Raw genomic sequence first — 57,671 nt, 5'->3', positions numbered from 1 at the left:
GCTAAGTTCATATAGCATAAGATTAAAAAAATGGAGATAATTATTTTATGAGAAACAAACATAAAGAGATTCTAAATTTAACTTTAAATCTTACAATAATATTTCTGCTCTTTTGCAACATATCTATTTTGGTTTTTAAAATAGATTTTACTAAAAACAAAGCTTTTACAATTTCTAAAGTTACAAAAGATTTGTTTTCAAATGCAAATGAAAATATATATATTACTTACTATAACTCTGCAAGTCTTGGCAATTATTTTGCATTCCCAGACCAAATAAAAAACTTCTTAACAAGTTTTGCCGATTCCTCAAGCAGAAAAGTAATTTATAGAGAAATAGATGCTGACAAATTAACCACTCCTTTAGAACAAATTGGAATTCCAGCCCAACAAATCGATCTAAGAGAGATCAATCAACTTTCAATACTCAAAATATATTCAGGAATTGAAATAATTTATGAAGGCAAACGCGAAGTACTCCCAATAGTAACAGAAATTAGCAACTTAGAATATGATCTTGCAAGCATCCTAGATAAGTTAATAAATAATACAAAAAAAGTATTAGGACTTGCATTTGGAGACGCCAAATTAAAAGCAACGCACAAAAATTTTATAGAAATAATGCAGAAAGCTTTCAAAACTGAAGTTAAAGAAATAAATCTCAGTAATGAACAACTAAAAGATATAAATGGATTATTTATAATTGGCTCTAAAGAAATAAATGAGGAAATTTTGAAAAAAATTGACGAGTTTATTATCAATAACGGAAAAGTATTACTTGCTACAAGCAAAATTGATTATGATCCTCAAAGCCCATACACCACAACTCCCATTAAATCTGCACTTTTTAATCTAATTGAAAGCTACGGTATCAAATATAATGACAATATTATACTGGATAAAAGAGCACCAAGTCTTTTCTTAGGGGGCAACTTTCAAACTTACTACCCATGGATCTTGATTGATAAAAGTAATATCATAGATCCCAATAATCCCTTACTTAAAAATTTTTATGATGCCATAATTCCTTGGACTAGTTCATTAGATCTCATAGAAGCTAAAGATGGTAGTGAAATAAAATATTTACCCTTATTTGCAAGCTCTAGAGAATCTTGGCAAGTTAACGATGAAGAAGTTGCAAGCATAGCAATGCATTCATTTAACGTTCCTAAAACTTTTGATAAAGAAGATAAGCAAAAAATTCTTGGATATTCAGTTGAAGGACAAATTAAAAGTTTATTTAATGATAAAAAATCTGAAAATTCAAAAATAATTTTACTAGGTTCAAACATGTTATTTAGTGATTACATGTATAATGGTTCGCCTTCAAACTTTGAACTTGCCGGACGAATTTCAGATTACTTAATGCAAAAAGAAGCGTTTTTTAGCATTAAATCAAGAGAAGTACGCTCAAAACTAAAATTTATAAATTCGTCAAAAGAAATGTTAAATGCAAAATTTTCGTTAATACTCATAAATTTAATCATATTGCCTATAGTAATAATAATATTTGGACTTAGCAGATTTAGCAAAAAAAGAAGAATCAACTAAAAGGAGAGTTTATGGACAATAAAAAAATGTTGCTAGGAATGAAAGAAAACATAAAAATAATAATAATTGTAATATTAACATCCACATTTTTGTTAGGAATAATATTCTCCAATCAAAATCAAGTTACAAAACTTTTAGAGGAAAAATTTTTTGCAATCGACTTCAATCAAACTGCAAAAATCGAGACGGAACTTGACGGAACAATCATAAAATCGGGAAAAGGTTGGGAACTTCAATATAACGACATAAAACTTCCAATTGATGAACAAAGAGTCAATTCCATGATTAAAGATATAGAAAACCTTCAAAAAAATAAACTTGTAAGTAAAGATCCAAAAAAACATAAAGAACTAGGAATAAAGGAAAGTCCTGATTTTAAATTGTTTGACGATAAAAATAATTTGTTAACAGAAATATTTATTGGAAACTCAGGAGAAGGGGATTCAAGACTATCTTATATAAAGGGCAGTGATGCTAATGTCTACCTAACAAATAATATTTTCCTATCCTATAAAGGTAATTCTTACAATACATTTGCAAATACTAAACTTTTTAAAGAAAAAGAAACTAAAATAGAACGTTTATCTTTAAAAGTACTAAATAAACCAAAAAAAACTGAAGAAGACATCATACAAAATGATTATAACGTATCTATTCAAGATGGTCTTTACTTTTTCAATAAAGAAGTATTACGCAAAGAAAGGCTCTTACAAATGATTCAAGAATTCACAACAGATGGACTTGAGATAGATCAAACTAAAATCAACGATTATAATCTCCAATATAATATTGAAATAGAATGGAACAACAAAAGTTTTAATAATATTGATGTTTACTTCAATAAAGACGAAAAAAATAGAGACATACTAATGAAAAGGGATAATGATGTATATTACTATACTACTAACAAGTGGTCTTTTTTTGATATATTCAATTTAGAGAAAAAGATAAAAACAAAAGATAATGATTCTAATGAAGATCATTTAAAAGACAACACTGATCATCATGATCACAAACATTAATATCTCGATATATGCGATATAAAACAAAAATAGAAAAACAAAAATAAACAAGAGATATTAAAAAAAGATAAGAATGTAGAATATAAGGTATCCTGCTCTTTGGCAGGATATTGTAATATACAACCAAACTAACTAAATCATCACTTGATTCAAAATTAACTTTAATTCTTTTTATAAAAATACTATGACTTAAAGAAGACGGTTCTAATTTACCAGTAAATTTATAAATTGAATCATCTTTTGATTTATAAACTAGCATCCCATTAACCGATGAGAGTAAATAATAAGAATTAACCAAATCATTATCAAATAAAGTTTTATCAAAATAATTTTCTAGATCTAAATCTTTAAAAAAATTTATATTATATGATTTTATATCATCTACTAAATCATCAAGATCAAAATCAATCTGATTTAAAAATTTATTAATAAAATAAAAAAAAGTTAAAAATAAAAATAAAACTGAAGCAACAAAAAATAAAAAATAGTATCTAATTAAATAGATATCCCTACTCTCTTACCAGTAAACGCTTAATTTTTTGCAAAATCTCATATTCTTTTTTAATTTTAAAACTATTACCCTTAGGACTAGAATCAAGATCGCCCTCTAATCTACTAATAAACTTAACTAATGCAGCCCGTTCTTCACAACTCAATTTAATCTTACTTAAATACTCATTATCATTAAACTTATTTATTATAGTCTCAACATCAGCAAAACTAAAATCGGAAGTATCATTATCACCTCGAATTTCTTGTTCCTTTGGAGAACATGAATCCAACTCTTCATCTTGCCCCAACTTCTCTTCTAAATCACTTAAGTCAGTATCATAAAGATTTTTCTCTTCAAAATCTTTAATACAACCTTGCAAGTCCATACAATTCAAATCTGCCTTTAATACATCTTCAAAATTATCAAGCTTTTTTAAACCAGAAGAAATATTACCAATTTCCTGCTTTTGTAGCAAATCAATATCATCAATACCATCATTTACTTCATGCAAAGGTACATCACCAGTCAAATTTATATCTGCACCATCAATTTCATGAGCAATAACATCATTAACATCACTTGCTTCTTCATTCCCTTCCCTAAATTTTTCCCCATTTAAATCTTCTAAGTTTTTATCTGAATATTCAATTTCATTTAAACCATCATCTAAAAGATGAACATGCTCTCTTAAATCATCTTGCTCATAAGATGAAACATTCTGTTCCTGTACACTCTCTACATTAGAGGGATCTTCATTAAGGACAAAATCACCTGAATGAGCATTATTTTTAATCTCCAAATCAACACCAAGAGAACTTTTGCCTACTACAGGCTCTCTTAAAACTTTATTATCTCCATCTAAGTTCATCATCAAATCCTGACCCTTACTACCATCACCATTAGTAATATTAGCCGCACCAAAAGGAGACTTGCCCAATAAATCATTATCCTGGGATGTAATAAAATCAACACCTAAAGGTTCTCTATCTTCTTTGTCAGACAACACATCAACAACGTTATGCATATTATTCTCTGCTTGCAAAGATAAATTATGATCTATATCCAAACCATTAAGCTCATTTTTAGGAGCATCTTCAAAAGAAATGCCTACATCAGAATCATTTTCCAAATTACTGTTACTACTAAAGCTTTTCTTATCATCCCTTGAAATTTCATTAAGTCCTTCAAGCAAAGCATCTAACTCTTCTTGATCAAGTGAAACATTTGGCAAATTATTTTCTTTTCTTACTAATTCACCAAACTCATTATCTTTAACATTAATTTCATTCTGAGAACTCATAAGATTCATTGCTTTCAAATTAGAATTATCAAATTCCTCAAGAGAGTTCAAATTACGTCCAAGTATTTCATCTTCAACCCTTGAAATACGACCCTCAACCTTTCTTAAATAATTAACTAGCTCACCATGTCTTTGGGCTAAAGAAGAATCAAGTTTTAATAATTTCTCATCTAAGAGATCTTTAATCTCCTCGGAACGCAGAGAAACAATTTTGCCATCAACTGAGTGCTGTGAAAACACACTATCCATATCGAAATCAACTTCTCTAGGACCTGCCTTGATAAAAAAAGAATTTTTATGATTTGCCATACTAAAAGTTCTTCTCCAAATCTACTTAAACAAAGGTTACAAACACCCATAGTCAACGATCATATACTTGTAAATATAATATATTAAAGATATAATTACAAGGCAATATGTTTCTAACAAAAAAAATTATGTTATCTATTTATACAGGAGTAATAAGCTATTTCATAATAACACCAATCTTTGGAGAAACAGGAATTGTTAACTATAAAAAATTAAATAGTAATTTAATTTTAATGAAAGAGCATATTGAAAAATTAAAAAAAATACAAAAAACTTTAAAAACAAAGTATATCAACTTGCAAATATCTAAGTCAGCAATCTTAAGAGAAGCAAGTAAGCTGGGATATTATCCTAAAAATTCCACGATTATAAAAAGTTTTGATAAAAATGAAAACTACTACCAGGGGAATATTTTAAATATAAAACACAGTTTGGGAAATAAAAACATAGATAAAAATTTTTACTTAATATCAATAGTAATTTCACTGATTTCTTATTTCTTATTAAGTTATTTTGACAAAATAAAAACTCTCCATAAAGGAAGATAAAGGGAGATATAGTTACAGCTACATTTATTCTAAAGAATATATTATATATGTTGATTAATGCTATTATATCAACATTCTTTTGCATATCATTAATAAATATATTTTCAAATGATAATTCAAATATCCCATTCATACAAAAGAATATATTTAAAGACTATTTGGAATACATTGGAATACTTAAGAGCATTGAAAGCTATAAGTTAATATACGATTTTGACCCAAATATACCCTTAGACAATGATCATTTTGCTAAACATATTGCAGGAAGCTTATACATAGTTTATAAAACAAAGTATAAAGGATTAATATGGGGAACACCTTACAATTCCCCACTTACAAAAGGCAAATCACCAATGAGTGTAATTTTTAGCAAAATGAAAAACACATTAAAAATATCAATCCCATGCGCTGTACTCTCTTATGCAGTAGCCATTCTTTTTATTCTCATTTGGACTTTATTTGTAAAAAATAAAATTTTAAATAATATTTTAGAATACATAATGTTATTCTTGCACTCACTACCAAGAAATCTAACTGTAATACTAATAACTTCTCTACTTTACTACCTAAAAATAAATCCAAAAAATTTAATAATAGGCGGATTTGCATGGTTTTTTTCATTTTTCATATTTAATGCTGTCATTTTTAAACAATCTCTAGATAAAAATCTATCTGAATTTTACATAATACCCGCAAAATCAAGGGGAGTTAAAAATTTCAAAATAATAACACTCCATGCATTAATTCCCTCTCTAGTTCCATTAATTACCCAACTTAGACCTACTCTTGCAACAGCTTTTTTCGGTGCGTCTTTTATTGAGATAATGTTTGGAATTGATGGAATTGGAGCTTTAACAATTAATGCTATCAAACATAATGATTATATTCTCTATAAAAACTTACTATTTGTTGGTGTATTTATTATGCTCATACCAAATTTAATAACGGATATTTTAACACATAATATTAATCCTTATAAGGATGTAATAGAATAATGTATAAACTTAAAAAATTATGCATTATATCATTAGGAATATTCATTTTATTTTTAATAATAATTCCTGAATTAATTAATGAAAATTCAAAATTCGCAATATACAAAAAAGACCCAAATAAAACATACATCCAGACAATAAACAAACTACCTCAAACACCAACAGCCACAAATCCTCTAGGAACGGATAAAATGGGCAGAGATATACTGGCAAGATTAATAATTGCCACTAGAAATTCTATTTTACTTGCATTTAGTTATGCAACAATTTCTGCAATAATTGGAATCTTTATAGGAATAATAATAGGAAGTTTAAAATTTAAAACTTGTTTAATAATCTCAAAACCAATAGAAGCACTACAAACAATACCATTTTCTTACATATTAATGTTAATTTTTTACTACTTTGCAAAACAAGAAAATTATAATATATTGAAGGTTGCATTTACTTTAGCCTTAATACATGGATGGATCAAATTTTCGTTCATAGCAAGAAATAATACACTACTAATTAAAAACCTTGATTACGTGAAAGCAAGCAAGACTATGGGCGCAAGTCAATTTAGAATAATTATATACCACATATTTCCAGAAGTTTTCTCATCAATATCATCAATAATTCCCCTACAAATCTCAAAAAGTCTGACTACTTTTGAAGTAATAAATTTCTTACAACAAAAAGATAAAAGCTACTATCCAAGCCTTGGGGAACTTTTAGGATACATCGAAATGGGAAGAGAATACGCTTGGATATGGGCATATCCTTTAATGATACTACTCATCATTAACATTATACTAACATTCATAAGTTCAAAACTTAAAAAACACATGAAATATTTCATTTCATCATGAAACTACATTGAAACTACAATCAAAAAAGTCTTGGTGCAAATTTTTCTAAAAAACAATTTTTACAAGTTTTACTACGTGATGTACAAATATCTCTTGCATGTCTATTAATAGCCATAGAAAATCTATATTGCTTATCAGCAGGTATTTTACTCTTTAAATCTAATTCAATTTCTAAAGGGGTTCTCTTAAAGGTAATCCCATGCCTGATAACAACCCTACTAAAATGAGTATCTACAATTATAGCCGGCTTATTATAAATAACTCCAAGAATAACATTAGCGGTCTTTCTACCTACTCCTGGCAAAGATACAAGATCAAAAATATCATTCGGAATAATACCTTTAAATTTTTCTAAAATCATTCGTGCACAATTTATAATATTCTTAGATTTATTTGAATAAAATCCTAACTTATAAATCAATTGCTTAACATCTATCAAATCAGCATTTGCCAAACTTTCAAAATCTCCATATCTTTTAAAAAGCTCAGGCGCAATTTTATTAACCATATTATCAGTTGTCCTTGCACTCAAAATTACCATTATCAAAAGCTCATAATTATTCCTAAAAGTTAAAAAAGGTTTAACATCCGGATATCTAGATAAAGCTTCATCTACAATTAAATCAATGTTAAGCATAAAATAATTATAAAACATCCGTAATTATAACAAAACATAAGTAATAATATTTTTATTGACAAGGTTTTTTCAACATGATATACTCAATTTTAGGCTCAAAAGCGCCAATAGCTCAACTGGACAGAGCAACAGACTTCTAATCTGTAGGTTTTAGGTTCGAGTCCTAATTGGCGCGTAATTTTTTCGGGACATGGCCTAGTGGCTAAGGCACCTGCTTTGGGAGCAGGGGATCGTGAGTTCGAATCTCACTGTCCCGACTGTTTCTATAATATAAAGGAAGAACAAAATTTTGTTCTTCCTTTTTTAATTACTTAAAAACACTGTTTAATTAAAAAATAATTTAAGACACTTTTTTTAAAGTATTTAGATCCAAAGTAATAAGCTTTTTAGATGCATCTTGCAAATAAACATAACCTGCATCAACAGTAAAACTTGTAAATGGCAAAACTTCATCTTCTGATAGAATAAATTCACTTAAATCCTTTGAAGAAAACTTTGCTAATTTCCAAACATTATTATCCTTAACAACTACCAAAATCATTTTTGAATCAACATAAAGAGAAGAATCTCTACTTAACTCAAAATCTGCTTCAGATTCAACTTTTAAATTTTCTGCTTTATTAAGCAACTGAAGCTTTGCAATACCTGAACAAAGTTTTATAGCTACAAAATCATCTCTTCTCTCATAAACCCCATACCTCCTAATACCATACCTAGAAGCCTCTTCCAATTGGCCTCCATCTGAGTCAATTAACCTAAGAACTCCCAAATTCGTATTGGGATTTAAAACCTCTAAAAACATAGGTTTATGTATAGGTTTTTGATTTCCAGTCTCAAGAGGTAACTTACCTACACCTTCAGATTGATCTGGTTGCTTTTTAAAAGCTAAAGCCTTATCAGGCAAGCTTCGAGATTGATTGTTTACAACACTAGGAATATTTTTAGGACTATCAGCAGTAGCTCTCTTAAGTTGTCTTTTCAACTCAGAAGCTGACTTTAATTTTTCATCCTTCTTTAATGAACTTACTTCCCTAGGTTTTGGCAAATTATTATCTAGCTTTCCTTTATTAATACCTTCCTGCACCTTATCTTTAACTGCATCCCTTCGCCCATCTAACCGCCTCTGCAGCTCCTTAGGCCCATCTGTCTTATCCTTTAAAGCATCTCGCTTAACTAGCTTATCATCAATTTGCTTCTTAATACCTTCCTTCTCAACATCAGCAGTAGCTCTCTTAAGTTGTCTTTTCAACTCAGAAGCTGACTTTAATTTTTCATCCTTCTTTAATGAACTTACTTCCCTAGGTTTTGGCAAATTATTATCTAGCTTTCCTTTATTAATACCTTCCTGCACCTTATCTTTAACTGCATCCCTTCGCCCATCTAACCGCCTCTGCAGCTCCTTAGGCCCATCTGTCTTATCCTTTAAAGCATCTCGCTTAACTAGCTTATCATCAATTTGCTTCTTAATACCTTCCTTCTCAACATCAGCAGTAGCTCTCTTAAGTTGTCTTTTCAACTCAGAAGCTGACTTTAATTTTTCATCCTTCTTTAATGAACTTACTTCCCTAGGTTTTGGCAAATTATTATCTAGCTTTCCTTTATTAATACCTTCCTGCACCTTATCTTTAACTGCATCCCTTCGCCCATCTAACCGCCTCTGCAGCTCCTTAGGCCCATCTGTCTTATCCTTTAAAGCATCTCGCTTAACTAGCTTATCATCAATTTGCTTCTTAATACCTTCCTTCTCAACATCAGCAGTAGCTCTCTTAGGTTGCCCTTCCAAATCTTCAATAGTTTCAATTAATTGCAATTTATCATCTACTTTTGGAGAACTTACTTCCCTAGGTTTTGGCAAATTATTATCTAGCTTTCCTTTATTAATACCTTCCTGCACCTTATCTTTAACTGCATCCCTTCGCCCATCTAACCGCCTCTGCAGCTCTTTAGGCCCATCTGTCTTATCCTTTAAAGCATCTCGCTTAACTAGCTTATCATCAATTTGCTTCTTAATAATTTCCTTCTCAGCATCATCTGTAGCCCTCTCAAGTTGCTCTTCCAAATCTTCAATAGTTTCAATTAATTGCAATTTATCATCTACTTTTGGAGAACTTATTGCTCCAGGTTTTGGCAAATTCTTGCCTCTATTCACTTTATCAATACTTTCTTGAACTTTATCTTTAACTCTATCCCTTTGCCTATCTAATTTCTCCTGCGAACTATCTAATTTCTTCTGTGACTTTTCAAGCCCATCTGTCTTATCCTTTAAAGCATCTCGCTTAACTAGCTTATCATCAATTTGCTTCTTAATGCCTTCCTTCTCAGCATCATCTGTAGCCCTCTCAAGTTGTTCCCTTAAGTTATCAATAGTCTCGGTTAATTCATCATCAATGCTTTTCAAAGTAGCAGACTCAATATCAATTTTTTCCTGATCAACATCACGAATTTCATCCTGAACATCAGTTAAATCTCTTGCAAAGTCAGTACCAACTTCCTCATTTTCACTTAAAAGAGAGATTACTACCTTATCTGTAACTATTTTGTCAAGATCAACATCTGATTCAATGTTTCCTGATAAAATATTTCTCTTAAGAGGAACAAAAATATAAGTCTTTCCAGCCCATTGGCTATAAACTCTTGAAAGTCCTACATTATTCTTACTTAAACCCTCAAGGGCAGGCTGAATATAAGCATCACTATAATAATCCAAATCACCTCGATAAGTAGCGTTATATATTGTAATAGCTTTAGCAAGTAATTCTGCACTCTCTTGACTGTAATTAAACCCCTCCATCAAATATCCTGTAAGTATCCGTCTAAGATTTAAAATACTATCAAGAGAAGAATTCTCACCAATAATAAAAACATCTGAACTACTCTTTTCATCCTCACTGTCAATGTACCTATTAACATAATACTTGCTGTAATAGTTAGATTTGTTATTAGTTAAATTCTTAGCTAAAAACTCACCAATACCTACTATTTGCAGGTACGTATCTGTAGAATCATAAGGACCCCGATAGTTAACAAATTCAAGATCCATATTAACAAAATCCTTCAACTTCTTCTTATCTACTTCTCTAGCATGAAAAGTAAAAATATTTAAAAAGATAAATAAAAAATTAAAAAATATCCATATTCTTTTCATAACAAAATTCTCTCCTAGTTTCCTAGTTAATTATAAACCTTATTATTAACTAAATCGGTATAAATTAAACATCAATCCTAACATACTATAAGATGTATTCAATAAATAATAACATAAAATTAGCAACAAAATAAATCAAAGAGACACAATAATTTCATTAACATACTGATTAATTTTTTCAGAAAAATTTTGGCGTCTTATAAATTTCAAAAGTGTTAAATATTTACTTCTATATCTCTTAAGATTATCCTCTGTAGAATTCAAAATTATCTTGCGCAAGCTTAAAAGAACAGCATATGCTATCTCTAAATTACCCTGATAATTTAATATTACATACTGAATATAATTATATACAAGCTCATCTTGCCCATAATAATATTCAAATCCAGCAATACTGTTAACTAATTGAATTACATTGTTAATATCCTTTTCTTCAATTGCCATATTGATAAAACTCTTAACCGAGGCTGCATCATCAACATAGATAAAATATTTATAAAGCTGTCCCCTTTGAGCTATTCTATCAACTCCATTTTTTGGGGCAAGCCAATTATTAATAGCTTTTCTATATAAATCCAAATATTTTTTAGGGAAACTACCATATTTCATTACCAAAGAATCTAGAACACTTAAAAACTTATTATAAACCTTTCTATTGTATGTAGAATTCAACATTTCATCAAGATCCAAATAAATATCCTCATGCTCTAATAAAGATTTTTCTCTAAAATCTATCCTATTTTGATGATATCTATTACCTAATGTATGATTCCAAACAATAACATCAAGCTCATCTTTATATTCATAATAATAAGTAGTCAGTATCCAATTAAATCCACCAGTAGCAATAATTCCAACATTAGATACAAGACCCGATATTTCCTTCATATCATCATAGCTATCAACCGGTTTGAAATATTCATCAAGAGCTAAAACGCCATTTGACTCCATAACAATAAAAAGATTTTTATTATCATAAAGCATAGCTTCCTTAAGTTTTAAAGGTAAAGCTCTAGAAAATATAAGATCAAGATTTTTACTTAAATTAAAAAAAATCCCAATATCAGAGATTGCAATATATTCTCCATTAAATTTTTCAAATAAAAAATTAATAGGATAGTTTAAACTAATAGAACTTAACATATCACCAAAATCACTATCATATACAACAACATCTCCAGATTGACATCCAACGACTATCTCATTATTAGTACTTATCATTAATACATTGGGAAAAGACATAAGCTCAGTACTCCATATTTGCCCTCCCTCAGAATTAAAAGCAAACATTCTATAATGTTCATTTGCAATATAAAAATTGCCATTCTCAAGAACAACAGAAGAAGTTGCTGCCTTCCCTTCTATATTTACCTCAAAAACCTTTTGACCATCACCAAGTCTTAAAGCAATAACTTTTCCATCAGCCTGGGGAATTAAAATATAACCATTCCCTATTGAAGGGGCTTTTATTGGAGAGGCACCTAACTTATATTTCCATATAAGCTTTCCTCTTCTAATCTTTTGAACTTCATTACGCCCTGTAATAACATAATAACCACTACCAAAATCCTTTAAAAGGAAGGGATATGGGGTCCGATCTAACCTATAAGCATACTTTTTATTTAAAGACATAGTATAAGTCATCAACCACCTATCCTTTGTTAGCACCGTAATAGTATCACGTCTCTCATCAAGAATAGGATTTCCTAAAACCTGCCCTGTTAAAGCTTTCTGGAAATAAAGATTAACATCTGCTGAAAGGGAAAAACAAGCACCTAAAAATATAAAAATACAAACATTTACCTTCAAAACCACAAACATCCTGTAATGGTTAAACATATAATTAAAGTTTTAAGCTGGCATGTCCTTCATAAAGCTTATCTCTTAACTCTTTGACTTTAGAATCATCAATATATTCTGAAAAAGTCATAAAACGATCAATTATTCCATTAGGTGTAAATTCAATAATCCGATTCGCAATGGTATCAATAAATTGATGGTCATGGGATGTGAATAATACAACTCCTTTAAAATCTTGAAGACCCGTATTTAAAGATGTAATTGCTTCAAGATCTAAATGATTAGTTGGTTGATCTAATAATAATACATTAGCTCCACTAAGCATTATCTTTGAAAGCATACATCTTACCTTTTCACCCCCTGAGAGGATATTAACTTTTTTTAAAGCTTCATCTTGACTAAAAAGCATTCGTCCCAAAAATCCCCTAATATAAGTTTCATCCTGCTCTTTTGAATACTGCCTTAACCAATCTACCAAACTTAAATCCACACTAAAATATTGCTCATTATCCTTCTTAAAGTAAGCAAAATTAACAGTAGCGCCCCATTCATAATGACCCTTATAATCTCTATCTTCATTAGTAATTACATCAAAAAGAGAACTTGCTGAGATTGGACTGCCTAAAAAGACAACCTTTTGCCCAGGTTCTACTACAATGCTAAACTTATTTAAAATATGTTGTCCTTCAAATTCCTTGCTCAAATTTTTAATTGTAATAACATTTTTCCCAAGGTCTCTTTCACTCTTAAAGTTAACATAAGGAAACTTCCTTGAAGATGGTTTTAGATCTTCAACTTTAATCTTATCAATTAATTTCTTTCTTGAAGTCGCTTGTCTAGATTTCGATGCATTACTTGAAAATCTTTGAATAAAAGTTTTAAGTTCTGCTATTTTCTCTTCAGATCTTTTCTTAGCTTCTTTAAGTTGTTTATTAAGAATTTGACTAGTTTCATACCAAAAATCATAGTTACCAAGATAAACTTGAATTTTTCCATAATCAATATCAACAATATGAGTACAAACTTGATTTAAAAAGTGTCTATCATGTGACACAACAATAACTGTATTTTCAAAATTAATTAAAAATTCTTCCAGCCACTTAATCGATTGAATATCAAGATTATTAGTAGGCTCATCAAGAAGTAATATATCAGGCTCTCCAAAAAGAACTTGTGCTAAGAGCACCCTTACTTTTAAAGCCGCCTCAATATCTCTCATCAAACTAGAATGAACCGACTCTTCTATACCAAGCCCTTTAAGAAGGACTGCGGCATTAGACTCAGCCTCATAACCCCCAAGTTCTGCAAATTCAGCCTCAAGTTCTCCAGCCCTAATTCCATCCTCATCACTAAAATCAGGCTTTTCATAAATTAAATCTTTTTCTCTTTGCACAGCATAAAGCTTTTTGTGACCCATGATCACAGTATCAATAACCCTGAAATCATCATAAGCAAATTGATTTTGCTCAAGAACAGCTATTCTTTGATTCTTAGCAACTGCGACCTCACCCTTGCTAGGTTCAATCGTTCCGCCTAAAACTTTCAAAAATGTACTCTTCCCTGCACCATTAGCCCCAATTATCCCATAACAATTTCCAGAAAAAAATTTAACATTAACATCTTTAAATAAAACCCTCTCTCCAAATGCAACTTCTAAATTACTTACTGCTATCAAACTACTTTTCCACCTAAACTCGATATTATTATTAAAAGAATTATCTTTAAAATTAAATGAAGTTTCAAGTATTCTCCAAATATATTGACTTAATACTTCACTTTTCGTATATTTATATTATCAAATTAAGGAGATGTTTGAAAATGAAAAATATTAAACCTTTAGCTGATAGAGTTTTAATAAAAATAAAAGAAGCCGAAAGTAAAACAACTTCAGGACTATATATACCAGAGAATGCAAAAGAAAAAACAAACATTGGAACAGTCATAGCTATTGGCTCTAACAAGGAAGACATTACTGTAAAAGTTGGAGACACAGTGCTTTATGAAAAGTATGCTGGTGCTGCTGTAAGGATTGAAGATAAGGAACACTTAATTCTAAAAGCAAAAGAGATTATAGCTATTATAGAAGAATAAAGGTTAAGAGAAACTAAAATTAAGCTTTAGTTTCTCTTAAAAAGGCAAAACCTTAAAACTTATCGGTTTACATCCTGTTATCCTAGTCAAACAAATTAAATTCAGGTTAATAATATTGCTTTTAAAACCAGTAATTTTTATTTAATTTTCCTAAATAAAAATTATTCCATGTTTATGCATACGTAAAATAAAGAATGGAGAAATTAATATTTCAAGGTAAAACTATATATTCAAGTAAATTTGAGGATATCTATTATGATCCGCAATACGGACTTGAAGAGAGTATTTATGTATTCATTAAAGGCTGTGACCTAGATAGAGAACTTGAGAATCTACAAAGAATAACAATCGCAGAATTAGGATTTGGAACTGGTCTTAATTTCATAGCGCTTTTAAAATATTTAACAGAAAATAACTTCAAAACAAAAATTAATTATTACTCAATTGAAAAATTCCCACTTAAAAAAGAGCAAATCAAAAAAATATCACAATTTTTTATCAAAGATATACACTATTTTAAGATATTGCTTAAAAAATACCCCAATACACCAATTAAAAACATAAAATACCAAATAACAAACAATATTAATCTGAAAATCTTAGTGGGAGATGCTAGGGAAAAACTTAAAGAACTACCAAAATACATAGATTACTGGTTTTTAGACGGATTTAGTCCAAACAAAAATCCTAAAATGTGGAATAAGGAAATATTTGCCATAATCTCAGAAAAGAGCAAAATTGGAACAAAACTTTCAACATTCTCTGCAGCAAGAATTGTAAAAGATGGATTAAAACTAGCCAATTTTAATTACTCTAGAGTAAAAGGATTCAACAATAAAAAACATATGCTTAAAGCACAAAAGGAGCAATAAATTTATTCAAAGAGGCCAAAAAATTAAGAAGCAAAAATGTAAATTTTTAAAAACAGTTCTACATGACTAACACAAAAGCTATCTAATAACCTAAATACTAGAAATACTTTACATAAACACAATATAACCAAAAGCAATATTATCTTAACTTAAGAAGATTAGTACTATCTCCTTAAGTTATCAATATAATTGTTAATTTTTGAAATGAAAGAATCAAATTCTTCTAATTTTGACTTCTCAAGATCAATAATCTCACCAGGAGCATTTGATAAGAAATCTTGATTTTGAAGCTTTTTCAAAGTTACATGTTTAAGTCGATCATATTTTTCTAGTTGTTTACTAAGCCCTGCAAGCTCTTTATCAGTATCTATTAAACTCTTAATATCCGCAAAACTTTCAAAGTCAACATTAGGAACACCTATCATATTATCATAATTTTCATTGTAAAAAATGCAATCAAAGTTAATCAGTTTCTTTGCAATATGTTCATGCTCCTTAAAATATCCCTCGTATTTAAAAGTATTGCCAAATTTCAAAGCAACATTAATCTTAATATTAGGAACTATACCAAATTCACTCCTAAGAGTTCTAATTGATACAATAAATTCTTTCAATAAATTAAACCGCTGAAACTCCTCCTTAAAATCTCTTTGACTAATAAACTCAGGATACTTTTCTAAAGCTAATACATCTTTCAAAGACATAAGCTTAGAATAAAGCTCTTCAGTAATAAAAGGTATAAATGGATGCATAATGCGTAAAGATTCTTTCAAGAAAAAAACTAACTTAGAAATAGTCATATTCTGAAGATTAATATCATCACTACTTAAATTAATTTTACTAATTTCAATATACCAATCACAAAAATCATTCCAAAAGAACTCATATACTGCTTTAGTAGCCTCATTATACTTATAATTTTTAAAAGCCCAATCTAGAATGGCAACAGTTGAATTTAAACTCGTAAGTAACCATTTATCGACACTATCTAACTCTAACCTGTCTAATACTACCCTACCCTCTAAATTTGATAAAATAAATTTAGAGGCATTAAATACTTTATTTGAAAATTTAGCTCCAAACATAAAATCTTTAGTATCAATATTCAAATCCTGACCTTGCACAGATAAAAATGCAAGAGTAAAACGCAAAGCATCACTTCCATACTGATCGATAATTTCAAGAGGATCTATACCATTACCTAAAGATTTTGACATTTTTTTGCCCTTCTTATCTCTTAAAAGGGGTGTTATATATATATCTTTAAAAGGAACTTGACCTGTAAACTCAAGTCCTGCCATTACCATTCTTGCTACCCAAAAAAATATTATGTCATAAGCAGTAATCAAAGTATTTGTAGGATAATAATTTTTAAAATCAAGAGTAATCTCTGGCCAACCAAGAGAAGAAAATGGCCATAACCAAGAAGAAAACCAAGTATCAAGTACATCTGGATCTCTAACAAAACCCCTGCCTTTATGCTCTTCACTTAGTGAGGGATCAGATTCACTAACGATAATTTCTCCTGTCTTAACATCATACCAGGCAGGAATTCTGTGCCCCCAAACCAACTGTCTAGATATACACCAATCCTTAATATTTAATAACCAATGTTTATATGTATTCTCCCACTTTTTAGGATAAAATTTAATCTCACCGTTTATTAAAGCTTTTAAAGCAGCATCAGCTAAAGGTTTCATTCGTACAAACCACTGATTCGATAAATAAGGCTCAATGATCTCACCAGATCTATGACAATACCCAACCTGATGTTTATGACTCTTAACATCTATCAAGAACCCTTGGTCCTTTAAATCCCTTTCTATCTTGCTCCTTGCAGCACTAACACTTAAGCCTTGATACTCACTTGGAACATTCTCATTTAGTTTCGCATCCTTAGTTAAAATATTTATCTTAGCAAGATCATGTCTTTTTGCAATTTCAAAATCATTAGGATCATGAACAGGTGTTATTTTTAAAGCGCCACTACCAAATTCCATATCAACATAACTATCTGCTATTATCTTAATCTTTCTATTTACAATAGGAACTGTAACGTCTCTACCAATTAAAGATTTATACCGATCATCATTAGGATTAACAGCAACAGCCACATCTCCAAAAATTGTCTCAGGTCTAGTCGTTGCAACTTCAATAAAAGTATCATCATCTAATAAATATTTAATAAAATAAATCTTGCCAATAACCTCTTTATACTCAACCTCTTCATCACTAACAACACTTCCAGACCCAGGGTCAAGGTTTACAAGGTATTCTCCCTTATAAATTAATCCCTTATTATATAAATCAATAAAAACTTTATTAACAGCTTGAGAAAGCCCAGCATCAAGAGTAAACCTCTCCCTAGAATGATCATAAGAAGCCCCAAGCTTTTCTATTTGATTAACAATTATTTCTCTATGTTTATTCTTTAATTTAAAGATTTCTTCAACAAATTCTTCACGACTAAAATCATCTTTACTTTTTCCAAACTCTTTAAGCTGTTTTTCAAAAACTGCTTGGGTTGCAATTCCAGCATGATCCGTTCCAAAAAGCCAAAGAGTATTAGCGCCCTGCATTCTCTTATAACGAACAAGGATATCTTGTAAAGTAAAATTAAGGGCATGCCCCATATGAAGAATGCCTGTAACATTTGGAGGGGGTGCTACCATGCTAAATCTCGACTCAATCCCATCATTAGGACTAAATACACCATTATCTAACCATTTTTTATAAATTTTATCTTCAAAAACTTTAGGATTATAATTTTTTGAAAGTTCATCGCTCATTACTTAAGATCATCTCCTATATCCATTCGACTTAGATTTTCAAAAAGCTCATCATAATTACTTGAATTCATAATATTATGAAAATACTCGCTACGTCTTTCATCTTCATTAAAATAAATTTTAAAGTACTTCTTAAGTTTATTAAAATCCTTAGTAAGACTCCAGGTAGAATGAAAATCCGTTATATGCAATTTTAATATATTTAATCTATAATTTAAATTGTTACTCAAAAAGTTTGGCAAACCTTTTCTAAATAAGTTTAAATTCCTAAAAATCCCACAACCAAACATTACTCCATCAATAGAATGCTCCCTTACAATCTGATGTGCTTGCTCTAGACTTAAAATACCTCCATTGCCAATAATTAATGCAGAAGGATTGATTTGATCCCTCAGCTTAACAAGCTCATCAAACACAGCAACATCTATAGGCCCTTCACTCTGATTAACAGCAAGCCTGGGATGCACAATCAACATATCAATACCTAGTTCCAGTAAAAATCCTAACCAATCTTCAACCTCAGAATAAAAAAACCCATGTCTTGTCTTAACACTAAGAGGCAATCCAAATTTCAAACACGCCTCTTTACTTGCCATAATTATTTCACGGGCCAAAGATTTATTGTTAATTAAAGCAGAACAAACTCCCTTTTTAACTATTTTTTTCTTAGGACAACCCATATTAAGGTCAATACCCCAAAATCCCAAATTACTTAAAATTTCTATTGCCTTAAAAAATTCATCAGGCTCCTTTCCCCAAATTTGAGCAATCAATGGTCGATTAAGTTCATCATTTTTTGTCAAAATATGTTGAATTGACTGCTTTGATTTATTTAAAAGTCCTTTTACGGAAATAAATTCGGTAAAATAAATATCAGGCACATCCTTTCCATTCCCTATTAAATGAATTAAATTTCTAAAAACAGTATCTGTGACATCTTCCATTGGAGCCAAAATCATAATGGGACGACTCATATTACTTAAAAAATTCATAAAATAAATATATAATAAGACAACATTATGGTAAAGAAATGCACAAAATGAATTTCAAAGAAATCAGTATGCCTTACAGAAAAATAAAAAAAATTTCAAAATTAACTAGAGATAAATTTAAGAGCATATTAAAAATCAATAAAGACATAATAATTTTTTCTAATAACTTTTATTACAAAAATGCTCACACCGCAATAAATAACCACATAAACTTTACGGAAAATCCCTTAACTAGAGACAATGATGATAATTTGGAGCAAGATTTTAAGCAATGAGCTTGGGGAACAGCAATTCAAAATTAAAAGAATTTATAAAAAATGTTTACTCCTCGGTCTCAGGGCTAATAATCACAACAATATCTAAGACAAACTTTTTTAAGACAATAAGTGCAAAATTAACTGAAACGTCAACAATGCCTGAGATACATGGTGAAGTATATCTCAAAATGAATACAATAATAATTCCAAATATCATAAACATGAAAAAGATGCAAAAAGAAGCTTTAAATCATAAGAAAGTTAAAATAAATTCGGTAAAAATACCTAAAAATTTGCAAAATTATTAACAAGGATACTTACTAAAATTGAAATTAGTTGAATACATGCTCAAACAAGCAGAATTAAACATCAAAGGCTTTGTAAAAAGGAATACACAATTAAAGATGATAGAAAAAATAAGCAAAGCCTTTGAAAATGAAAATTTTTTAGTCATTGAAGCACCAACAGGAACTGGAAAAAGTCTTGCCTACTTAATTGCTGCTATTGATTTCATTCAAAAAACACAAGAAAAAGTAATAATCTCAACAGCATCTATTAATCTTCAAGAACAACTCATTAAAAAAGATATCGAGACATTAGAGAAGCTCATTCCTTTTAAAATGAGATTTGGGGTAATTAAAGGAATGAGAAACTATCTCTGCCTTCGCCGGCTAGAAGAACTTGAAAAAAACCTTTTAACATATACATTTAATAAAAAACATTTAGAAGCACTAATCTACTGGACACAAAATACAAAAACAGGTGATAGAGATGAACTCCATTTTATAGATGAACAAATCTGGGAAGAAGTATCAGCAAGCCCTGAAACATGTTCAGGTATTACCTGTCCTGACGAAAATAAATGTTTTTTCAAAAAGGCAAGAAAAAAAATATTAGAATGCGATATTATCATAACCAATCATCATTTACTTCTAAATGATCTCTACATAAAAAATGAAATATTAACAGAAAAAGAAAATTATGAAAATGGCTCTGAAAAAAATCATGAAGAGATTAATTTAATCTTGCCTAATATAAAAAACATAATAATTGATGAAGCTCACTATTTAGAAGAAGCTGCAAGAACCCTATTTAGCAAGAATTTTTCAAGAATTGGGATAAAACAAATTTTTACAAAAATAGATAAAATCATAAAAAAACAAAACATAAATGGTCCATACAAGAAAAACTTTGAAATTGCAACAATGCTAAGCTTTGAGAATATTGAATATATAATAAAAATACAAAAAGATTTTCCATCAATTTATAGAATTACCAATGATACACACAAAACAGATTTTTATATACGAATTAAAACACATTTACAAAATATCATATCTAATCTAGAAAATTATAAAACATCCATTACATCAATAACACAAGATATGGAAAACAAAACAGCAAAAATTGAACTAGAAAGATTAATTAAAAATATAGAATATAAAGAATTATTAATTAAAAAATTCATCTCTGAAAATCAATATGACAATTTTTGTTTTTGGATAGAAAATAAAAAAAATATACCTATATTTAAAACATCAGAGATTTATTTAGGTCCTGGTCTAAATAAAATTATGTATAAACGAGCAAAAAGGATAATTTTTACTTCAGCCACTCTCATGATAAATCAATCATTTTCATATTTTCTAAAGCAAACGGGACTGAATTTAATTGCTCAAGACATAGAAATGGAAAAATTGACATACCCTTTTTCCTATAAAGAAAAATCAATACTCACAATTACATCAGATATTGAAGACCCCAATAAAGAAGAAGAATTTTTAAATCAATCAACACAGTACATTAAAGAACTAGTAATATTAAACAAAGGAGGAACTTTAATTCTTTTAACCTCATTTAAAAGTTTAGAATATATAGGAAAAAACATTAAAGATTTCCTACGTGAAAATGACATAAACCTTTTCATACAAGGAGAATTGCCAAAACATGAACTCATAAATTCTTTCAAAAAATCACAAAAAAAAAGTGTACTTATAGGAATGAAAAACTTTTGGGAAGGAATTGACATTAAAGGAGATAAATTAACAATGGTCATAATTCCAAAATTACCATTTCAAACCCCCTCAGATCCAATCTTAATAGCAAAAAACGCATTGGCTACAAAATCAAATGAAAATTTTTTTACACAAGAAACACTGCCACAAGCAATAATGAAATTCAAACAAGGATTTGGAAGATTGATTAGAGATTCAAAAGACTATGGCATTATAGTATGCTTTGACAAAAGAATTTTTGAGAAAACTTATGGTAAATTATTCCTACAAGCCCTACCTGAGATTAAGACTTACTACCTAAACTTTAAAAATATCAAACACATAATAAATACATTCTTTAAAGAGATAGAACAAAACACTAATCTATAGAAATATTATCTCCTGGAATCTTAGTCTTTCTTACCAAAATATCCTTATATCCTGTAGATTTAATAAGTTCAACATTCTTATGAACATCATCAGCATAAGTAGGAATAAACACTGTAAAAAAAGGTCCATGGGAATGCACTAAAACATCAAGTCCAGCTTTTTGAAGTATTTTATAAGCTCTTTGAGCATAATCTTTAATCTTATAAGAACCAACTTGTATATAGAAATCTGGTTCCTTAGTAGAATTATTTAAAATCTTTTCTGCAACCGCAGAGTGATCTTTATCTAAAGCAGCTTCTCTCTCCAATTTTGAAGCAGAAACAACAGAATCATCCTTAAAAGAATCTTCACTATTAACAGTTTTTCTAGACCCTTGCGTTACAACTTTCTTCTCATCCAATTGTTCTAATACTTCAATTTTTACAGGAGCAACACCTATTCCTAAAAAATCTAGCTTTTCAGCAGCAGATTTTGATAAATCAATTATTCGATCCTTTCTAAAAGGACCCCTATCATTAATTCTTACAACAACTGTCCTATTATTAAGTAAATTAGTAACTCGTAAAACAGTATTAAATGGAAGTTCCTTGTGAGCAGCCGTAAGAGCTGTCATATCAAATTTTTCACCATTAGCAGTAGGCTTGCCATGAAAAGCTTCTCCATACCATGAAGCAAGCCCCACAGTAGCACTCTGCAACTGAGTAACAGCAAAAAATAAAAATAAAAATCCAAATCTAAAGCCAATACCCATAAGGCTAAACAAACTTACCATACCACGTATTATACCATATTGCATATTATAAGATAAAGAAAGCTTAAGACTTATAACATAAAATCACTCAAACTAAGCGAACCTAAATTGTTTATTTGCAATTTTTTTGCTTTAATGAATAAGTAAGTAAAATAATAGGAAATGACATTAATGAAAACAGAGATTATAGAACAATCGGAAATAAAAAAAGCAGCAAAATTTATAAGAGCAGGGGAATTAGTAGTATTTCCCACAGAAACAGTATATGGAATTGGGGCTAATGCATATAATGATGACGCTGTACGAATGATTTTTCTAGTAAAGAAGCGTCCTATTACAAACCCTTTAATAGTACATGTTGAATCAATAAAAAAGATAAATGAACTTGTCGAACATATACCAAAAAGTGCACTGATTTTAATGCAAAAATTCACTCCAGGCCCGCTAACATTTATACTAAAGAATGCAGGCAAAGTATCTAACTTCATAAGCGGAGGACTTGAAAGCATAGCAGTAAGAATACCATCAGAACCTGTGGCTTTAAAGTTAATAAAAATGAGCGGAGTTCCAATAGCAGCCCCATCAGCAAACTTGTCAAGACGTCCTAGTGCCACTAATTTTGAAATGTCAATCAGAGAACTTGACGGTCTAGTTAAGGGAATTATCAAAAAAGATGAAGAATCAAAAATTGGAATAGAATCAACCGTTATAGGATTCGATCTTAAAGGAAATATATCAATACTAAGACCAGGTTCAATCACAAAAGAAATGATAGAGAGAGAACTTAAGGGGGCATTTAGAGTCGAATATTCAGTGGAAAAAGAAATGCTCTCTAAATCACCTGGAAACTTACTAGAACACTACAGACCACGCATCCCTGTTTATCTATTTAAGCAAAAAGATAATATAAGATGGCATGCCTCACAAAAGGATACAAAAGTGCTCATTATGAGAGATACTTTTAAATCATACTGGTTTAACAGGTTTTGGGATATGAATAATATTTGTGTTTTCAACACATTAGAAGAATATGCGAAAAACATTTACAAAGTATTTGTAGAATCTGAGAAAAAATATAAACAAATACTTGCTGAATTTGTAGATAACAGTCAACTTGGATATTCAATTAACAATAGACTTAAAAAAGCCAGTCTGAATAAATTTATTTTTAAAAGCAATACAACAATACATTAAAATTAACTATCCAATAATTCCAAATATTTAAGGGCAATAGGATCACTTGAATCATATTCAAGAACTATTTCAAAATACTCTCTAGCCTCTTTACTACGTTCCATCTTTAGATGAAGAATTCCAAGATTTGAAATAATTTTGATATTATCAGGTTCAAGCTTTAAAGCTTTAAGTAAATATTTAAGACTATCATTAAACTCAACAAGTTCCATTAAACAGATTGCAAGCTCATTCATGGCATCGACATTCTTAGGATCAAGAAACAAAACTTTAAGAAAAGCCTCTTTTGCCTCAGAGTAAAGCCCCTTTCTTCTATATCCCCATCCAAGCAAAAACCAAGCATTCCAAGAACCTTCATGATATTCTAAAAGTTTAACAAGTTCAGCAATAGCTTTATCTTCCTTTGATAAAATTATTAGATCATATACTCTCTCAAGATTTAAGGCTAAACTTTGATGAACTCCTATAGCATTTAAAACCTCACTTACCTTACTTCTTAATCTTAAATTATTAGAAATTTTCAAATAATGTTTAAGCAACTCTTGTGCCTTGTCTAATTTGTATTGTTTAACAAAGAAAAAACCAGCATTTGCAAACACATTTTCATTTGGACTTTCAAGTTCTAAAAGTCTTTCATAAATCTTTAAAGCATTTTGATTACTAGTTAGAGCCTCCATATTTTGATCAACCCTTAAGAAGTTTTCAGCCATTTTCTCATACAATAATGCCAAATTAAAAAGAAGAACCTCATTCTCATCATCAATACCCTTTAATGCCAGAAAAATCTCAAGAGCCAAATTATAATCCCCCTCATCAACCTTAGTAAGTCCAACATGAATAAGCATATTGACAATATTCGGATTTAAAGCCAAGAGAAGCTTTTTATAATAAGGAAAATTAACATTACCTTGATCATAAGCTGAGATCTTAAGAATCGCTGACATAACAGCCTCAAAATTAAGTTCATCTTGAGAAAAATGCTGAACATCACCAACCTCAACGGGTAAAAGTATCTTAGGATCAAATATAAAATCTTTAATTTGACTTGTAAAATCTTCTGGAAGAGAAACATAAACAATATTCTTAAGCATAAATCCCCTAATTAAAGTAATCATGGATTAACATAGTATAAGCAAGGGGAATCTTTTCCTCGCAGAATGCAATGCCTAAAGCTAAAACCTTACCATTAGGAGTTTGAATAACACTTAAATTTCTTGCCTTGCCCACAATAGATACTTCCTTGCCTGCAATATCAAAACTTAAAGTTAAATCAGGATTACTCTCATCCATTCCCTCATAATCAAAATAAGATATTAAAAGTGCACCTCCATAAGACATGTCTTTAATCAAGCACTTATGCTTAACGCCTTTAACCTTAATAAAAGCTTTATCAGAACTAAGATTAAGTTTTCTAATTGAATCCTTATCAATAATAATACGCTCATGAATTCTTTGATTCTGTCCAAGCTTCAAATCAAGCAATTTGCCAATCTTAACTGCAATCTCTTCTGAGAGGGGAGATAAAAAATCTAGAGTCAACAAATTATACTCCTTCTCTTGAACAGAATAAGAAGATGTATTTACCAACTTAACGATTAAAGAGGGAATAAAAAAAGAATCATCTCCAACATTATCAAAGCTCTTAAACTGAATATTGCCTGAATTTCCATTTTGTGCCAAAACAGGTAAAACTTTATCATCCTGTAAAATAAGCTTAATAGCACTCATAGAAATAGAATAAATTACACCATTTGCTACATAAGTACCAATTCTCATTTCAACAGAATTTTTAATATTAAGGAAACTGTTGATTTCAGTACTCATCTTAATTTCTTTACCCTTATACTTAGCTTCATAAGCTTTTATTTTTCGAGACAAAAACATAAACCTCTCCTTTGAAATCTAACAAACATGTTAAAATTGATATTCAGGAACATTAAAGCAATAAAATTCAAAAATTTTAAGTTATGCATACACTTTAAAGTAATTCTATCCCAAAATATTAGATACAACCAATAGTTCGTAACTTATTCAACATAATATATAGAAATCAAATTCATATCCAAATAAAATCAAAATGCAAAATCAATTGCATAAACAAGAGCTTTTAAAAAACCTTAAGAAAAAAACTCTTATTTAAGTTACTAGCCACACGTAATTCTCACTTATCAACAAAAAAACAATACTTTATGAAATATAGACTCCCATATTTCTCATTCCTTGCCTATTTACATTACAGAATCCACATAGTACATATAAGAAGGAATTATAACAGTATTTTCACATTAATAACAACTCATGAGAAATATCAATTTTTAACATATTTATAGTATAATTATGCCAGAAGGATATAACTTGAAAAGGATTAACTTTAGTAAAAAAGATAATATACTCATTTATCTAACATATTTTACTATTAGTTTCTCTATTATTTTACTATCAATTACAATAGCTGAAACTATAAACATTCAAAGAGATAAAAAATTTGGTGAGGTAAACCCTGCTATACCATCAAAACTTTTTGACACCAATGGCAGGATAATAACACAATTTATATCTGATGAGAATAGAGAACTACTCTCTTTAAGAGAAATGCCCAATAACTTAATAAATACACTTTTAATACGCGAAGATCTTAGCTTTTTTTTCCACAGAGGCTTCTCACTTATGGGAATTTTAAGGGCTGCTTTTAATATTGCTCTTGGAAGATATTTCTCAGGAGGAAGTACTTTAACACAACAATTAGCAAAACTTCTCTATACCAACCAAGCAAAACGATCGATCTTAAGAAAACTAAATGAAATTTGGTGGGCCATACAACTTGAAAAGAAACTATCAAAATATGAAATACTTGAGAAATATCTAAATAAAGTCTATTTTGGAAACGGAAATTACGGAGTAGTAGCAGCTTCAAAATTCTTTTTCAACAAAAGGGTCAAAGATATTAACACTGCAGAAGCTGTTTTAATGATTATACAACTACCAAACGCAAAACTCTATTCACCATTTTATAATCCAGAATTCGCTAAAAAAATACAAAAGGCAGTATTAAATCAAGTAGCATCTAACGGAATTATTAGCCCTGAACTAGCTGAGGCAGAATTTAATGAATACTGGACAAACTACGATTGGACTCGTATGGCAGACACATCAGCTATCTCTGATAAAGAAGATAATGCACCTTATTTCTCAGAATACATAAGACAAAGAATAACTAAACATCTCCCAGCCGGAGCAAACATATACAAAGACGGGTACTCAATATACACAACACTTGATCTTAATGCTCAAAAATATGCAAATGAAGTTACGCAAGAAATGATTACAAAAGCAAGAAAAATGTATAACTCTACCAAATCATCTGAGACACTGATAATTAACTCAGAAATAGTGCCAGTAATTGATACAATATCTGATTTACTTGGAATAAGAAACACCAGAGTAAACGGCAAACAATATAAAAAATTAAGAACAAGAAAATTTTACGAGGATAATATTGATTTAATTGCAAGCTTTGCAGCAATATTAGGCATTGATAAAATAGACAAAGCAACAAGAGAATACACAATTAACAATACAACAAATCCAAATTTAATTGTACAACCAGAAGGTGCATTCATAGCACTAGATACCGCAACAGGGGCAATTAAAGCAATGGTTGGAGGAAGCGGATATAGAAAGGGAAGCGAATTTAACAGAGCGACCCAAGCAAAAATACAACCTGGAAGTGCATTTAAAGCCTTATACTTCTCAGCAGCTATTGATCTGAAAAAAATAACAGCTGCAACAATGTTTTCAGATTCTCCAGTAGCCTTTTTCAATCAAGAAGGAGAAGTTTATGCTCCTGAGAACTACGGGGGCAAATGGAGAGGAAATGTATTAACACGTAAAGCACTAGCTTTATCTTTAAATATTCCCTCTCTTAGAATACTCGATATGTTAGGATTTGAAAATGCAATTAAATATTCTGCTAAATTATTAGGAATAAAAGATCAAAATGAAATAAACAAAACCTTTCCTAAAGTATATCCTCTTGCACTCGGTGTCATATCAACATCTCCAATACAAATGGCAAGAGCATTCGCAATTTTGGGAAATAATGGCAAAGAAATAGAACCATATGGAATTAAATACATTGAAGATAGAAACGGAAAAGTAATAGCAAATGTAGAATCTGAAACACTAACAGCAATCAAAAACAAAGGAGCTAATGCACAAATAGTATCTCCTCAAACTGCCTATATTATGACAGACATGATGAAATCAACAATACAATACGGAACATTAGCAAATCAAAGATATACAAATCTTAAAGACTTCGAATCTGACATTGCAGGAAAATCAGGAACCACTCAAAATTGGGCCGACGGATGGGCAATAGGATATTCACCCTACATAACAACAGCTTTATGGGTTGGCTTTGATAAAAAGGGATATTCATTAGGAACTGCTGGAACAGGAACAGGTATTGCTGGTCCTAGCTGGGGCAAATTTATGGCAGAATACCATAAGAACTTACCTAAAAAAGTTTTCATAAGACCTAAAGGAATAATCAATGTGCAAGTACAATCAGAAACAGGACTATTACCAGAAGGAGTACCTAACGAAACAACAATAAATGAAATATTCATTGCAGGTACTCAACCATTTGAAAAGTCAAGATACTACGAAAACAAATCTGAATTTTTAAACAAAATGGAATTTAATGTTTATGGAATTGATAAAATAGATGACAATGATGAACTAAACATTGAGATTAATGAATTTGAATATCTTATGGATGACTTTAACAAATTAAATGAAATAGACAATAGAACAGAACCTGAAAATGACATCAATGAAACTAACAATAATAATCCAGATAGTAATTTAGAAACTGAGTTAGAAACTGAGAATAATAAAGCAAATATGAATCATGATATGCCAGATATAAGAATAGAGGATACTATCAATAACACAAAGACAAACAATATTGATATAGACGATAATACTAATATAGATTATAATATTGATACAGATGATACAGATAAAGATAACAATAAAGAAATTAAAGACAATGAACATAAAGATAATACAAATAAAAAAAGCTCTATTACTGATTACAATGAACAAATTGATGATAATGAGCACAAAGATGTAAATGGAGATAATATTCAATTGGATTAATAAATATGTTAATAGATTTAGAACAAATAAAAATTAAAAGACGAATCAGACAAAATATAGGAGATACCACAACTCTTAAAGAAAGTATCAAAAAGCATGGTTTAATTTATCCAATAATAATAGATAAAAACAAAAATTTAATAGCTGGTTTTAGAAGATATCAAGTATTAAAAGAACTTGGGTATAAAGAAGTCGATGTTAAAGTAATTCCCATAGAAGATAAAAAAGCTCTACTAGAAATTGAACTTGATGAGAATAATACCAGAAAATCATTTACAAAAAGTGAAGCAGAGGCAGGAGAAGAGCAATTAAAAAATTATTCAGAAAAAAATATAATTATAAGATATATAAATCTCATAATACTTAAAATAAAAAAAATACTTAAAATAAAAAAATAAAATTAAATTTAAATACATAAAAAATATAAAAACTGTTGGGAGATACTTTATGCTTAAATACATTAATCTTAATGAACTCAAAAATTTTCAAGAATTAAAACAAATCAATCCCGAAGAACTAAAGAAAACTTTAAACAAAGATAGAATAAAAGAATATGAAATCAAGATAGAAGGGAAGCACGTACATTATAACTACGCTACAAAACAGATTAACGAAAATCACCTAAGAATATTTCAAAATTTAAGCGATGAAGCAAATCTAATAGAAAAATATAAAGAAATCATTGATGGCAAAAATATTAACATCAGCGAAAACAGAAAAGTTTTACACCATTTAACAAGAGGGCAACTTGGCATAGAAGTCACAGAAAATAATGAAAATATGAGGAAATTTTTTGAAATCGAGCTTAAAAGAATTTTTGAATTTGCAAAACAAGTTCAGAATGGATCAATTAAGAGCATAAGTGGAAAAGTATTTAAAAATGTGGTACAAATCGGAATTGGTGGATCGAGTCTTGGCCCAAAAGCACTATACACCGCAATTAAAAATTATGCTAAGAAAAAAAATTTACATCTAATGAAAGCCTATTTTATTTCAAATGTTGACCCAGATGAATCAGAAGAAATCTTAAGTGAAATAGACTTGCAAGAAACCCTATTTATTATAGTATCAAAAAGCGGAACCACACTAGAGACAGCATCTAATATGCGATTTTTAATTAAAAAATTAGAAGATAATGGAATCAAAGAATACCAAAAACAGATTATAATCATTACCTCAAAGGGAAGTATGCTAGCACTTGAACAAGGATATCTTGAATACTTCTTTATGCATGATTCAATTGGTGGGAGATTTTCACCAACATCAGCTGTTGGACTTACCCTAATTACTCTTTGCTTCACAGAAAACGTTACAAAAGAAATATTGAAAGGGGCTTGTGAGGTTGATAAAAAAGCATTAAATAAAAACGTAAAAGAAAATGCCCCTCTCCTAGCAGCACTAATTAGTATATACGAAAGTAATATCCTCAACTACAGCAGTAACTGTATTATTGCATATTCAAAAGCAATGGAAAATTTCTATCTTCATCTGCAGCAACTTGAAATGGAAAGCAATGGAAAAAGTGTAAACAGGTTTGGAGAAAAAATTGATTATAAAACAGTAAGAATAATCTGGGGGGGCATTGGAACAGATGTTCAACATTCATTCTTTCAAATGCTTCATCAAGGAACAGAAATAGTACCAATGGATTTCATAGGTTTTAGTAAGTCTCAACTAAAACAGGATATCACTCTAGAGGGAACATCAAACAATAATAAGCTAAAAGCAAATTTAATAGCCCAAATAATAGCATTCTCTTGCGGCAAAGAAGATACAAATAAAAATAAAAACTTTAAAGGCGAGAGACCTTCTGCATTAATATATTCAAAAGAGCTTACACCTTATACAATAGGTGCAATACTATCCCACTATGAGAACAAGGTAATGTTTGAAGGATTCTTACTAAATATAAATTCATTCGACCAAGAGGGAGTTCAACTTGGTAAAGTCATTGCAACTAAAATTTTAAAGAACAATGACTTAAAAGACGGCATAATAAGCTCTTATGACAGCTTGCTTTGATAATAAAAAAGTAATAAAGTTAATTTATAAGTACTTAATATGATTCAAAATACTATATACATTCAAATTTATAAAAAAGAGGCAAAAGGATGGACGCAATAATAATATACACACTACTAAATATTACAATCATGCTTATATTAATAGGATTTCTATACTTTCTACATAAAAAACACATCTCATTTACAAAAAGACTATTGATAGCCTTAGGATTAGGAATAGTCTTTGGTATAACTATGAAATATTGTTATGAACCAGAATCAACAATATTAAATGAAAGTATTAAATGGATTAATATCTTAGGCATAGGATATGTAAGACTTATTAAAATGATGGTAATACCACTCATACTTGTTTCAATAATATCGGCAATAATAAAACTAACAAATAGTCAGGACATTTGGAAAATGAGCTTATCTGTAATATTCATGCTTGTATTTACAGCAGGAATTGCTGCAATAATTGGGATTTGTACATCTCTCTCCTTTAAATTAACAGCAGAAGGACTCCAACCTGGAGTAGATGAAATTACACGGGGCAAAAAACTAAATCAAGGTCTTGAACGCCTACAGGAAACTCCAATTACACAAAAACTATCAGAAATTATCCCTGAGAATATATTCTCAGATATGACAGGAGCAAGACCAAACTCAACAATTGGAATAGTAATATTTGCTGCCTTAGTAGGAATCGTTGCTCTTAGGATTGCCAAAAAAAAACCAGAATCAATAGAAATTTTTAAACAAATAATATACACAGCACAAGATTTAACCTCAGGAATGATAATGTTAATTTTAAAATTAACACCTTATGCCATATTAGCAATGATTACAAAAATATCAGCAACAAGTGATATTGCAAGTATCATGAAACTTGGTAAATTTGCACTTGCATCTTATATTGCTATTGGTATTACAATTTTAATGCACATGTCACTAATTGCACTTAACCGACTAAACCCAATTATCTTCATTAAAAAAGCCTGGCCAGTTTTAACATTTGCATTCATATCTCGTTCTAGTGCAGCAACAATACCTGTTAATGTAGAAGTACAAACTAAACAATTAGGAGTCAGTGAAGGCATTGCAAATCTTTCAAGTGCATTTGGAACATCCATTGGACAAAATGGTTGTGCAGCTCTCCATCCTGCCATGCTAGCAATAATGATTGCTCCTACCCAAGGAATAAGCCCAACAGAACCTTTATTCCTACTCCAACTGATAGGATTAATAATAATAACCTCATTTGGAGCAGCTGGAGCTGGAGGAGGTGCAACAATATCCTCTTTAATGGTTCTCTCATCAATGAACCTACCCGTTGAACTTGTTGGACTACTAATATCTATTGAACCTTTAATTGACATGGGTAGAACATCAGTTAATGTAAGCGGTGCAATGATTGCAGGAATAATAACAGCCAAAAACCTTAATCAATTAGACATCAATATGTATAATAATCAAAATGAAATAGAAAAATATAATCAAAATGAAATAGAAAAATAAGGAATTCCATGAAAATAATAATTATTGGCGGAACTGCGGCAGGAACTAGTGCTGCTGCAAAAGCCAAACGAACAAATAAAGGATTAAATATCACCATTTATGAGAAAACAAATACTACATCTTTTGGGGCTTGCGGACTACCATATTTCATTGGCGGATTCTTTGATGAACCAAACAACATGATAGCTAGAACACCTGAAGAATTTGCACAAAATGGAATATCAGTATTTACTGAACATGAAGTCATTAAAGTCGACATAAAAAATAATACCCTTAAAGTAAAAAATCTTAAAACACAGCAAATATTCAATGATACTTATGATAAATTAATGATTGCAACCGGAGGAAATCCTATCATTCCTCCAATTAGCAATATTCAACTAAATAACTTTTATACTTTAAGAAATATGAAAGACGGACAGGAAATAAGAGAACTTTTCAAGAAAAAAGACATAAAAAACATAGTAATAATAGGAGCTGGATATATTGGAATTGAAATGATCGAGGCTGCTAAAGCTTTAGGAAAAAATATAAGAATAATCCAACTAGACAAACGAATACTAACCGAATCATTCGATAAAGAAATAACTAATATAATGGAAGAAGAACTAATAAAAAACAATGTTTTACTCCACACAAATGAATTTGCAAAAAGCTTAATAGGAAAAGAAAAAGTTGAAGGAATTATTACAAATAAATCCGAATATAAGGCAGATCTTGTAATTCTCTCTACAGGAATAAAACCTGCTACTGAATTCTTAGAAGGTCAACTTAAGACTTTAAAAAATGGTGCAATAATTATCAATGAATATGGCGAAACCAGTGCAGAAAACATTTTCTCTGCAGGAGATTGCGCTACAGTCTATAATATTGTAAGCAAGAAAAATGATTACATTCCCCTTGCAACAACAGCTAACAAATTAGGAAAGGTAATTGGTGAAAATCTAGCAGGAATACGCGTTCCTTTTAAAGGAACGCTAGGATCTGCGTCCATTAAAGTCCTATCTCTTGAAGCAGCCAGAACTGGTCTTACAGAAGAGGCAGCTTTAAGTCTTGGAATTAAATATAAAACAGTATTGATAAAAGATAAAAATCATACAAATTATTACCCAAATCAAGAAGATTTGTACATTAAACTGATATACAATGAAGAAACAAAAGAAATCATTGGGGCACAAATAATTGGTAAAAATGGAGCTGCAACAAGAATGCACGCACTATCCCTTGCTATTTATTCAAAACTTACAACAAATGAGCTTGGAATGATGGATTTCGCATATTCTCCACCATTCTCAAAAACTTGGGATGCATTAAATATTGCAGGCAATGCAGCAAAATAACTAAAACTAAGATAAAAGAAAACTTAAATTACTTTTATCTTAGTTTTTCATACTAAATGGCTGACCAGTACTTGAAAGAACATCCCGCCAGAAAGAACCATTTATATTGACTTTATTTCTAGCAATTACTGCCATTTTTATTGGAATATGTACAAATTTTGTACTCCATAAGCTAATTAATAATTTTGTCTTACCTGCCATAGCAGCATGAACAGCATTTGAGCCAAGACGAGCACAATAAAGAGAATCACTAGCATTAGCTGGTGAGCTTCTAATAATATAACTAGGATCAATATATTTAAGATTAACTGGAATGTTTTTTGACTTAAAATACGTATTAACCTTATCTTTAATATAAAGTCCAATATCTTCATAAAGCAAATTACCAGAATCATCTCTTTTACGACTACCAGGATCAAAATATTTTTGTCCTGCTCCCTCTGCTATTAATATTACTGCATGGGGCATCCCATCCAAATTCTCTTTTGCCAAAAGGCGTCTTTCAAGATGTGCAAGAAGCCCATTAGGCCCCTCAATATCAAAGTCTAGTTCTGGGATTAGACAAAAATTAACATCATTAGAAGATAAAGCAGTATAAGCAGCAATAAACCCAGAATCTCTACCCATAACCTTAACAAGACCAATCCCATTATAAGCACTATTTGCCTCAAAGTGAGCACCAGCAACCGCAGCAACTGCTTGCTCCACAGCCGTTTCAAACCCAAAAGATTTTTGAACAAACATCAAATCATTATCTATTGTCTTTGGAATACCTACAACAGCGATTTTCAAATTTCTTCTCTCTATTTCCTCAGCAATTAAAACAGAACCCTTTTGTGTTCCATCTCCACCAATATTAAAGAGCATATTAATTCCCATCCTCTCCAAAGTATCAACTATTTCAACAGGTTTAATTCCCCCTCTTGATGAACCAAGTATTGTACCACCAAGCTGATTAATATCATCTACTACATCAGGATTTAGCTTTATAAAACTCAAATTAGACTCTGGTAAAAGTCCCTGATATCCGAACTTAACTCCATAAATATTATAAACTCCATATACTTTCCATAAAGTTCTAACAATTGAACGAATAACATCATTAAAACCTGGACAAAGACCTCCACAAGTAGTAATTGCCGCCTTAACATGAATTGGATCAAAATAAATCTTATATCTAGGTCCAGCTTTCTCTAAAAAAATATTCTCATATTGCTCCCAACCCTCTTCATTTTTATAAACATTCAATCTAATCTTACTAGTCTCATCAGTAAAGTGAACATGACTCTCCTTAGCATAAAAACTAATCAAAGGATTATCTTGTTCACATTTTCCTAAATTTTCTATTTTAAAATCTAAATTCTCATTCCTAATTCTATGCATTAAGTTCCTCCTCCATAATAAATATCATTATAATTCAATTATTTCCTAATAAATTGACTTTGCTCCTTAATCATATCGTATATATCATCATAAATATAAGGCGAACCTTCAATAGGAGACTTAATTAAATTACCTGCAATAAACTCAAAATATTTATTGAGCTTTGAATTTCTATCAAAATCAATAAATGGAACTCTATTATTAACAGACTCTCTAAAACTCTTTGCAAACGGAATAAAACCAATAAATTCAACCGGTATGTTAATATTATTTTTAACAACATTTATTAAATTTTCACACATGGCTATTTCTTCACTAGATTCTATCCTATTTAATACAACTCTAGGATAAAAACTATTCATCATCTTTCTTACTTTAAGTGATGCACTTAAAGATATAACTTCAATCCCCGTAACTAAATCTTTAAATTTAACATTCGTACCTTCTATTTTATTTTTAAAAAAATTACTAATATATTCACGTTCAGCACTCTTTGAAGGAAAACTCAAATACAAAAGCCGATACAGTGCATTTTTCAAAAAAGAATAAGCATTAAGTATTGAAGGGGTTTCTGGAACAGTAACGATTATACCACTGTAAGCTGACAAATAAAAATCTACTGTATTATAAGATGTACCTGAGCCTAAATCTATGAAAACAAAATCAGCAACAAGATCTCTTTGAATCGAGTCTATTATCCTCTTTTTAATAGAAAAAGGAATATTAGCTGTTCCCGTATAAAGGGCATCTCCTGGAATCAGATAAAGCTTTTTATAAGGCGTTTTAAGAATTAAACTTGAAAAATCTTTCTCACGTTTATTAATAAAGGAACCTATTCCAACACCAGTATTCTTAACCCCTAAACATGTATGCAGGTTAGAACCACCAAGGTCAAGATCAACAAGTATTACAGTTTTACCTAAACATGCAAGTTTATAACCAATATTAGCAACAAAAGACGTTTTTCCAACACCACCCTTTCCACTTGCAACAGGAATAATCTTAGTCATCTTCAAATCCTATTAATCATTTTTCTTATCTTTATTAAACTTTTTCATGAAATCAAAAAATCTTAAAAATCCTAATTTCTTAAAATCCCCCTTGGAAGAAACATCCTCTGCTTTAGAAACTGATATTAAATCTTTAATCAAATCCTTATTATTTGTAAAATTCTCGATTCCATCGGGCTTGCCACAAATTACGATTTTATCATCTTTCAAGAAAAAATAATCGCCATCCACAAACTCATACCTAGAATTGCTTAAATTTCTAACAGCAATAACTGTAATGCCCTTCTCTCTCCTTAAATCAGCCTCAAGAAGAGTTTTGCCTACATACTCTTTCGGAATAACAGTCTCAGCAACAATGATGTCGTGACCAACAATACTATAAGTTGAAAGATTAGGAGATACTAATAGTGGGGTCAATCTTCTTGCAGCATCCTTACTTGGAAATATAATTTTTGTAGCACCAAGAGTTTTTAATATCTCAGCATCATCCCTATCTTCAGTTTTAACACATATCTCTTTAACACCTAAAAGATTACAATAATGAGTAACAAGAGCACTTTTCCCAAGATCATTATCAAAATCAATAATAACAGCATCAGTATCTACAGGAATAACTTTTTTTAAAGCATTTTTAGTAAATTGATCCAAAATAAAGCTTTCTGTAGCAATAACATCATATTCCTCAACCAATTCCTTTGAAGTATCAACAATAATAATTTGACAATCAAGTTTACTCAAATTCTCAAGAATATGAATCCCTAAATTACTAAGACCAATAATAACAAACGTTTTCATTCTTCCCTAACCCACCAAAATATCTTGCCTTGGTCTTGTAAATTCTTCAAAACGAGATCTTCGTGAAACAAAAATTGCCATAGAAAAAAGTCCTATCCGACCTGCAAACATAGTAAAAATTATAATTACTTTCCCTAAAAATGACAAATCCTGTGTAACACCAACTGACAAACCAACAGTACCAAAAGCAGAAAAAACTTCATATCCTAAATCAATAACTCTCCATTTTCCACCACTCTCAGCAGCAAGAAGAACAAAGAATGAAAAACACAAAATAAAAACAGCCCTTACAAAAAATAAAAGTGCAAACCTTATGCTATCAATTGAAACTTTATAAGAACCAATAATATAACCATTACCATCTTGGGATTTTATTACAGCAAGAATAATTAGAAAAAAGGTAGTAATCTTAATCCCCCCAGCAGTTGAGCCTGGAGCACCACCAATGAACATGAATGGCAACGAAAGCATTTGGGTTCTACCTGCAATAAGAGAATTATCAAGATAATTAAAACCAGCAGTCCTGGTACTTATTGAATAAAATATTGAATTAAATATGAGGGTTCCAAGTGAATAGCCTTCCTCAAGTTTATGCATTTCTGATAAAAAAAATACGATTGCACCAAAAACAATTAAAAAGAAACTCAGTAAGAAAACAATTTTAACATGAAGAGACAACTTCTTATGATATTTAATAGTATTAGTAACATCACGATATACCATAAACCCAAGTCCTCCACAAATAATCAAAATAGCAATAACAACTATAGCCTCAGGAACATCACGCCACGCATAAATACTCTCAGAATGCATAGAAAACCCTGCATTACAAAAGGCTGAAATTGCCGTAAATAAAGCCTCAAGCAATGAAATACTAATACCTCGAAGTTTAAAACACACTAATATTAATATTAGTCCAATTAATTCAATTAAAAAAGTTACAAAAAGTATGCTTTTCAAAATCTTAACGGGATTATATTCAATATTTGAAAGAGAATACTGTTTTATTATCCGGGCATCGGTTAACTTCAACTTACGCTTAGGAATAAGCAAATAAAAAGTAGTAATTGTTATAAACCCAAGACCACCAAATTGCATCAATAACATTATTACGATAAATCCAAAAGTAGAAAAATTCTCTATTTGAACAGTAACAAGTCCCGTAATACTAACAGCAGATACAGATGTAAATAAAACATCTATATACTCTAGTTTTTCCTCACCATTCCAAGCAATGGGCAATGACAACAATAGAGAACCCAAAAACATAATCAGGATAAAATAACTGAAAAGAAAAAACCTATCACTAAACTCAAATTTCAACATAAAAACATAAAATATAACAAACTACATAAGATATCATTACCAAAACAGCAAAATCATAAGACATTGAAATATTATCATAATTTTATTATTTTTAATACATGTTTGAAATTGAATTGAAAGCTTTTATTCCCAAAAATGAACTTAAAAAAATATTAAAATTGGCTAATCAAAAATTCAAATTTATTAAAGAAGAAATCAAAAATGATACTTACTATTCTAACACAGAAAAAATAATTAGAATAAGAAAATTCAATACCTCAGAAGAGATTGTAACATTTAAAATCCAATCTTTAGAAAATGACATAGAAATAAACAGGGAAATCGAATTTAAAGTAGACCAAATAAACAATTTTATATTTTTTCTAGAAGAAATGAATTTTAAAATTCTATACAAAAAAATCAAAAAAAGTTTAATTTATCAAAAAGGAAACTTAAACATAGAAATTAATGACATTGAAAATCTTGGTTTTTATTTGGAAATTGAAAAAATAATTTATGATAAGAATGAATTAAGTCTTGCCAAGACAGAAATTTACGAAACAATAAAAGAATTTAAACTACAAAACAATATTGAAAAAAAATCATACTTTGAATTAATACTAGCTAATCAATTTAAAGGATAAAACTTTAAAATCTAAACTCAAATATGATAATATAAATCCTTCATCTTGATATTTTGCAAACTGCGGCTTACAAGCAGATTTCTTAAAAATTTCAGATTCATTTAAAAAATACCAATTATCCTCATCAAAATAAATAAGTCTGATATCATCACCATCTTCAAACGTTAATAACAAATCATTTCTATAACTTAAAATATCACTAGTTATCCCCTTGATCTTAATATTTGGACTTATATTTTTCCATTTATCATCTTGCAGGGAAAATACACTTATAATAGGTCTACCCTTTGTTATGTAATTTAAAACAACCTGACCAGATTTAAAATTAGAAAGCATCTTGATAGAATCTGCCATATTCGCAGACTGAATATTTGCATTTACCCAAGTTTTACCTCTATCAACAATAAACTCAGAATTAACATAATCATTTACTTTATAATTATAAAAAATTCCCAAAAAAGGTTCAGAAATGATACCAATACTTGAAACATCAACATAGGCATTACCTTTAGACACATAAGAATCCATAACATTATTCCAAATATTACTATATCCTCTATTTGCAACAAAATTTACTTTATATTCACTGCCAACTTTCTTTAAGTAAGCTACATACAGATTATCTCTCTTATCAATGCTAATATTTACCAAAAATCCAATATTAGTTCTAAATTTAGGACTAATATCAATCCACTTTCGACTATTAAATTTTTTAACTATAAGTTCGCTGGAAAAAGCATCAGTACTCTTAGTAGTAAATACAACATATAATTCCCCTTTAGAATTAACTGCAAAATCAAAACATGCAATATCAGTAATATTATTATTAACAGCAGTACTTATATCAAACCAACCAATATTTTCAATAAATGAAGAAACCTTAATATTATCACTATCCTCCATCTGATAAGCAATGTAAATATCACGATTATAAGTCCTTAAAATATATTTTTTAAGCTTTGAACCTAGTTGAAAGCTTTGCAAATCCCTTAATAAAAAAGTCTTATCTTGTTTTTTTATATTGGATGTTTTAGCTCTTAAAGCATTATCACTTATTATTGACAAATCTAAATCAGCAAGAACAAAATTAATATTTGCATTCTCAGATGTGACATAGATAACAGCATAAAGAATATCTTTATGCAATTTAAGATTAACATCTCTTTTCCTTATCTTATCTGTTATATATTTCTTATTCAAGACATCATACACCATATAGACGAAATCTGAACCTAGAGAGATATCAAAAGTTAAGATATAGTTAGAAGACTTGTTAACCTTCAGATAAATACTTCCCTTTCCACTTTCACTTGAAATACTTAAAGGCTCAACTTCCGTTAACACCTGCTTTAACTGAGCATGAGAATAAAAACCAATTAGTAACCAAACAAATATTAATAAGAAATTACTTCTCATACTTGCCAAGATCCAAAAATATTACAATATAATCAATTAATGATATGAGGGTCAAAAAGGCAGAAATAGCATATATCACTCCAACAATAAAAGAAAAATTAAAATCTAGATTTAAAATTAAACTAATAAATTTTTCAATCAATGTAGTAATTTTCAATTTGTCTAAACTATAAAGAAAAAGACTGGCAAATGTTGAAATGGCATAAAATAAAGATTTTATTTTGCCGGAAAACTTAGCTTGCTGAACTATATCAAATTGAATAATTAAATTCCTAATAACACCAACAGAAAGTTCACGGTATATAAATATCACAAAAAAATAATATGGAGTAATACCTTTATAAAAGAAAAAAACAAAATATGTTAAATGTTGCAACACATCTGCATAAGGATCTAAAATCTTGCCTATATTACTAACTAAATCATATTTCCTTGCAATATATCCATCAATAAGATCTGTTATTTCATTAAAAATAATTAAAAACCAAATCAAAATTAAAAATAAATAAGGATTCCAAAAACCTTCAAGACAGAATATAAATAAGATAACAAAAGATAATATAATTCTAAAAAAAGTTATTTTATTGGGACTAATTATACTCTTGCTATTCAATTTATAAAATCTCCTTATTCTTTACCTTTAGTCTCACAAATTCAAGTGCTTCTTTAAGTTCAAGTCCATTAATCTGCTCATTTGTCCTGGTTCTAATCGAAATTTTGCCTTCTACTACCTCTTTTTCTCCTATAATAAACATATAGGGAACTTTTTTGGATTGATATTGTCTAATTTTTGCATTCATCCTCATATTGCAATCATTATCAAGCCTTATTCTAATCCCTTCATTTTTAAACAAAGACAATACCTCTAATGCATATTCTTCTACAACATTGTTTACAGGAATAATTACAACTTGAAGAGGCGCCAACCACACAGGAAATGCTCCCCCATAATGCTCTACCAAAATTCCAAAAAATCTCTCAATAGAACCAAGAAGAGCTCTATGAATCATAAAAGGCCGCTTTTCCTTACCATCTTCTGCTGTATAAGTCATCTTAAATCTTTCAGGAAGATTAAAATCAAATTGAATTGTACTCATCTGCCATTCTCTCCCAAGAGAATCAATTATTTTAAGATCAATCTTAGGTCCATAAAAAGCCCCACCTCCCTCATCAATCTCATAAGCAATATTAAGATCAATCAAAGCTTCCTTTAAAACTTTAACAGACATTTCCCAATCATCCCCATCCCCTACAGCTTTTTCTGGCTTTGTCGAGAGATATGCTTTTAAGTCAGTAAATCCAAATTGATTCCACATATAAAGAGCAAATCTTAAAACCTCTTGAACCTCAAACTTAACTTGCTCATAAGTACATATAATGTGTGCGTCATCTTGAGTAAATCCCCTAACACGCATAGTACCATGAAGAGCACCAATCTTTTCATAACGATACACCGTACCAAGTTCAGCCCACCTAAACGGCAAATCTCTATAAGAATGCCTTCCGGTATTATAAATCGCAATGTGAAATGGACAATTCATAGGCTTAACATAATAATTACTTTTATCCATCTCCATTTTTTCAAACATATTTTCTCTATAAAAATCCAAATGTCCAGAAGTTTCCCAAAGCCAAGATTTACCAACATGAGGCGTAAAGAGTACATCATAACCATTCTTAAAATGCTCTTCTCTCCAAAAATCTTCTATTAAAGCTCTTATTCTAGCACCATTTGGATGAAAAAATATAAGACCTGGGCCTATTTCTTCATGAACGGAAAACAAATCAAGTTCACGACCAAGTTTTCTATGATCTCGCCTTTTTATCTCTTCTCTTAATTTAAGGTACGCTTTTAAATCTTTTTCATTATTCCATAAAGTCCCATAAATACGAGTAAGCATCTTATTTTTTTCATCGCCACGCCAGTAAGCACCAGCAATACTAGTTAACTTAAATGCCTTTGGATCAATTTTACCCATATTATCAACATGAGGACCTTTACAAAGATCAGTAAAATTATGACTTTTATATATCGAAATCTCGTCTGTAATATCAAGTCCACGAATTAAATTCATTTTATAAGGTTCATCTTTGAAAAGCACTAAAGCCTGTTCTTTAGTTATCACTTCCTTTATAAAAGGACTCCCTGTCTTTAATATTTCTCTCATCTTTTGTTCTATTAACAAAAGATCATTTTCTGTAATATGTTTTTCAAAATCAAAATCATAATAAAATCCATCTTTAATCGGAGGCCCTATAGCAATCTTAGTATTTGGAAATAACTCAAGCACAGCCTCTGCCATAACATGTGCGATTGAATGTCTCTTCTTATAAAGAAGGCTCTCTCGATCTAATTTTTCACTCATAAAAACTCCTTACTAAGACCCTAAATATCAATTATTATAATAAATTTAAGCCCCAATCACAGTTACAAACAAACAATAAATCTTCTCAATAAAATATACAAAAAAATTTACTAAAAAAACAGACAAAACAATAAGAACCAACAAATAAAATTTTTAATCCATAGTTACTATAGATTCAATATTAAAATAAAGAGCCATAGCAAAAAAGAAAGTAATAGTAGATGAACCACCATAAGATAGAAAAGGCAGGGGGATACCTGTAATTGGCAAGAGCCCTAAAGACATGCCAATATTAAAAGAGGTATGAAAAAACAAAAGACCTAGTACACCAGCAAGCACCAAAGACATATATCTATCCTTACTTTTATTCATTAAGATTAAAATCTTAAAAAAAATAAAGAAAAATAATATTAAAACTACACTAACTCCCACAAAACCAAATTCCTCAGCAAGGATTGAAAAAATAAAATCCGTACTCTGAGATGGAACATAATTTGCGTGAGTATAAGGACCTTTTAAAAATCCCTTACCGAAAATACCACCAGAACCAATAGCAATTTTTACCTGATTTAAATTCCATCCAGCCCCTTTAAGATCAATATTTGGATCTAAGAAAACCAAAAATCTTTTAATTTGGTAAGGTTTCATGAATTTTGAAAGAAATTTAGAAAAAAAAGATGAAATAAGTAAAATTGAACTTATATATGAGATATAAAAGTAAATAACTCTAACATTTAAATTATACTTTGACACAAAAAAGCCTATAGCAGAAGATAAGAACACCAAAATTAATACTAAAAAAGCTACTTGAAAATAGAAATTATTAGAAAAAATCAAATATAACACATTGCCCATATCAGCCTTATATTCATACCAAACCGGCAACACTACAAAAAGAAACGAAAAGAATCCCGTTAAAGCAAAATACAAAATATAGTGTATATCTATACCAGCAAAAAAGGAAATAAATATAAACATATTCAAATAAACCACAGCAGTACCAAAATCAGGCTGTAAAAACACAAACAAAATAATAGGAAAAATTAACATAAAAGCAAAAACAAAAACAAAAAAATTATGATACTCATTCTTACTACTATAGAATTTAGCAAGGGTCAGAATACTAATAATCTTACCAAGCTCTGAAGGTTGCCCACCTAATTTCCAAATTCCAATCCAAGATCTAGCTCCATTAACACTAACACCAAAAATCGCAGTAAAAATCAAAGAAGCAATCAACAAAAAATATAAGGGATAGATCATTCCATGTATGATCTTAAGATCATATCTTCCTATTACCAAAATTACAAAAAATCCACCAAGAACCCATACGATTTGTTTGATATATTCAATTTTCATTAGAGAGCCATTAGAAGTATAATCACTAGAATATATAAGCAAAACCCCAATAAAAGATATCATCACCAAACTAAATAATGCCAAACTATCATAACTTCTTCTAAAAACAGCCATTTACCTTACCTAATATACCATGGTCTATATTCTCTAAGAATATCCTCATAACTCTGATTAGCAAAAATCCCTTGCATCATTAAATCTACGGATTTAGCAGCCCACATATTATCTGTGTTACTTCTCCCTTCAACCAAACTAAAAATAATAATTTGTTCACTGGGTGGAGCATTATAAGGAGCAAGACCAACAAAGGAACTATTCTCAAGTCCAGTAACACCAGTTTGACCTGTACCTGTCTTTCCTACAACAGCAACAGCTTTTGTGAGAACTGAATTTCTAGCAGTACCATAAGTTATGACATTTCTCATATATTTTTTTAGAACCTTAAACGTATTTCGACTAATAATATCTGTTTTCTTAAGAATTTCAGGAACATTTTCAAGAATAACTTCATTAGTATTTCCATTTAAAATCTTACTAACAATTCTTGGTTTATAAATAACACCTTCATTGGCAATCATAGCTATCATATTAGCAATCTGCATAGAAGTAGCACTTAAAAAACCTTGGCCTATTGAACAATTTACAGTATCACCACCTACCCAAGGTTGATTAAAAGTTTTTTTCTTCCATTCTGGATTTGGAAGAAGGCCAGAAACCTCATTTGGCAAATCAATCCCGGTTTTCTCACCAAATCCATACTCTTTTGCATACTTAACAATCTTCTCAACACCAAGGTACTTAAGTCCCAATATATAAAAATAAACATTACATGAATGAGCAACAGCATCCTCTAAATCGACATACCCATGACCACCACGTTGCCAACAATGAAAAACTCTATTACCCACTCTAAAATATCCCGGACAATGAATTTTTTTACCCTTATCAAAAACCTTTTCTTCTAATAACGCCGTAGTCATAACCAATTTAAAAATAGATGCAGGGGGATAAACTGATTGTATTGCCCTATTGAGGAAAGAATAATCTTCTTTAGAATGCTTATTATAAACATCATTCATTGAATAGTAAGGATAATTATGAAGTGCTAACACACTTCCTGTTGCAGGTTTTAATACTACTATAGTTCCGTATCTATTACCTAAAGTATTCTTAGCAAGCAGTTGAATATCCTTATTAATATTTAAAACAATATTATTACCAGGAATCATACGCTCTATAATAGAACCACTATCTATTTTTCTCTCTCTAGAATCTACCCTATATCTAATTAAACCTTCCTTCCCTCTAATATAACTATCATAAACTTGTTCAACGCCTAATTTCCCTATTGTAGAATTATTATCATATCCTTGAACATTATAAAAAGAACGAAGTTCCCTTTGATTAATCCTACCAACATACCCAATAGGATGGGAATGAGAATCATCCACCAAATAATTTCTTTTAAAAGAATATGTCCATAAAAGTGCAGGATAATAACTTCTCTTCTCAGCAACTCTAAACAACATTTCTGGACTAAGTTCAACTATTTCTACATCTTTCAAATACCCTCTAGTAGCCTCAATTTTAGAGAGAATAAGTTCTCTTTCAATACCTAGAATACTTGACAAAAAATTTAACATTCCGTCCCTATCCTCAAGAGACATGCCGTAATATTGTTCCAAACTAATTTTTAAAACAAATGCCGTAAGATTATTCGCAAGAACATTAAAATTTGAATCTAGAATTTCACCCCTTGAAGCCTTAATTTTCTCAACCCTAGATAAAAGAACCGTTGCTTCTCTATCATACAATAAGTGTTTCCCAATCTGCATTTTAAATAAAGTAAAAAGATAAGAAAAAAAAACGAAAGATAAAAGTAACAGCCCAAACTTATACCTGCCGCTCAAAATAACTTTCATTTAATATTCCTCTTTAATAGTATAAAGACTTTTCGTGCAATAATTTAAAATCGGATATAAAAAATTTAAAAATACTATATTTATGACAAGATTAAGATCAAATATTGAATAATTGAATCCTTTAAGATCAATAAAATCTGCAAAAGTCATTGCCACAAACCAAATAACAAATTTTGAAAAAATAAAAAATAATGTTATACTAAACATGCTCTTTGGAACGATCATTTTAACTTTTTCAAGGAGATAAAATATCAAAACATAATTAAAAACAAAAAATCCAAGTGGTAATCCATTGAAATATTCCATAATAAGACCATGCAAAATGCTTGAGATCAAGCCTACATTAAAAACAAAATTTAGAGAATTAAAAATTAAGATAATTAAAAATATATCTATTGAAAAAGAAAAACTAATATCACAATAATACTGAAAAATTTGTCCCCAAAATATACTAACGATATAATAGAGTATAAAAGATATCACTTCTCTACCCTTTGATTACCCTTAATCAAAAAAACATATTCCAACTTATCTAAAACTATTATGGGCTCTATTTTAATATTTAAAAGAGAATTATATTCAAGAACATCAAAATGAGTAATTTGTCCTATATAAATTCCACTAGGATAATCACTAAATCCTGCAGTAACAACAGAGTCTCCTATCTTTAAAGCATTCTCAGCTAATTTATTAACATAATTCATCTCAAGAGCCTCGCCATATCCCTTGCCCTCAACAAGACCAATGAATTTGCTATTTTGAATTCTTGCAGAAACAAAATTTTCATAACTGGTTAAAGGCAAAACTCTTGCAGTATCTGCATAAACCTTAACAACTTTGCCAACAAGACCACTAAATCCATCCTGATAAGCAACAGCTATCATGTCTTTTTGAACACCATCATTATAGCCTTTATTAATTGCCATTAAAGATGAAACATTTGCATAATTCAAATAAATTATTTCAGCTGAAATAAAATCATTAGAATGTGCTGAATAAAATCCAAGCTGCTCTTTAAGCCTAGCATTTTCTTGTCTTAAGACTTGCACATTCTGAATCACTATCTCAAGCTGCTGTATTCTTTTCTTATAAGCTTCTATCGTCTCACCATAATCTTTGTATTCATTTATCGCTTTAAAAATACTAGAAATAAAATTAAAAAATTCATACATATTCCGTTGAATATATGAATTTAAAGTAAAAATAAAAAAATCATCACTCTTGTTCTTCTTAGAACCACTCGAATCATAAATCATAAGAATAATAGCAAATATTAATACACTAAATACCTTAATAAAATTCTTGAAATTAACAAGAAACTTCATATTTACTCATTAATAAAACTATATATATTTTTACTAATATCTATTCTATTAGCATAATCATAAAATAAACCAGCTCCAACAGCTACAGATAGAAGAGGATTATCCGCAACATAAACTGGAACCCCAGTCTCTTTTGATAAAAGCCTATTAAGGCCTTTAAGAAGAGCTCCACCTCCCGTTAATATAATTCCACGCTCAACAATATCTGTTGCAAGCTCTGGAGGAGTTGCTCCAAGAGTTCGCTTAACCTCATCAACAACAATACTAATAGGTTCTTGCAGAGACTCTCGTACTTCCATGGAATCAATAATTTGCTTTCTAGGAAGACCCGTAACAGCATCTGTTCCTTTAATATCTATTGTCTCTACCTTTAAATTATGAGTATCTGGATAAACATTACCGATCTTAATTTTCAATTTTTCTGCTGTTTGCTGTCCAATAATAATGTTATGAGCATTTCTCATATATTTAATGATGCTCTCATCAAACTCATCTCCACCTGTCCTAATAGCTCTACTTACTACCATACCACCAAGAGAAATAACTGATATTTCAGTAGTTCCTCCTCCAATATCACATACCATATGACCTGTTGGTTCAAAAATGGGAATATCAGAACCAATAGCAGCTGCAAGAGATTCTTCAATAACCTTAACTTCACGAGCACCAGCATTCATTGCACTCTCTTTTACAGCTCTCCTCTCAACTTCAGTAATACAAGTTGGTACTCCTATTACCATTCTAGGTTTAAAAAACAATTTCTTTCTAGAAAAAATCTGACTTATAAAATATTTAATCATTTTTTCTGTATTTTCAATGTCAGCAATAACACCATCACGAAGCGGTCTTACTGCCTTAATGTTTTCTGGTGTTTTCCAAAGCATCTTCTTTGCATTCCGCCCAACAGCTACCACCCTATTACCCTTACTAACATCAATAGCAACTACTGAAGGCTCACTCATCACCACACCATAATCCTTAATGTAAACTAAAGTGTTGCATGTACCAAGATCAATACCAATATCTATCAAAAAAGATTTAAAAATGTTCAAATCAAACTCCCCCTAAAAATCCTCTAAACTAATTTTAAGCCTCTCCCTTGCTTCTTCTAAATAAGGATTAATACTTAATGCTTCTCTCCAATATTTTCTAGCCTTAGGATAATCTTTATCCCTTTTCCTATATATATCTCCTATTTTAACATAAACATTAGGATTTAAACTATTAATTTTGAGGACTTTATCATAGCAATTAAAAGCATCCTCATAAGCATCCTTTTCTAAATAAATATCTCCGTACAATAAATATACCTTTTGCATTAAATTATCATCACTTTTCTTATCTTTTAATGATTCATTATCTTCATGTAAAGATTTAAAAAATTTATTTATATATTCAACACTCTTATCAATGTTTCCAGTCCTATAATTAACATAGGCCAAACTCCAAAGAACAAGATCAGATTTATTTTCTTTATAAGCTTTTTCAAAAAACTTTAAGCTAGAATTATAGTCTTTTAAAAGCTGATAAGAATATCCTAAATACTCATAAATATCATCTTTTACACTCATAAAATCAAAACTACTTGAATATAAAGCTTTATTTAAATACTTAACAGAAAGATCGCTATAATACTCACCCTTATGAGAATAAGCTTTACCCAAAATATAATAAAGCGAACTCATAGGAACATCATCATTAATTGACATTAAAAACCGTAATCTTTCTATTGCATTGTCTAAAAATTGATTTTTCAAATAACTATCATTCAACATTAAGGAATAATAAAAATATGAAAATCCAAGAAGCAAATTTAGATTAAAGTCAAACTTGTTTTCTTTAAGACCATTCTCAGCATAATCTATTATTTCTTTATATTCTTTATTATCCCAAAGAACAAGTAAATTTACCTCAGTAGGTCCTGCCTTCAAATAAGAATTGGAAAAGGTTTTAAAATAAGATAAAAAATAAAAAATAAAAAATAAAAGTGATAAACTTATAATCAAATAAAAAGTACATTTTAAATAATTGATTCCCATAAAAACTCTCTACAAAAAATTTAAGTTGACATCCATAAGCCGAGTTCTGTATTATGTCATCATCTATCTTGTTTTTTCATCACTGAAAAAATCATGCAATCCACCCGCAAGCATATCCTCAAGAGCTAAGAACGCTTGCTTACTTGATTTTGCTCCTAATGAGGTTTGTCTTGACCTTATTTATCACTAAATAAGCGGTGAGCTCTTACCTCACCTTTTCACCCTTACCCTAAGGCGGTAATTTTCTGTGACACTCTCTTAAGTTTTAAACCCCTAGGCATTACCTAGCATTATGCTCTTATTGGAGCTCGGACTTTCCTCTTAAAATACTTCAATACAGCATATTAAGCGATGACTGGATATCAACTTAAATATAAAAAACCCTTATTCTATCAGATCTGCTAAACCACCAGGAACCATTTCTAAACCAACTTCAAATCTATCTTGATAATAAAGTATTCTACTACAATAAGGACAAAATTTAATATCATCCGGTTCACGCCTTACCTTATTTGCAAACTCAACAGGAAGTATCATATGACAACCCTTACAAACATTTTCAATCAAAGGCACAACCCCATTAGATTTATTTCTAATAATTCTTTGAAATTTAAACAAAAAATCCTCGTCCATTCGAGAAGCATATTTTTCCTCTTCACTTCGTATAGAATCAAGCTTTTTTACAATTTCTAAAAGCTCATTTTCAAGATCACTACTCTCAGTAGCATAAATATCCTGCTCAACCTCAAGCTTACTTTTAATATCTGATATCTCCCTATCTACTTTTGTCTTAAGTCCAGTAATATGCGTCATTTTCTTTCTAATAGCAACCTCATCATCGATAATAGTCTGCAATTCCTTCTCAAGAGCCTCATATTCCCTTTGGGTTTTAATGCTATCAATTTTCTCTTCTGCCTTACTCTTCCTCACATTAATGTCTTGAATATCTAATTTTAAAGATGAATCTTCTTTTTGATATTCTTTAAACTTGAACTGTAATTCAGCAAAAGTCTCAATAAGTCCATCAATTTGAGCCTTCTTGGTTTGCAAATATTTAGGAATATTTTTTTGCCTTTCCTCAAGCTCAAATTTAGCTTTATATATACATTCAAGATTCTTCAATATATCAATATTACTTTCCATGAAGCCTCCTATTCAATTTAAATCTTCTAAATAATCTTTAAGTTTTTGAGTTTTCTTAGGATTTTTAAGTCGCCTTAAAGCCTTAGACTCAATCTGTCTAATTCTCTCTCTTGTAACGTTAAAATGCAGTCCAACTTCTTCAAGAGTTAAAGAATATCCATCTTCAAGACCAAATCTCATCTTAACAACTTCTTGTTCTCTTTCTGGAAGAGTACCAAGAACTGACCTTATCTGATCTTGTAAGACCACAAAAGATGTATGCTTTGCTGGATTTTTTATCGCCTTATCCTCAATAAAATCACTAAGAACAGAATCTTCTTCTTCTCCAATTGGTGTTTCAAGCGAAACAGGCTCTCTTGAGACATTTTTTACAGTTTTTACCTTTTTAAGATCCCACCCAAGTCTAGCTGACAACTCCTCATCCGTTGGATCTTTACCTAACACTTGAATTAAATACCTTGTTTCTCTATTTAGTCTATTTATCTGCTCAATCATATGCACAGGCACACGAATGGTACGCGCCTGATCTGAGATTGATCTTGTTATTGCTTGACGAATCCACCATGTAGCATAAGTAGAAAACTTAAAGCCTCGCTTATACTCAAATTTTTCAACTGCTTTAATTAGACCAATATTACCCTCTTGAACAAGATCAAAAAAATGCAGTCCTCTATTAGCATACTTTTTAGCAATACTTACCACAAGTCTTAAGTTAGCCTTAATTAGCTGATCTTTTGCATGCTGCATCATCTGCTTGCCCTTAAGGATTTCTTCCGACATGCTTATTATCTTATCCATTGGATATTCATAATACATCTCAATTCTCTCAAGCTCCTTTTGAGCAAGTTGAGCTTCTGTAATTTGCTCTTTAATTAGATCCTCTCGAATATTTAAAGCTTTCTCTATCCTCTCCCGTCTCTCAGAAATAGCTAAATCTCTCCCAAGAATTCTAAGATTTCGTACTTTATCTATCTTTAATCTATCCAATATGGACTTTTGTTGCCTCTTTAGATCCTTTATTTTGCTAGCAGAATCAATGTAATCATCTGAAAAAATGCGCAATTCCTCTTGATATAAAGGAACAGATTTAAGCATTTCTTTTATACGAACTCTCTCATTAGTAATACTCTCTTCAAAAATATCTTCTCCAAGCTCATATAATCTATGCTTATTTTCAATATATCTTACCAAACGATCCTGAAATGATTTTAATGAAGCTTTATAAAAGGAAGTGATCCTTTTTTTTTTGTTATAATAATCAAAATTATTATCTTTTTCTCTTTCTTTTTCTTTTTTAAAAAACTCTTCTTTATCTACTCTTGAATAAATGGCATTAACTAAATTATAATAGTTCTCTATAACGAGTCCTTCATTTTTAAGAATATTCTCAATTATACTCTCACCAGAATCCATCTGCTTTGCAAGCTCAACCTCTTGATTTCCAGTTAATAAAAATTCTTTTCCTATTTCTTTTAAGTAAAGTCTTATCGGATCTTCAGAATTACTATCTTTTAATAAACCACTCTTAATATACCCTGAACTAAAATCTTCCTTGTCTAAAGTCTCATCCTCAAATTCATCTAATTTATCATCAAGCTCATCATCACTCTGAACAGAATCATCTAATATCATACACTGACTATCAAGTTTACTTGCTTCATCAAATTCATCAATGCTACAAATATCTGGTTCCATCTTTTCATTAATTAAACTTATCCCTTCATTCTCAAGAACTCCATACATATAATCAATATTCTCAGGTTCCAACATATTCCCTGATAAAAAAGTGGATAAGTCCTCAAAAGTAATTACCTTTTTGTCTCCCAAATAACTTAAGATAGCCTTTATTACTTTTGAATTCTTCTTCTTAAAAGCCTGCAAGTCTTTATTCTCTACACTATTCATTCAAATATATCCTCAGATTTTTTCTTTGCATATTTAAAAACATCAATTCTCTTATTTGGGCCTTAGCATCTATTGAAAAATTATCCCTGCTCATTGCTTTAAATACTAAAATTCGATTCTCCACCTTTCTTTTCTTAATTGCAAATAAAATTTGCTTAACCATCTCATCATCCACTTCAAACTCTACTCGTAGCATATTTTCAAAGAAAACTTCACTAATACTATGCTTATTTTTTAATAATTCTTTTAAATTAAGCAATGAAAAACCCTTGTTATTCTCAAATAGCTTCTCAAAGCACACAAAAATTTTTTTTACATCAACATCATACAAGTCACTATCACTAATATTACGCCTTATTATAGTAAAATAATTAAAGTCTTTCAATAAGGCAACTAATAAATATCTCTCATAGGTGTTTATTTCATAATAAGATGCATTTTTCTTATAACTCGCAATTGCACTCCTCTCTCTCATACTATAGTAATCTTTTCTTAAGGTTTCTAACTTAATACCCACTCTACTCTCAAGCTTTTCTAGGAGAAGATCTCGCTGCGTATTAGTACTTGACAAACTTATCAAAGTTATAAACAAATTAATCATACTATTCAAATCTGTTGTTTTACTTAAATCATATTTACCTGAATATTTTTCCAAAAGATATTCAAAAGCCTCACAACTATCATTAATCATATTCTTTAAGGCAGAAGCACCTTTATTTTTTAAAACATCCGCAGGATCAGATCCATACTTCATCCTAATTACACTTACATCAACATTAAACGGCAAACAAATCTGATAAGCCTTAAAGGTAGCTGAAAGCCCAGCATCATCATCATCAAAACATATCATTATTTTATCTGCATGTCTCCTAATTAAAGCAAGATGCTCCCTTGAAAAAGACGTGCCAAGTGTAGAAACAGCAAACTTTACACCAGCTGTAAAAAAGGCAAGAACATCTATATACCCTTCTGTTAAGATTACAGATTTACTTCCCCTAATTACAGAAAAGCCTTCATAAAACCCATAAAGCAATTCCCTCTTTTTAAAGGCCTCTGTTTCAGATGAATTAATATATTTAGGGCCATCATTTTTACCTAAATCTCTACCTCCAAATCCTACTACATTTCCTTTAAAATCTCTGATTGGAAAAATCAATCTCCCAGATAAAATCGAAAATCTTCGATTTTTTTTTGCAAATAAACCACTTTTACTCAAAAGTTCATCGGAATATCCTTTTAAAATTAAAAAATCATAAAAACCTAACTTACCTGGAACATCGCATAGCAAATAACCAATATTAAATAAATTAATAATCTCTTTGGATATCCCCCGTTCTTTAAAAATATAATTCAAAACCCCTTGATTGCCTTGATTATTATTTAAAAAAAATAAAAAGGTCTTAACCAATTTAGCATTCAAATCATATATTTTTGAAATTATTGCCTTATCCTGAATTTTATTCTTAAAGCCCGTGGTTTTCTTAATATCATCATATATAATACCTATCCTACTGCACAAAGACTTAACAGCATCATTATAATTAAGCTTTTCAATATCCATCAAAAATTTGATGACATCTCCTCCCCTTCTACATCCAAAACAATAAAAAAGCCCCTGAGCAGGAGTTATAGAAAAAGAAGGTGTCCTCTCAGCATGAAAAGGGCAAAGCCCCTTATAAGACGCTCCTGATTTAACCAATTTAACACGCTCACCTATTAAACCTACAATATCTACTCTTTGTTTAATTAAATCTATAACCTTAGCATATTCCATATTTCTTTAATCCTTAGTAATAAAATTACGAATATAACTATTTACAGCTAAAAGATGGTCATTATAAGCTGAAGAAAATTTATGAATACCAATCTTAGGATCTTTTACAACAAAAAACAAATAGTTTGTGTTATCTGGGAAAAAGGCTGCCTTTAAAGATACAATCCCAGCGTTAGAAATTGGACCTGGAGGATAACCTTTATTAATATAGGTATTATATGCAGAATCAATCTCTAAATCTGAAAAATAAATTCTTGAAGGATGGGGTTTTTTTAGTTCTTCAGTAATAATATACTCAATTGTAGCACAAGATTGTAATGCCATATTAGACTTTATTCTATTATAAAAAACAGATGCCATTATTGGTGCTTCACTCTTAACTCGATATTCACGCTCAACAATAGAAGCAATGATCACTTTATTATAAAGTTCTTCACTAGAATAAGATTTATGATCTATGCCAATAAAACTAAGTTTGCTAAAAAAATTGCCAACAAAAATTCGAATTATTTCCTTTATATCCATACCCTTATAAAATTTATAAGTATCTGGAAATAAAAAACCTTCAAGAGAATCATAACTAAGTCCAAGTTCACCGATAAATTTGACGTCATTTACCAAATCAACAAAACTCTGCACATCACTAATAATTCCTGATTCATTAAGCTTTAAAGCTATTCTTCTACCAGTATACCCTTCGGGTATGGTAATATTAATAGGAAGTATAGGTCTACCCTTCAAAAATTCTCTATACACATCAAAAGTTGAACAATTACCATTGATTAAATATTTGCCTTCCCTAAAATTTTTATCACTACCAAAAAGATAAGAAATAGCTATCAATAACTTGTCGGATCTAATGAATCCTTTCTTATTAAGTTCCAAAGCAATCTTTTTGACCCCCCATCCCTTTTGAACTTCAAACTCATATACTAAGTCAGACTTTAAAGGAGAAGAATTTAAAAAATACAAAAAAAATACTAAAACAGAAAAAACAATAAATAACACAAAAAGGAAAATGAAACTTTTTTTTATTGCCATAAGAACTTAAAATCTCTTTTAAAAAAAAGAAAACCACGCTCCATGCCTTCAATCAAATAAGATACAAAAAACACATTAGCCCTGAAAACACAACTTGCAAATATTAATTAAAATTCCACTACAATGGATTCCAAAATATTTAAAAAGTACAACAAGCTCAACAGTAAGATTATATCTCAAATGATCAAACAAAAAATTAAACCTCACAAGACATTTAGCTAAATTATAGCCTCAAGTTGGGGAGGGTGGGATTCGAACCCACGTAGGCAATGCCAACAGATTTACAGTCTGCCCCGGTTAACCACTTCGGTACCGCCCCTAAAAGCCGACTGTCGGACTCGAACCGACGACCTGCGGTTTACAAGACCGCTGCTCTAGCCAGCTGAGCTAAGTCGGCATAATAAAGCTAATGGTTAGTTTATAAAAATAAAATATATTAGTCAATAGCAAGATCAAAATAAGCAAATTATATTTCAAAAGAAAGAAAAATTTTTATAAAAAAAGCACAAAAACAAATAATAAAACTAAAAACCAAAATGGTATAATGTTTAATCCCCTTTCTTCTAAACAGATAAAAAAATATTAATCTAGTAACTTCAAGTCCAAAGGCAACAGAACTTAATACAATCGTAAATTCAAGTGAAAATTTTTGAAAAGAATGCATAAAAACATTATAAGCACCCGCTAAAAACATAAATAAACTAAGTACAGAATTAAGAAATAAAATTATTACTAAAACTCTAATAAAAATTGACAATAACTTTAAATCACTTGCATCAAAGTTCTTCATCATAACCTATAAATTTTCAACTATAAAAAGAGCTTGTTTAATTATAAATAACATATTATCAATAACATAACCTAAGCTGATCTTCACATTATCGTCTGTGGGCAATTTATGAGAAAGATTAAGAGCACTTTGTATAAAAGTATTATTATTTTCTAAAAGAGCAATATATTTTCCCTTAAGATCAATAAAATAACTCATAAAATTAAAAACTAGCTTTTTAACAGTCTCAATCTCTCTCAAGCACCACTCCAAAATTTTATCCTTATAAGAATCATCAATATTATAATCTTTACTATATCTCTCATACTCCTCATTTTTATAATTAAATTCAAAATACAAATCATAAACTTCTTTTCTTAAAACACTAATATCTCTCTCAAGCTTAATATACAAACTCCTCAAATCGGTATTATTTACAAGTACTACATTGTTCACAGTTCTTAATATTTCCATCATTTTTACATCATAAACGCATTTAAAAAATTCATTGAGAAAGTAAAGCTTTTTAAAATTTGAATATTCAAGCTCCATTCCTTTAAAAATTATATTATCTAAATTCATGATAACATTATAATTTTTAATTAAGTCTTTAAGTTCTTTATTTAAAAGTACTCTTAAAGACTTAGAATAATTTTTAACAAGCTGTCCACTAACATTTAAAAATAAAACATTTTCATAAAAACTTTTTACATCAAAACAAGGAACATACTTCTTAGGCTTTAAAATTGGATTTTCATAATAAATTTTAAAAATATCTAAATAAGGCAAAGTTTTTGACAAGCTGATAATTTTTATTATAATACCCAAAATGCTTTTAAACATAGAATCAATCCCTAAAAGATTCTCTTCACTTAAAATACCATTCTCGCCTGATTTTATTATTAAAAAATAATTTTTAATAATAATTTTTAAAACTTCTTCATTTATTTCAATATCTCTTAATGTATGCAAAAGCTCACAGAAACACTTAAAATACTTATCAACACTATCAAAACTGGTACCAACTGTCCCATCAAGATCGGCAACATCGAAATTATCCACATCATCTAAAAGCTCAACATTAAAGAAAGACAAAAAAGATTTGTAAGGAAAAAATGCAATACCATTTATAACATAAAAAAAATTAAACATATCCTCTACAACTGTATAAGTTTGTGAAGGAATGGAATTAATATAATTACTAATTTTTATTCTAATAATCGCTTCTAACTCATTTTGACTTTTATCTTTTCTTAAGAATTGTTCATGCTCTTCAAGTTCTAAAAAATCTTCTAGTTTGCACTGAGAATCAGGAATCTTACTTTGAATAACTTCAAACATTGATTGTTCAACAATATTACCTGTCTCTAACATCTTAAAATACCCTTTAAGCTCCACTAAATAACAATAAAGTTCAAAAAACATTTCTACAAAACCCACACGTAAATACCCTTTTCTAAAATTT

Annotated in this window: 47 protein-coding genes, 4 tRNA genes, 1 other RNA gene and 1 pseudogene (2 of these 53 only partly in view); 20 read left to right on the top strand and 33 right to left on the bottom strand. The window is 29.8% G+C overall.

Annotated features, from left to right (window positions below):
• The 3 genes in view from bhYOR_RS03835 to bhYOR_RS03825 are tightly spaced (at most 11 nt apart) and all read left to right on the top strand, a layout consistent with a single transcriptional unit that may run on beyond the window.
• Positions 1 to 40: the final stretch of an ABC transporter permease gene (locus tag bhYOR_RS03835; RefSeq protein ID WP_025434128.1), read on the top strand. 695 nt of this gene lie to the left of the window's left edge; the window shows 40 of its 735 coding nt (coding positions 696-735); the start codon falls outside the window, past its left edge; the stop codon is at positions 38 to 40.
• A gap of 7 nt (positions 41 to 47) precedes the next feature.
• Complete coding sequence (locus bhYOR_RS03830) at positions 48 to 1,550, top strand: GldG family protein (protein ID WP_025400055.1); 1,503 nt, start codon at positions 48 to 50, stop codon at positions 1,548 to 1,550.
• Between the two features lie 11 nt (positions 1,551 to 1,561).
• A complete protein-coding gene (locus bhYOR_RS03825; protein WP_025434127.1) occupies positions 1,562 to 2,572 on the top strand; it encodes a DUF4340 domain-containing protein in 1,011 nt (336 codons plus the stop codon).
• A gap of 509 nt (positions 2,573 to 3,081) precedes the next feature.
• Here the strand turns inward: bhYOR_RS03825 and bhYOR_RS03820 are convergent.
• Positions 3,082 to 4,674: a hypothetical protein gene (locus bhYOR_RS03820; protein ID WP_025400052.1), complete on the bottom strand. Its 1,593-nt coding sequence runs from the start codon at positions 4,672 to 4,674 to the stop codon at positions 3,082 to 3,084.
• A gap of 107 nt (positions 4,675 to 4,781) precedes the next feature.
• On the opposite strand from bhYOR_RS03820, the gene bhYOR_RS03815 reads away from it, so the two are divergent.
• From bhYOR_RS03815 to bhYOR_RS03805, 3 genes are read left to right on the top strand one after another with little or no spacing between them, the layout of a single operon-like run.
• A complete protein-coding gene (locus bhYOR_RS03815) occupies positions 4,782 to 5,222 on the top strand; it encodes a septum formation initiator family protein (protein WP_025400051.1) in 441 nt (146 codons plus the stop codon).
• Positions 5,223 to 5,269: 47 nt separating this feature from the next.
• On the top strand, positions 5,270 to 6,217 hold the full coding sequence (locus bhYOR_RS03810; protein ID WP_247088222.1) for an ABC transporter permease subunit: 948 nt from the start codon (positions 5,270 to 5,272) through the stop codon (positions 6,215 to 6,217).
• On the top strand, positions 6,217 to 7,068 hold the full coding sequence (locus tag bhYOR_RS03805; RefSeq protein ID WP_025400049.1) for an ABC transporter permease subunit: 852 nt from the start codon (positions 6,217 to 6,219) through the stop codon (positions 7,066 to 7,068). Before bhYOR_RS03810 ends, bhYOR_RS03805 begins: the two co-directional genes overlap by 1 nt.
• Positions 7,069 to 7,087: 19 nt before the next feature.
• On the opposite strand, the gene bhYOR_RS03800 is transcribed toward bhYOR_RS03805, so the two are convergent.
• A complete protein-coding gene (locus bhYOR_RS03800) occupies positions 7,088 to 7,723 on the bottom strand; it encodes an endonuclease III domain-containing protein (RefSeq protein ID WP_025400048.1) in 636 nt (211 codons plus the stop codon).
• Positions 7,724 to 7,806: 83 nt separating this feature from the next.
• On the opposite strand from bhYOR_RS03800, the gene bhYOR_RS03795 reads away from it, so the two are divergent.
• A tRNA-Arg gene (locus bhYOR_RS03795) sits at positions 7,807 to 7,880 on the top strand.
• A gap of 9 nt (positions 7,881 to 7,889) precedes the next feature.
• Positions 7,890 to 7,962, top strand: a tRNA-Pro gene (locus bhYOR_RS03790).
• A gap of 83 nt (positions 7,963 to 8,045) precedes the next feature.
• On the opposite strand, the gene bhYOR_RS08465 is transcribed toward bhYOR_RS03790, so the two are convergent.
• From bhYOR_RS08465 to bhYOR_RS03770, 4 genes and pseudogenes are all read right to left on the bottom strand, one after another.
• On the bottom strand, positions 8,046 to 9,056 hold the full coding sequence (locus bhYOR_RS08465) for a P83/100 family protein (RefSeq protein WP_247088257.1): 1,011 nt from the start codon (positions 9,054 to 9,056) through the stop codon (positions 8,046 to 8,048).
• Between the two features lie 132 nt (positions 9,057 to 9,188).
• Positions 9,189 to 10,850, bottom strand: a pseudogene (locus tag bhYOR_RS08460) (P83/100 family protein); the annotation flags it as partial.
• A 135-nt stretch (positions 10,851 to 10,985) separates the two neighbouring features.
• A complete protein-coding gene (locus tag bhYOR_RS03775; protein WP_051480142.1) occupies positions 10,986 to 12,671 on the bottom strand; it encodes an outer membrane protein assembly factor BamB family protein in 1,686 nt (561 codons plus the stop codon).
• A gap of 22 nt (positions 12,672 to 12,693) precedes the next feature.
• Positions 12,694 to 14,325, bottom strand: coding sequence for an ABC-F family ATP-binding cassette domain-containing protein (locus bhYOR_RS03770; RefSeq protein ID WP_025400045.1), 1,632 nt, complete (start codon positions 14,323 to 14,325; stop codon positions 12,694 to 12,696).
• A gap of 143 nt (positions 14,326 to 14,468) precedes the next feature.
• Here bhYOR_RS03770 and groES point away from each other — a divergent pair, with 143 nt between their 5' ends.
• Positions 14,469 to 14,741 carry a co-chaperone GroES gene (gene groES, locus bhYOR_RS03765; RefSeq protein ID WP_025400044.1) on the top strand — a complete coding sequence of 91 codons (273 nt, stop codon included), beginning with the start codon at positions 14,469 to 14,471 and terminating at the stop codon, positions 14,739 to 14,741.
• A gap of 194 nt (positions 14,742 to 14,935) precedes the next feature.
• On the top strand, positions 14,936 to 15,613 hold the full coding sequence (mnmD, locus tag bhYOR_RS03760; protein ID WP_025400043.1) for a tRNA (5-methylaminomethyl-2-thiouridine)(34)-methyltransferase MnmD: 678 nt from the start codon (positions 14,936 to 14,938) through the stop codon (positions 15,611 to 15,613).
• Between the two features lie 164 nt (positions 15,614 to 15,777).
• On the opposite strand, the gene valS is transcribed toward mnmD, so the two are convergent.
• Positions 15,778 to 18,402, bottom strand: coding sequence for a valine--tRNA ligase (valS, locus tag bhYOR_RS03755; RefSeq protein WP_025434122.1), 2,625 nt, complete (start codon positions 18,400 to 18,402; stop codon positions 15,778 to 15,780).
• Positions 18,402 to 19,394 (bottom strand): tRNA dihydrouridine synthase, encoded by a 993-nt coding sequence (locus bhYOR_RS03750; RefSeq protein WP_025400041.1) that lies wholly within the window; start codon positions 19,392 to 19,394, stop codon positions 18,402 to 18,404. The genes valS and bhYOR_RS03750 overlap by 1 nt, the downstream gene beginning before the upstream one ends.
• A 47-nt stretch (positions 19,395 to 19,441) precedes the next feature.
• Between bhYOR_RS03750 and bhYOR_RS03745 the strand changes: the two genes are divergently transcribed.
• Genes bhYOR_RS03745 through bhYOR_RS03735 form a run of 3 tightly spaced genes read left to right on the top strand, consistent with a single transcriptional unit; the run spans position 19,442 to position 22,035 of the window.
• On the top strand, positions 19,442 to 19,669 hold the full coding sequence (locus tag bhYOR_RS03745) for a hypothetical protein (RefSeq protein WP_025400040.1): 228 nt from the start codon (positions 19,442 to 19,444) through the stop codon (positions 19,667 to 19,669).
• Between the two features lie 2 nt (positions 19,670 to 19,671).
• The gene (locus bhYOR_RS03740) at positions 19,672 to 19,959 is read left to right on the top strand and encodes a hypothetical protein (protein ID WP_247088220.1); all 288 of its coding nucleotides are present in this window, start codon (positions 19,672 to 19,674) and stop codon (positions 19,957 to 19,959) included.
• 18 nt (positions 19,960 to 19,977) lie between these two features.
• Positions 19,978 to 22,035: an ATP-dependent DNA helicase gene (locus tag bhYOR_RS03735; RefSeq protein ID WP_247088218.1), complete on the top strand. Its 2,058-nt coding sequence runs from the start codon at positions 19,978 to 19,980 to the stop codon at positions 22,033 to 22,035.
• On the opposite strand, the gene bhYOR_RS03730 is transcribed toward bhYOR_RS03735, so the two are convergent.
• Positions 22,025 to 22,807 carry a septal ring lytic transglycosylase RlpA family protein gene (locus tag bhYOR_RS03730; RefSeq protein WP_038452344.1) on the bottom strand — a complete coding sequence of 261 codons (783 nt, stop codon included), beginning with the start codon at positions 22,805 to 22,807 and terminating at the stop codon, positions 22,025 to 22,027. The two genes, bhYOR_RS03735 and bhYOR_RS03730, sit on opposite strands and share 11 nt — an antisense overlap.
• Before the next feature lie 150 nt (positions 22,808 to 22,957).
• Between bhYOR_RS03730 and bhYOR_RS03725 the strand changes: the two genes are divergently transcribed.
• Positions 22,958 to 23,980, top strand: a complete 1,023-nt coding sequence (locus bhYOR_RS03725) for an L-threonylcarbamoyladenylate synthase (RefSeq protein ID WP_025400036.1) — start codon at positions 22,958 to 22,960, stop codon at positions 23,978 to 23,980.
• Positions 23,981 to 23,982: 2 nt separating this feature from the next.
• Here bhYOR_RS03725 and bhYOR_RS03720 read toward each other — a convergent pair whose 3' ends face one another.
• Both bhYOR_RS03720 and plzA read right to left on the bottom strand, forming a co-directional pair.
• Positions 23,983 to 25,071: a tetratricopeptide repeat protein gene (locus tag bhYOR_RS03720; RefSeq protein ID WP_241763800.1), complete on the bottom strand. Its 1,089-nt coding sequence runs from the start codon at positions 25,069 to 25,071 to the stop codon at positions 23,983 to 23,985.
• Between the two features lie 7 nt (positions 25,072 to 25,078).
• Positions 25,079 to 25,864 carry a c-di-GMP-binding receptor PlzA gene (plzA, locus tag bhYOR_RS03715; protein WP_025434119.1) on the bottom strand — a complete coding sequence of 262 codons (786 nt, stop codon included), beginning with the start codon at positions 25,862 to 25,864 and terminating at the stop codon, positions 25,079 to 25,081.
• Positions 25,865 to 26,317: 453 nt separating this feature from the next.
• On the opposite strand from plzA, the gene bhYOR_RS03710 reads away from it, so the two are divergent.
• From bhYOR_RS03710 to bhYOR_RS03690, 5 genes are all read left to right on the top strand, one after another.
• The gene (locus tag bhYOR_RS03710) at positions 26,318 to 29,146 is read left to right on the top strand and encodes a penicillin-binding protein 1A (protein WP_025400033.1); all 2,829 of its coding nucleotides are present in this window, start codon (positions 26,318 to 26,320) and stop codon (positions 29,144 to 29,146) included.
• A 5-nt stretch (positions 29,147 to 29,151) separates the two neighbouring features.
• Complete coding sequence (locus bhYOR_RS03705; RefSeq protein WP_247088216.1) at positions 29,152 to 29,544, top strand: ParB N-terminal domain-containing protein; 393 nt, start codon at positions 29,152 to 29,154, stop codon at positions 29,542 to 29,544.
• Positions 29,545 to 29,593: 49 nt separating this feature from the next.
• Positions 29,594 to 31,168, top strand: coding sequence for a glucose-6-phosphate isomerase (locus bhYOR_RS03700; protein WP_247088214.1), 1,575 nt, complete (start codon positions 29,594 to 29,596; stop codon positions 31,166 to 31,168).
• Between the two features lie 89 nt (positions 31,169 to 31,257).
• Complete coding sequence (locus bhYOR_RS03695) at positions 31,258 to 32,670, top strand: L-cystine transporter (RefSeq protein WP_247088212.1); 1,413 nt, start codon at positions 31,258 to 31,260, stop codon at positions 32,668 to 32,670.
• Between the two features lie 8 nt (positions 32,671 to 32,678).
• On the top strand, positions 32,679 to 34,010 hold the full coding sequence (locus tag bhYOR_RS03690) for a CoA-disulfide reductase (RefSeq protein WP_025400029.1): 1,332 nt from the start codon (positions 32,679 to 32,681) through the stop codon (positions 34,008 to 34,010).
• 39 nt (positions 34,011 to 34,049) lie between these two features.
• Here bhYOR_RS03690 and bhYOR_RS03685 read toward each other — a convergent pair whose 3' ends face one another.
• Genes bhYOR_RS03685 through bhYOR_RS03670 form a run of 4 tightly spaced genes read right to left on the bottom strand, consistent with a single transcriptional unit; the run spans position 34,050 to position 38,524 of the window.
• The gene (locus tag bhYOR_RS03685) at positions 34,050 to 35,393 is read right to left on the bottom strand and encodes an ATP-dependent 6-phosphofructokinase (protein ID WP_025400028.1); all 1,344 of its coding nucleotides are present in this window, start codon (positions 35,391 to 35,393) and stop codon (positions 34,050 to 34,052) included.
• Between the two features lie 38 nt (positions 35,394 to 35,431).
• Positions 35,432 to 36,403, bottom strand: coding sequence for a nucleotide-binding protein (locus bhYOR_RS03680; protein ID WP_025400027.1), 972 nt, complete (start codon positions 36,401 to 36,403; stop codon positions 35,432 to 35,434).
• 12 nt (positions 36,404 to 36,415) lie between these two features.
• Positions 36,416 to 37,198, bottom strand: coding sequence for a potassium channel family protein (locus bhYOR_RS03675; RefSeq protein WP_025400026.1), 783 nt, complete (start codon positions 37,196 to 37,198; stop codon positions 36,416 to 36,418).
• A 6-nt stretch (positions 37,199 to 37,204) separates the two neighbouring features.
• Positions 37,205 to 38,524 (bottom strand): TrkH family potassium uptake protein, encoded by a 1,320-nt coding sequence (locus bhYOR_RS03670; protein WP_012422472.1) that lies wholly within the window; start codon positions 38,522 to 38,524, stop codon positions 37,205 to 37,207.
• 98 nt (positions 38,525 to 38,622) lie between these two features.
• Between bhYOR_RS03670 and cyaB the strand changes: the two genes are divergently transcribed.
• Positions 38,623 to 39,147 carry a class IV adenylate cyclase gene (gene cyaB, locus bhYOR_RS03665; RefSeq protein WP_025400025.1) on the top strand — a complete coding sequence of 175 codons (525 nt, stop codon included), beginning with the start codon at positions 38,623 to 38,625 and terminating at the stop codon, positions 39,145 to 39,147.
• Here the strand turns inward: cyaB and bhYOR_RS03660 are convergent.
• From bhYOR_RS03660 to bhYOR_RS03575, 18 genes are all read right to left on the bottom strand, one after another.
• Positions 39,124 to 40,563 carry a hypothetical protein gene (locus tag bhYOR_RS03660; protein ID WP_025434118.1) on the bottom strand — a complete coding sequence of 480 codons (1,440 nt, stop codon included), beginning with the start codon at positions 40,561 to 40,563 and terminating at the stop codon, positions 39,124 to 39,126. The two genes, cyaB and bhYOR_RS03660, sit on opposite strands and share 24 nt — an antisense overlap.
• Complete coding sequence (pgsA, locus tag bhYOR_RS03655; RefSeq protein ID WP_025400023.1) at positions 40,553 to 41,176, bottom strand: CDP-diacylglycerol--glycerol-3-phosphate 3-phosphatidyltransferase; 624 nt, start codon at positions 41,174 to 41,176, stop codon at positions 40,553 to 40,555. Before pgsA ends, bhYOR_RS03660 begins: the two co-directional genes overlap by 11 nt.
• Before the next feature lies 1 nt (position 41,177).
• On the bottom strand, positions 41,178 to 42,929 hold the full coding sequence (gene thrS / locus bhYOR_RS03650; RefSeq protein ID WP_025434117.1) for a threonine--tRNA ligase: 1,752 nt from the start codon (positions 42,927 to 42,929) through the stop codon (positions 41,178 to 41,180).
• Between the two features lie 153 nt (positions 42,930 to 43,082).
• On the bottom strand, positions 43,083 to 44,402 hold the full coding sequence (gene rodA, locus bhYOR_RS03645; protein WP_025400021.1) for a rod shape-determining protein RodA: 1,320 nt from the start codon (positions 44,400 to 44,402) through the stop codon (positions 43,083 to 43,085).
• Positions 44,403 to 44,407: 5 nt separating this feature from the next.
• Positions 44,408 to 46,210 carry a penicillin-binding protein 2 gene (gene mrdA / locus bhYOR_RS03640; RefSeq protein ID WP_025400020.1) on the bottom strand — a complete coding sequence of 601 codons (1,803 nt, stop codon included), beginning with the start codon at positions 46,208 to 46,210 and terminating at the stop codon, positions 44,408 to 44,410.
• Complete coding sequence (locus bhYOR_RS03635; RefSeq protein WP_012422465.1) at positions 46,211 to 46,693, bottom strand: hypothetical protein; 483 nt, start codon at positions 46,691 to 46,693, stop codon at positions 46,211 to 46,213.
• Positions 46,690 to 47,535, bottom strand: coding sequence for a rod shape-determining protein MreC (mreC, locus tag bhYOR_RS03630; RefSeq protein WP_025400019.1), 846 nt, complete (start codon positions 47,533 to 47,535; stop codon positions 46,690 to 46,692). The genes bhYOR_RS03635 and mreC overlap by 4 nt, the downstream gene beginning before the upstream one ends.
• Before the next feature lie 2 nt (positions 47,536 to 47,537).
• A complete protein-coding gene (locus tag bhYOR_RS03625; protein WP_025400018.1) occupies positions 47,538 to 48,587 on the bottom strand; it encodes a rod shape-determining protein in 1,050 nt (349 codons plus the stop codon).
• Positions 48,588 to 48,599: 12 nt separating this feature from the next.
• Complete coding sequence (locus bhYOR_RS03620; RefSeq protein WP_025400017.1) at positions 48,600 to 49,574, bottom strand: tetratricopeptide repeat protein; 975 nt, start codon at positions 49,572 to 49,574, stop codon at positions 48,600 to 48,602.
• A 20-nt stretch (positions 49,575 to 49,594) separates the two neighbouring features.
• An RNA gene (gene rnpB / locus bhYOR_RS03615) (RNase P RNA component class A) lies at positions 49,595 to 49,941 on the bottom strand.
• A 17-nt stretch (positions 49,942 to 49,958) separates the two neighbouring features.
• On the bottom strand, positions 49,959 to 50,717 hold the full coding sequence (locus bhYOR_RS03610; RefSeq protein ID WP_025400016.1) for a zinc ribbon domain-containing protein: 759 nt from the start codon (positions 50,715 to 50,717) through the stop codon (positions 49,959 to 49,961).
• A 12-nt stretch (positions 50,718 to 50,729) separates the two neighbouring features.
• Positions 50,730 to 52,598, bottom strand: coding sequence for an RNA polymerase sigma factor RpoD (gene rpoD / locus bhYOR_RS03605; RefSeq protein ID WP_197537819.1), 1,869 nt, complete (start codon positions 52,596 to 52,598; stop codon positions 50,730 to 50,732).
• A gap of 16 nt (positions 52,599 to 52,614) precedes the next feature.
• A complete protein-coding gene (gene dnaG, locus bhYOR_RS03600; protein WP_025400014.1) occupies positions 52,615 to 54,396 on the bottom strand; it encodes a DNA primase in 1,782 nt (593 codons plus the stop codon).
• 6 nt (positions 54,397 to 54,402) lie between these two features.
• The gene (gene mltG, locus bhYOR_RS03595) at positions 54,403 to 55,437 is read right to left on the bottom strand and encodes an endolytic transglycosylase MltG (protein WP_025400013.1); all 1,035 of its coding nucleotides are present in this window, start codon (positions 55,435 to 55,437) and stop codon (positions 54,403 to 54,405) included.
• A 237-nt stretch (positions 55,438 to 55,674) separates the two neighbouring features.
• A tRNA-Tyr gene (locus bhYOR_RS03590) sits at positions 55,675 to 55,756 on the bottom strand.
• A gap of 4 nt (positions 55,757 to 55,760) precedes the next feature.
• A tRNA-Thr gene (locus bhYOR_RS03585) sits at positions 55,761 to 55,834 on the bottom strand.
• A 69-nt stretch (positions 55,835 to 55,903) separates the two neighbouring features.
• Positions 55,904 to 56,227, bottom strand: coding sequence for a hypothetical protein (locus tag bhYOR_RS03580; RefSeq protein WP_025400012.1), 324 nt, complete (start codon positions 56,225 to 56,227; stop codon positions 55,904 to 55,906).
• Between the two features lie 6 nt (positions 56,228 to 56,233).
• Positions 56,234 to 57,671 carry the 3' portion of a hypothetical protein gene (locus bhYOR_RS03575; protein ID WP_025434116.1) on the bottom strand. It continues 329 nt past the right edge of the window, so only the last 1,438 of its 1,767 coding nucleotides appear in the window; its start codon lies off the right edge, out of view — the gene reads right to left on this strand; the stop codon is at positions 56,234 to 56,236.

Source organism: Borrelia nietonii YOR, assembly GCF_023035795.1.
Lineage (GTDB): Bacteria > Spirochaetota > Spirochaetia > Borreliales > Borreliaceae > Borrelia > Borrelia hermsii.
This window is presented reverse-complemented; position numbering and strand designations above follow the sequence as displayed.

What these genes read in the sequence shown, in the direction of transcription:
- bhYOR_RS03830 (WP_025400055.1), top strand. Translation starts at nt 48, where the DNA reads ATGAGAAACAAACATAAAGAGATTCTAAATTTAACTTTAAATCTTACA.
- bhYOR_RS03825 (WP_025434127.1), top strand. Translation starts at nt 1,562, where the DNA reads ATGGACAATAAAAAAATGTTGCTAGGAATGAAAGAAAACATAAAAATA.
- bhYOR_RS03820 (WP_025400052.1), bottom strand. Translation starts at nt 4,674, where the DNA reads ATGGCAAATCATAAAAATTCTTTTTTTATCAAGGCAGGTCCTAGAGAA.
- bhYOR_RS03815 (WP_025400051.1), top strand. Translation starts at nt 4,782, where the DNA reads ATGTTTCTAACAAAAAAAATTATGTTATCTATTTATACAGGAGTAATA.
- bhYOR_RS03810 (WP_247088222.1), top strand. Translation starts at nt 5,270, where the DNA reads ATGTTGATTAATGCTATTATATCAACATTCTTTTGCATATCATTAATA.
- bhYOR_RS03805 (WP_025400049.1), top strand. Translation starts at nt 6,217, where the DNA reads ATGTATAAACTTAAAAAATTATGCATTATATCATTAGGAATATTCATT.
- bhYOR_RS03800 (WP_025400048.1), bottom strand. Translation starts at nt 7,723, where the DNA reads ATGTTTTATAATTATTTTATGCTTAACATTGATTTAATTGTAGATGAA.
- bhYOR_RS03775 (WP_051480142.1), bottom strand. Translation starts at nt 12,671, where the DNA reads ATGTTTGTGGTTTTGAAGGTAAATGTTTGTATTTTTATATTTTTAGGT.
- groES (WP_025400044.1), top strand. Translation starts at nt 14,469, where the DNA reads ATGAAAAATATTAAACCTTTAGCTGATAGAGTTTTAATAAAAATAAAA.
- mnmD (WP_025400043.1), top strand. Translation starts at nt 14,936, where the DNA reads ATGGAGAAATTAATATTTCAAGGTAAAACTATATATTCAAGTAAATTT.
- valS (WP_025434122.1), bottom strand. Translation starts at nt 18,402, where the DNA reads ATGAGCGATGAACTTTCAAAAAATTATAATCCTAAAGTTTTTGAAGAT.
- bhYOR_RS03750 (WP_025400041.1), bottom strand. Translation starts at nt 19,394, where the DNA reads ATGAATTTTTTAAGTAATATGAGTCGTCCCATTATGATTTTGGCTCCA.
- bhYOR_RS03745 (WP_025400040.1), top strand. Translation starts at nt 19,442, where the DNA reads ATGAATTTCAAAGAAATCAGTATGCCTTACAGAAAAATAAAAAAAATT.
- bhYOR_RS03730 (WP_038452344.1), bottom strand. Translation starts at nt 22,807, where the DNA reads ATGGTAAGTTTGTTTAGCCTTATGGGTATTGGCTTTAGATTTGGATTT.
- bhYOR_RS03725 (WP_025400036.1), top strand. Translation starts at nt 22,958, where the DNA reads ATGAAAACAGAGATTATAGAACAATCGGAAATAAAAAAAGCAGCAAAA.
- bhYOR_RS03720 (WP_241763800.1), bottom strand. Translation starts at nt 25,071, where the DNA reads ATGCTTAAGAATATTGTTTATGTTTCTCTTCCAGAAGATTTTACAAGT.
- plzA (WP_025434119.1), bottom strand. Translation starts at nt 25,864, where the DNA reads ATGTTTTTGTCTCGAAAAATAAAAGCTTATGAAGCTAAGTATAAGGGT.
- bhYOR_RS03710 (WP_025400033.1), top strand. Translation starts at nt 26,318, where the DNA reads ATGCCAGAAGGATATAACTTGAAAAGGATTAACTTTAGTAAAAAAGAT.
- bhYOR_RS03705 (WP_247088216.1), top strand. Translation starts at nt 29,152, where the DNA reads ATGTTAATAGATTTAGAACAAATAAAAATTAAAAGACGAATCAGACAA.
- bhYOR_RS03700 (WP_247088214.1), top strand. Translation starts at nt 29,594, where the DNA reads ATGCTTAAATACATTAATCTTAATGAACTCAAAAATTTTCAAGAATTA.
- bhYOR_RS03695 (WP_247088212.1), top strand. Translation starts at nt 31,258, where the DNA reads ATGGACGCAATAATAATATACACACTACTAAATATTACAATCATGCTT.
- bhYOR_RS03690 (WP_025400029.1), top strand. Translation starts at nt 32,679, where the DNA reads ATGAAAATAATAATTATTGGCGGAACTGCGGCAGGAACTAGTGCTGCT.
- bhYOR_RS03685 (WP_025400028.1), bottom strand. Translation starts at nt 35,393, where the DNA reads ATGCATAGAATTAGGAATGAGAATTTAGATTTTAAAATAGAAAATTTA.
- bhYOR_RS03680 (WP_025400027.1), bottom strand. Translation starts at nt 36,403, where the DNA reads ATGACTAAGATTATTCCTGTTGCAAGTGGAAAGGGTGGTGTTGGAAAA.
- bhYOR_RS03675 (WP_025400026.1), bottom strand. Translation starts at nt 37,198, where the DNA reads ATGAAAACGTTTGTTATTATTGGTCTTAGTAATTTAGGGATTCATATT.
- bhYOR_RS03670 (WP_012422472.1), bottom strand. Translation starts at nt 38,524, where the DNA reads ATGTTGAAATTTGAGTTTAGTGATAGGTTTTTTCTTTTCAGTTATTTT.
- cyaB (WP_025400025.1), top strand. Translation starts at nt 38,623, where the DNA reads ATGTTTGAAATTGAATTGAAAGCTTTTATTCCCAAAAATGAACTTAAA.
- bhYOR_RS03660 (WP_025434118.1), bottom strand. Translation starts at nt 40,563, where the DNA reads ATGAGAAGTAATTTCTTATTAATATTTGTTTGGTTACTAATTGGTTTT.
- thrS (WP_025434117.1), bottom strand. Translation starts at nt 42,929, where the DNA reads ATGAGTGAAAAATTAGATCGAGAGAGCCTTCTTTATAAGAAGAGACAT.
- rodA (WP_025400021.1), bottom strand. Translation starts at nt 44,402, where the DNA reads ATGGCTGTTTTTAGAAGAAGTTATGATAGTTTGGCATTATTTAGTTTG.
- mrdA (WP_025400020.1), bottom strand. Translation starts at nt 46,210, where the DNA reads ATGAAAGTTATTTTGAGCGGCAGGTATAAGTTTGGGCTGTTACTTTTA.
- mreC (WP_025400019.1), bottom strand. Translation starts at nt 47,535, where the DNA reads ATGAAGTTTCTTGTTAATTTCAAGAATTTTATTAAGGTATTTAGTGTA.
- bhYOR_RS03620 (WP_025400017.1), bottom strand. Translation starts at nt 49,574, where the DNA reads ATGGGAATCAATTATTTAAAATGTACTTTTTATTTGATTATAAGTTTA.
- bhYOR_RS03610 (WP_025400016.1), bottom strand. Translation starts at nt 50,717, where the DNA reads ATGGAAAGTAATATTGATATATTGAAGAATCTTGAATGTATATATAAA.
- dnaG (WP_025400014.1), bottom strand. Translation starts at nt 54,396, where the DNA reads ATGGAATATGCTAAGGTTATAGATTTAATTAAACAAAGAGTAGATATT.
- mltG (WP_025400013.1), bottom strand. Translation starts at nt 55,437, where the DNA reads ATGGCAATAAAAAAAAGTTTCATTTTCCTTTTTGTGTTATTTATTGTT.
- bhYOR_RS03580 (WP_025400012.1), bottom strand. Translation starts at nt 56,227, where the DNA reads ATGAAGAACTTTGATGCAAGTGATTTAAAGTTATTGTCAATTTTTATT.